The sequence below is a fragment of the Prevotella sp. AM42-24 genome, assembly GCF_003461825.1.
GTDB lineage: Bacteria > Bacteroidota > Bacteroidia > Bacteroidales > Bacteroidaceae > Prevotella > Prevotella hominis.
This window is the reverse complement of record NZ_QTXV01000010.1, coordinates 1-57,671: the sequence shown is the minus strand read 5'-3', so window position 1 is coordinate 57,671 and position 57,671 is coordinate 1. Positions and strand designations below refer to the sequence as shown.

39 protein-coding genes are annotated in these 57,671 nt (G+C 44.5%); 19 read left to right on the top strand and 20 right to left on the bottom strand.

Features of this window, described 5'->3' with window-relative positions; all coding sequences use genetic code 11:
• The first annotated feature begins 30 nt into the window (after positions 1-30).
• A complete protein-coding gene (locus DW917_RS05400; protein WP_118117029.1) occupies positions 31-1,095 on the top strand; it encodes a glycosyltransferase family 2 protein in 1,065 nt (354 codons plus the stop codon).
• Positions 1,096-1,147: 52 nt separating this feature from the next.
• Here DW917_RS05400 and DW917_RS05395 read toward each other — a convergent pair whose 3' ends face one another.
• Positions 1,148-2,596, bottom strand: coding sequence for a lipopolysaccharide biosynthesis protein (locus tag DW917_RS05395; RefSeq protein ID WP_118117028.1), 1,449 nt, complete (start codon positions 2,594-2,596; stop codon positions 1,148-1,150).
• 85 nt (positions 2,597-2,681) lie between these two features.
• Here DW917_RS05395 and DW917_RS05390 point away from each other — a divergent pair, with 85 nt between their 5' ends.
• Entirely contained in the window at positions 2,682-3,563 is an 882-nt protein-coding gene (locus DW917_RS05390) for a phosphorylcholine transferase LicD (RefSeq protein WP_118117027.1), read from the top strand.
• A gap of 26 nt (positions 3,564-3,589) precedes the next feature.
• Here DW917_RS05390 and DW917_RS05385 read toward each other — a convergent pair whose 3' ends face one another.
• From DW917_RS05385 to DW917_RS05375, 3 genes are all read right to left on the bottom strand, one after another.
• Positions 3,590-4,720 carry an NAD(P)-dependent oxidoreductase gene (locus tag DW917_RS05385; RefSeq protein WP_118117026.1) on the bottom strand — a complete coding sequence of 377 codons (1,131 nt, stop codon included), beginning with the start codon at positions 4,718-4,720 and terminating at the stop codon, positions 3,590-3,592.
• 87 nt (positions 4,721-4,807) lie between these two features.
• Positions 4,808-5,524 (bottom strand): 2-C-methyl-D-erythritol 4-phosphate cytidylyltransferase, encoded by a 717-nt coding sequence (locus DW917_RS05380; RefSeq protein ID WP_118117025.1) that lies wholly within the window; start codon positions 5,522-5,524, stop codon positions 4,808-4,810.
• Between the two features lie 18 nt (positions 5,525-5,542).
• Positions 5,543-6,091 (bottom strand): serine O-acetyltransferase, encoded by a 549-nt coding sequence (locus DW917_RS05375; protein ID WP_167639470.1) that lies wholly within the window; start codon positions 6,089-6,091, stop codon positions 5,543-5,545.
• 257 nt (positions 6,092-6,348) lie between these two features.
• Between DW917_RS05375 and DW917_RS05370 the strand changes: the two genes are divergently transcribed.
• Entirely contained in the window at positions 6,349-7,290 is a 942-nt protein-coding gene (locus tag DW917_RS05370; RefSeq protein WP_118117024.1) for an RsiV family protein, read from the top strand.
• Positions 7,291-7,380: 90 nt separating this feature from the next.
• On the opposite strand, the gene DW917_RS05365 is transcribed toward DW917_RS05370, so the two are convergent.
• Positions 7,381-8,097 carry a NigD-like protein gene (locus DW917_RS05365; RefSeq protein ID WP_118117023.1) on the bottom strand — a complete coding sequence of 239 codons (717 nt, stop codon included), beginning with the start codon at positions 8,095-8,097 and terminating at the stop codon, positions 7,381-7,383.
• Between the two features lie 213 nt (positions 8,098-8,310).
• Here DW917_RS05365 and DW917_RS05360 point away from each other — a divergent pair, with 213 nt between their 5' ends.
• The 3 genes from DW917_RS05360 to DW917_RS05345 all read left to right on the top strand — a co-directional run bounded on the left by DW917_RS05360 (position 8,311) and on the right by DW917_RS05345 (position 13,169).
• A complete protein-coding gene (locus tag DW917_RS05360) occupies positions 8,311-9,762 on the top strand; it encodes a sigma-54 dependent transcriptional regulator (protein WP_118117022.1) in 1,452 nt (483 codons plus the stop codon).
• A 521-nt stretch (positions 9,763-10,283) separates the two neighbouring features.
• Complete coding sequence (locus DW917_RS05350; RefSeq protein ID WP_118117020.1) at positions 10,284-10,520, top strand: hypothetical protein; 237 nt, start codon at positions 10,284-10,286, stop codon at positions 10,518-10,520.
• Positions 10,521-10,727: 207 nt separating this feature from the next.
• Positions 10,728-13,169, top strand: a complete 2,442-nt coding sequence (locus DW917_RS05345; RefSeq protein ID WP_118117019.1) for a hybrid sensor histidine kinase/response regulator — start codon at positions 10,728-10,730, stop codon at positions 13,167-13,169.
• Here the strand turns inward: DW917_RS05345 and DW917_RS05340 are convergent.
• The 13 genes from DW917_RS05340 to DW917_RS05275 form a co-directional block, all read right to left on the bottom strand.
• Entirely contained in the window at positions 13,159-13,935 is a 777-nt protein-coding gene (locus DW917_RS05340) for a glycosyltransferase family 2 protein (RefSeq protein ID WP_118117018.1), read from the bottom strand. The genes DW917_RS05345 and DW917_RS05340 overlap by 11 nt on opposite strands.
• Positions 13,936-13,965: 30 nt before the next feature.
• On the bottom strand, positions 13,966-15,240 hold the full coding sequence (locus DW917_RS05335; RefSeq protein ID WP_118117017.1) for a glycosyltransferase family 4 protein: 1,275 nt from the start codon (positions 15,238-15,240) through the stop codon (positions 13,966-13,968).
• Between the two features lie 643 nt (positions 15,241-15,883).
• Positions 15,884-16,363, bottom strand: a complete 480-nt coding sequence (gene ispF / locus DW917_RS05330) for a 2-C-methyl-D-erythritol 2,4-cyclodiphosphate synthase (protein ID WP_022109929.1) — start codon at positions 16,361-16,363, stop codon at positions 15,884-15,886.
• A gap of 20 nt (positions 16,364-16,383) precedes the next feature.
• Positions 16,384-17,565, bottom strand: coding sequence for a type IX secretion system outer membrane channel protein PorV (gene porV / locus DW917_RS05325; RefSeq protein ID WP_118117016.1), 1,182 nt, complete (start codon positions 17,563-17,565; stop codon positions 16,384-16,386).
• A gap of 40 nt (positions 17,566-17,605) precedes the next feature.
• A complete protein-coding gene (gene porU / locus DW917_RS05320; RefSeq protein WP_118117015.1) occupies positions 17,606-21,184 on the bottom strand; it encodes a type IX secretion system sortase PorU in 3,579 nt (1,192 codons plus the stop codon).
• A 25-nt stretch (positions 21,185-21,209) separates the two neighbouring features.
• A complete protein-coding gene (locus tag DW917_RS05315) occupies positions 21,210-21,827 on the bottom strand; it encodes a fumarylacetoacetate hydrolase family protein (RefSeq protein WP_118117014.1) in 618 nt (205 codons plus the stop codon).
• 276 nt (positions 21,828-22,103) lie between these two features.
• Positions 22,104-23,099, bottom strand: coding sequence for a translation elongation factor Ts (gene tsf / locus DW917_RS05310; RefSeq protein ID WP_118117013.1), 996 nt, complete (start codon positions 23,097-23,099; stop codon positions 22,104-22,106).
• Between the two features lie 107 nt (positions 23,100-23,206).
• Positions 23,207-23,983 carry a 30S ribosomal protein S2 gene (rpsB, locus tag DW917_RS05305; protein ID WP_118117012.1) on the bottom strand — a complete coding sequence of 259 codons (777 nt, stop codon included), beginning with the start codon at positions 23,981-23,983 and terminating at the stop codon, positions 23,207-23,209.
• Between the two features lie 155 nt (positions 23,984-24,138).
• Positions 24,139-24,525: a 30S ribosomal protein S9 gene (gene rpsI, locus DW917_RS05300; RefSeq protein WP_118117011.1), complete on the bottom strand. Its 387-nt coding sequence runs from the start codon at positions 24,523-24,525 to the stop codon at positions 24,139-24,141.
• Positions 24,526-24,535: 10 nt separating this feature from the next.
• The gene (rplM, locus tag DW917_RS05295) at positions 24,536-24,997 is read right to left on the bottom strand and encodes a 50S ribosomal protein L13 (protein ID WP_118117010.1); all 462 of its coding nucleotides are present in this window, start codon (positions 24,995-24,997) and stop codon (positions 24,536-24,538) included.
• Between the two features lie 372 nt (positions 24,998-25,369).
• Entirely contained in the window at positions 25,370-27,682 is a 2,313-nt protein-coding gene (locus DW917_RS05290; protein ID WP_118117009.1) for a leucine-rich repeat domain-containing protein, read from the bottom strand.
• 805 nt (positions 27,683-28,487) lie between these two features.
• Entirely contained in the window at positions 28,488-29,804 is a 1,317-nt protein-coding gene (locus DW917_RS05280) for an ATP-binding protein (RefSeq protein ID WP_118117007.1), read from the bottom strand.
• Between the two features lie 263 nt (positions 29,805-30,067).
• Positions 30,068-32,257, bottom strand: a complete 2,190-nt coding sequence (locus DW917_RS05275; RefSeq protein ID WP_118117006.1) for a glutamine synthetase III — start codon at positions 32,255-32,257, stop codon at positions 30,068-30,070.
• 391 nt (positions 32,258-32,648) lie between these two features.
• Between DW917_RS05275 and DW917_RS05270 the strand changes: the two genes are divergently transcribed.
• The 3 genes from DW917_RS05270 (at position 32,649) to DW917_RS05260 (ending at position 36,580) form a co-directional block, all read left to right on the top strand.
• Entirely contained in the window at positions 32,649-33,539 is an 891-nt protein-coding gene (locus DW917_RS05270; protein WP_118117005.1) for an AraC family transcriptional regulator, read from the top strand.
• A 171-nt stretch (positions 33,540-33,710) separates the two neighbouring features.
• A complete protein-coding gene (nagB, locus tag DW917_RS05265; protein WP_118117004.1) occupies positions 33,711-34,502 on the top strand; it encodes a glucosamine-6-phosphate deaminase in 792 nt (263 codons plus the stop codon).
• An 86-nt stretch (positions 34,503-34,588) separates the two neighbouring features.
• On the top strand, positions 34,589-36,580 hold the full coding sequence (locus tag DW917_RS05260) for a glucosamine-6-phosphate deaminase (protein ID WP_118117003.1): 1,992 nt from the start codon (positions 34,589-34,591) through the stop codon (positions 36,578-36,580).
• Positions 36,581-36,946: 366 nt separating this feature from the next.
• On the opposite strand, the gene DW917_RS05255 is transcribed toward DW917_RS05260, so the two are convergent.
• Both DW917_RS05255 and hepC read right to left on the bottom strand, forming a co-directional pair.
• The gene (locus DW917_RS05255) at positions 36,947-38,200 is read right to left on the bottom strand and encodes a DUF4995 domain-containing protein (RefSeq protein ID WP_118117042.1); all 1,254 of its coding nucleotides are present in this window, start codon (positions 38,198-38,200) and stop codon (positions 36,947-36,949) included.
• 50 nt (positions 38,201-38,250) lie between these two features.
• Positions 38,251-40,254, bottom strand: a complete 2,004-nt coding sequence (gene hepC, locus DW917_RS05250; RefSeq protein WP_118117002.1) for a heparin-sulfate lyase HepC — start codon at positions 40,252-40,254, stop codon at positions 38,251-38,253.
• A 235-nt stretch (positions 40,255-40,489) separates the two neighbouring features.
• Between hepC and DW917_RS05245 the strand changes: the two genes are divergently transcribed.
• The 10 genes from DW917_RS05245 to DW917_RS05200 all read left to right on the top strand — a co-directional run bounded on the left by DW917_RS05245 (position 40,490) and on the right by DW917_RS05200 (position 57,602).
• The gene (locus tag DW917_RS05245; protein ID WP_118117001.1) at positions 40,490-41,857 is read left to right on the top strand and encodes a sulfatase; all 1,368 of its coding nucleotides are present in this window, start codon (positions 40,490-40,492) and stop codon (positions 41,855-41,857) included.
• Between the two features lie 24 nt (positions 41,858-41,881).
• The gene (locus DW917_RS05240) at positions 41,882-44,497 is read left to right on the top strand and encodes a DUF4962 domain-containing protein (RefSeq protein WP_233524640.1); all 2,616 of its coding nucleotides are present in this window, start codon (positions 41,882-41,884) and stop codon (positions 44,495-44,497) included.
• A 29-nt stretch (positions 44,498-44,526) separates the two neighbouring features.
• The gene (locus DW917_RS05235; RefSeq protein WP_233524639.1) at positions 44,527-47,712 is read left to right on the top strand and encodes a TonB-dependent receptor; all 3,186 of its coding nucleotides are present in this window, start codon (positions 44,527-44,529) and stop codon (positions 47,710-47,712) included.
• A gap of 14 nt (positions 47,713-47,726) precedes the next feature.
• Positions 47,727-49,445 (top strand): RagB/SusD family nutrient uptake outer membrane protein, encoded by a 1,719-nt coding sequence (locus tag DW917_RS05230; RefSeq protein ID WP_118116999.1) that lies wholly within the window; start codon positions 47,727-47,729, stop codon positions 49,443-49,445.
• Positions 49,446-49,515: 70 nt separating this feature from the next.
• Positions 49,516-50,037, top strand: a complete 522-nt coding sequence (locus DW917_RS05225; RefSeq protein ID WP_118116998.1) for a hypothetical protein — start codon at positions 49,516-49,518, stop codon at positions 50,035-50,037.
• Positions 50,038-50,096: 59 nt separating this feature from the next.
• On the top strand, positions 50,097-50,759 hold the full coding sequence (locus tag DW917_RS05220; protein ID WP_118116997.1) for a hypothetical protein: 663 nt from the start codon (positions 50,097-50,099) through the stop codon (positions 50,757-50,759).
• A gap of 12 nt (positions 50,760-50,771) precedes the next feature.
• On the top strand, positions 50,772-53,363 hold the full coding sequence (locus DW917_RS05215; protein ID WP_118116996.1) for a DUF4962 domain-containing protein: 2,592 nt from the start codon (positions 50,772-50,774) through the stop codon (positions 53,361-53,363).
• A gap of 309 nt (positions 53,364-53,672) precedes the next feature.
• Positions 53,673-54,989: an ATP-binding protein gene (locus tag DW917_RS05210; protein ID WP_118116995.1), complete on the top strand. Its 1,317-nt coding sequence runs from the start codon at positions 53,673-53,675 to the stop codon at positions 54,987-54,989.
• A gap of 526 nt (positions 54,990-55,515) precedes the next feature.
• Positions 55,516-56,937, top strand: a complete 1,422-nt coding sequence (locus DW917_RS05205; RefSeq protein WP_118116994.1) for an ATP-binding protein — start codon at positions 55,516-55,518, stop codon at positions 56,935-56,937.
• Between the two features lie 209 nt (positions 56,938-57,146).
• Entirely contained in the window at positions 57,147-57,602 is a 456-nt protein-coding gene (locus DW917_RS05200; RefSeq protein ID WP_118116993.1) for a DUF6078 family protein, read from the top strand.
• Positions 57,603-57,671 lie beyond the last annotated feature (69 nt).

The following is a 57,671-nucleotide window of genomic DNA, read 5'->3' as shown; positions in this document are numbered from 1 at the left end:
AATATCAATATTCTAAAAGAAGAAAAGCGTATGCTAACGGTCAGTATCCTGACTCCTGTCTATGGAGTAGAAAAATATATCGAACAATGTGCCCGCTCATTGTTCGGGCAGTCGTATGCACAAATCGAATACATATTTGTGGACGACTGTACGCCCGACCGCAGTATCTCCATTCTGGAATCTCTCATCCAAGAATATCCAGAAAGGGCTTCGCAGATACGCATCATCCATCATGAGAAAAATAGGGGCGTGGGAGCGGCAAGACAAAACGCACTCATGGCTGCACACGGCGACTACATCATGTTTGTAGATAGTGACGACTTCCTGCCTGAAAATGCAGTGGAAAAACTGATAGAAAATACAAAGGGACAGACAGGTCTGACGGAAAATACGCAAGGACAGGCGGACCTGATAGACGGAAGCTACTGTGAATGGAACAGCGGAAAGGCCTCAGAACCTCAAAGACCCTTTACTGAAAATGGAGAGGTGTTCCTCAAAATGCTCATCTGCCAGAACATCATCACAAACCGGTTATGGGGAAGACTCTACAGACGACAGATGATCATGGAACATGAAATCTTCTTTGAAGAAGGAATCAACTATGCTGAAGATCTCTTCTGGAATGCCCAATTTCTCTATCATTCCATTCAGGACAAGAGGACTGCAAACAACGCAAGCCCACAGACAAGAGAAGTTGGAAATCATAAAGTTGGAAGCAAAAAAAATGGAAATCACAAGGTCTGCATCAATGATGTAGTCTATTATTATCGTACAGATAATATCAATTCCTACAATCACAACATATCCGAGAAGAATCTTCTTTCGTATTTCAAATCCACCAGACATCTGATAGATTTCTTTGAGAAATATGACACGGCAAACACTTACCGGAGAGCCATTGACATCGGTGTAGTAAATGCTTACCGGTGGGCAAGAAATGCCAAGATCAGTCTGGCTCAAGTAGATAAATCTCTGAACTATATCCCACACAGTCGCATTATCCGGCTCGTCATCCAACTCATCAAATGGGGTATTCCGGCAAACTGCGTCAATCTCCTCTATCTCTCATACAGAAGATTGTTGGGAACGAAATAGGATTTACAGAAATACCAGACAATCAGGAAATAGATTCCGCAGGAAATTCAAATTACGATTTCTTGCGGAATTTACTTTTCGCAAATGCCAGACATTCTTCTAAAATCTGCACTTTCAGCAACTTCATGATGCAGAAATAGATGGCAGCAGAAATTACCAGACGAACCAGAAGCAGGAGATAGATGTTCTCCAGCCAACGAGTAAGCAGGTAGGTTACTCCCATAGTGAATGCCGCACAAAGCATAAAAGGTAAAATATCCTTGGCAACATCCAGAAATCTCAAACCCGTAATGCGCTTAATCATTGCCTGCCACACTACCAGCCAGCCTATAATAAATAAGGTATAGGCAACAACCATCATCTGAATGCCATACTGATGGCAGAAAAGCACCAAAGCTAACAAACCGATGACCTGCCCCAGATTGCACCACATATAGACATCCGACCTGCCACGGCTGATGGCAAGATTCTGGTAAAGCGTATAAACTGGCATAAAAGCTCCGCTTATGCAGAGAATCTGCAGCAGAGGCACACTGGCTATCCATTTCTCATGAATCGTGATGAGGATGAATTCCCGAGAAACCAAAGTAAGACCAAACATCAACGGGAAAGAAAGGAATGCAGTAAAACGTAGCATCTTGCGAAACACCATCATTTCTCTGTTCTGATCATCACGAATAGAAGAAAGTACAGGTTGTGCAATCTGTCCCACCGTATTGGCCACAAACGAGTTGGCCTTCGTATCCCAATTGTAGGCCTGAGAATAGTTGCCTACATCATTGATAGGATAAAAACGGCCGAAGACAAAAGTAAGCACATTGGTACTCACCGTATTGATGATATTGGTAACCAGAAGTTTGACACTGAATCCGAACATCTTCCTGACAGGTCCGAAATCTATCTGGAAATTAGGTCGCCAGCCCGTATAATAATATCTTCCGATATTCAGCACAAGGATAAAAATTACCTGTTGCCAGGCAAGACTCCAATAAGCCATTTGATTGAAAGCCAGCACCAGACCTACAATATTAGAACAGATCAGTGCCATGAAATTCACAATGGTAATTTCCTTGTTCATCATGTTTTTCATCATATAGCCATTCTGGGCAATACCGAAGGAGGAGATGAAGAAACTTAAAAAGACAAAACGGGACAGGGAGGTAAGACAAGGCTGATGAAAGAAATCAGCAATCAATGGTGCACAGAAAAACAACACCACATACATGGTGAGACTTACGAGCACATTAAACCAGAATACAGAATTGTAGTCATTGTGGGTAGGTTGCTTGATATTGACAAGGGCTTGCGTAAAGCCACTGCTCTGCAAATTACCTGCAATGAGAGTAAAGATGGTAAGAATGCCGATGATTCCATAATCAGCAGGAGTGAGCAATCGGGCCAGGAATATTCCGAAAAGAATATTCAGTATCTGCGTGGAACCACTGTTCATAGCTCCCCAAAACAATCCCTTGGCTGTCTTTTCCTTCAATGTTTCTGTCATTTTTTCTTTTTTATTGCAAAAGTAGCACAAATAGTTTGAAGTTCAAAACTTTTTGCTTACTTTTGCAACCATAAATACAAAAAACATGGAGATAAAAAGCATCAAAAAGGAATGGAATGCCACGATTCTTGACATATTGAAGGCATTCATGGAAATCTGCAAGACTCACAACCTCAGATATTATTGCTGCGCTGGTACTGCCATCGGAGCTGCACGCCATCATGGAATGATTCCGTGGGACGATGACATTGATGTACTGATGCCGCGCCCGGATTACGACCGATTATTAGAGATTGCCAAGAAAGAAGATTTTGGCAAATATGAGGTTGTGACTCCTTATAATAATGAATCCTACCCGCTCTACTTCTCCAAACTTGTCAATCGGGAAACCACTCTCATCGAGGAGAAAGAACGTCCTTGCATCATCGGACTCTATGTGGATATTTTCCCATTGGATGCTACGGATGATGATCTGGAGACAGCAAAAGCCTTGTATCGCAAGTACTCCAAAACCATCAACCGCCTGAACGCAGTCACTACCCACAACACTTTCGGAGAATACCTTTCCCTGCTCCTTCACAAGGAAACCTGGGGACGTTTTGCCATCAAGACCTTAGCGTTTTTCTTCAGAAGCCGATTGCGCCACCGTCTGATCAGCCAAATGGACGAGATGAGTCATCGCTATGATTTCGAAACGGCAAAAAATGTACTGGTCAACACCGGTTCGTATCATTATAAGGAAATCTTCCCGAAAGCATGGCTTGGCAAGGGTAAGGAGTTTCCTTTCGAGGACACCACCGTACTGTTACCAGAGGAAGCCGATAGATACCTGCGCCATTTCTTTGGAGACTACATGCAGTTCCCTCCTGTAGAACAGCGGGTGGAAAAACACCTGCGCTATTATCTCAATATGGAAAAGAGAGAAAGCTGGGACGAAATCAAAAAGAAACTTTCCTCAAAAGAGTAAGGGGGGCTTGGACTTATGACACCATCTCACTGCTTAGAAGAAGAATGGCTGCCAGCAGAACACTCCGCCAAAGTATGCTCAAAACCCTGTTCTACATCAAACAAGGGTTTCCAGCCCAAAGCCTTCAGCTTATCAGTATTAAACGTAGCCTTGGTAATAGGAGTTGTATTGCCCTGCAAAGCATCCTCGGGAATATCAAATACGACCTTACGATGCGCCTTTCCAGCAATCAACTCTGCCAATTGACGAATGGAGATATTGGACTCCGAGTGTGCCACATTGTAGGCATTTCCTTTCTCTCCATCCATCAGAAGACGCAAAATAGCATGAGCAGCATCCACAACATAGAGCCAGGAGCGGAATGCCTCACCCTTACTTTTCAGAACAATATCCTCTCCTCTCAATACATTTCTGATGAATTGAGCAAATACACGGTTGTCACTTTCAGTAAATCCAGGACCATAGGTATGGCTCAAACGGGCTATAACCACATCTGCATGATATTCTTCGACATAAGACATGCACAGAGTTTCTGCCGCACGTTTGGATGAAGGGTAACAGGCACGAACAGAGGCGCAATCCACATATCCGCTGCTCATCTCTGTAAATTCAGAGCCATCACCCTCACCGTAAATTTCGCCAGAAGAAACATACACCATCCTACGCATACCATGTTCCAGTCCATATTCCATCAGATGAGAAACTCCATTGATATTGGCCTTCATGACCTCCACAGGTTTCAGTTTGAAGAAATTAGGGCTGGCATTACTGGCAGCATCAATGATATAATCCACCCTTTCCAATAAGTAACTGCAAGCTTTTTCATTGGTCTGTCCTTCCAGGTTTTCCTGCACCGTCTGCGTCACATCCATCTCAATGAAGGAGAAACAATCATCCTCCCAATAGGCAGCAAACTTCTGTTTTGCCCGATTGCGATTACGTCCTGAAGCAATAACCTGATAGCATTTATCCGGATTTTGCATCAGAACATCCACAATGCAACTTCCTATCAACCCAGTAGCTCCAACAACCAAAATACGGGAACCACGAAGGCGCTCCAGATTCAATCCGTCAGAAAAGAGTCTCCTTATATCATGATTATAAGGAGAATAATCTGAATTAGGAGAATGACCTGAAAAAGATGAATGTTCTACCATAAACTATTTGTTTACATTTTTTAATCTATTAAATCTACTGACATTAAATCCGTATCAACCCATTGAATCTACAACATCCCATAAAATCTACTTCAACCAAGATTCAGGCTGAACCTTCATCAAAGCCTTCAAGATTTCGAGGTCTTCTATGGTTGTAATCTTGATATTCTTCTCAGAACCAGGAACAACATGCATTTGTCTGCCACCAAGTTCTGCCATCAAGGTGCAGGAAGCCACAGAATTGGTAATGCCTTTCGCCATTGCCTCCTCATGTGCAGCAATCAGATTGCCCAAGCGGAAGGTTTGAGGAGTCTGAGTACGGATCAACTTGTCACGTGGAATACTTGTAGTCGATGTAAATCCATCCTCACTCTCCAAGATAGCCTCACGACACTTGATGCCGGTTATTGCATATCCATATTTCTGACAAATAGCGATATTGGAAGAGATAATATCCTGTGAAAGTAGCGGACGAACCGCATCATGTACCAATATCAGGTCATCATCACTGCATCCAGCCTCTTTCAGACCATAAATACCATTATGAATGGATTCCTGACCATTATTACCACCAGGGAAAATCCATTTCAGCTTGGTAATATTAAACTGGTTGGCATAAGACTGCAAAACCGTTTCCCAACCAGCCAGACATACCACGGCAATACCCTGAATATCAGGATGTTTTTGGAAAGCCATCAGCGTATGGATAATAATCGGACAATTATCCACATGCATAAACTGCTTAGGAATGTCCTGACCCATTCTGTTACCAGAACCTCCTGCTATGATAAGTGCATAATTCATAACTTCTATATTTTTATATTATTTTTCAACTATTCTTGCTGGATTTCCCACAACCGTACAGCCATCAGGCACATCCTGGAAAACTACGGCTCCAGCTCCAATAGTCACCTGATTACCAATACGAATGCCTCCAAAAACCGTTGCCCCCGTATAAATTTTCACATCATCTCCAATGGTAGGTCTTCCGCCTTTCCCATTGCCCAACGTCACCATCTGCAGACAATAGAAATTTTTGCCGATAGCCTCTGCATTGAGATACGTAGCATAAGCATGTTCCAGATGAGCACCCTCTCCGATGCGAGGACACCAGATATTCAAAGTTCGCTCTGGAGGCAAGAGCCAAGAGATAAATACCGAGCGGTATTCGCCCATGCGGTAATAAAAAAGATTGCGAAAAGAGCGTTCACGTGTACACGCCTTGATAAAATTCAAGACAGAAGGCTTCTTGTCCTGCACTTGGCACAAATCGGCATCTATCTCCTTCTTATGAAGCAGATACAAGGCAATGTGCGGAAGCATTCTCACCGCAGATGCCGACAGGATGATGGTTTGCGTTATTGGATTCATTTCTAATCTAAACTTAAGCGCAAAGGTAACATAATTCTTGTAAAATGCAAAATTATTAACTGCAAAATATGCATTTACAAGCACAAAATGGGGAGAGTTCTTGATAGAAGTGCACAAAATGGAGCAAGTTCTTGGTAGAAATACAAAAATATGGACAAGTTCAGACTTTATTTTCTAAAAAATGTGAACAGAAGATACAATTATCAAAGAAATAGCTTACCTTTACCCTCGATATTTCAACTAAAAACAGAATTCAGATGAAAAAGCAACATTTATCACTCATAACACTTGCCTTAGTAGCCAGCATCATGATGGGATGCAAAGCCAGTTCGACAAAGGCACAGGCTGCTAACGACATCAAGGAAGCGCAGGCTGCAGACACGCTCGTAGTCAACACAGACAGTTGCATCCTGCAAGAGGGCAAAATAGTACAATGCACCATCAGCGTGGATTACCCAACTGAACCCAATGAACTTTCAAAGAATATCAGAGCTATCCTCAATGAGGAATTAGCCAATCTGTATCTTGGAAACATAAATGGAGATGAGATAGAAAAGCAGGAAAGCTACAAGGGCGATCTTGCCAACGGGAATTTGGTGATTGAAAAATACTGCAAGGATAATTTTGCCTATCTGAAAAGTCAGATGAAAGACCTCAAGGAAGCCGACCCACGTGCCAATGCAAATATGAGCTACGACATCAGGCTGAATAAGGAAGCTGAAACGGACAGTTATGTTACTTATCATTGCCTTTCGTATGCCTATCTTGCCGGTGCTCATGGCTCTACCTTCGAACGCTCATTCAATATCGTAAAGGCTACGGGTAAGAAACTGAGTCAGGTGGTAGATACGGCCAGGGTAAAGGACTTACAGCCGATTTTGCGCAAGGGGGTATTAAGTTACTTGAACCAACAGAGTGGGAATGAAAGTCAAACAGCAAATGAAGAAAAGACAGGAAACGAAGGACAGAATGAAAATGAAGAACAAATAACAGATGCTCAGCTCAACGACTATCTGTTTATAGAAAACGGAATCATTCCTTTGCCTTCTTCCTCCCCATATCTGGCAAAAGACGGAGTACATTTTATCTATCAGCAATATGAAATAGGACCTTATGCTATGGGATTAGTCTCCTTTACAGTTCCTTTAGATAAAATCAAGCCGTATCTGACAGCAGAAGCCCTGAAATTACTCAAATAGAGTTAGATAAAGAAAAAATCGAGGGGCACAACCATCATCATGACGGTCGTGCCCCTCTTCCTTTCCTCATACACAATATATAAAATATCATCAGTTATTGTTTTCTGCCGTCATCGACTTGCGGGAACAATAATCAAAATCTACAGTCTTATCGCCCACAGTAGATTTCCACTTGACAGTAAGTTTCACCTTTTTACCTTGAGTGTCCGGCAAAACGTCATTCAAATCGAAAGCTACGAAAGCATCTCCCCAGCGCAACTGAGGGTCACCATTCGTATGATGACGAAGCTCTACCTCGTATGGATTCTGAGGATTTACATGAGCTATCAGATTGATAGAGTGCGGTTTTACATTCCCCCAAAGGGCGCGAAAACGCAGCGTCAGATAGCCATCCTCTACAATCGTCACCCAATCACGCACAATATCTACTGCATCATGCCCATACTTGGCATCATTCTCCTCTGGAGTAGCCAGACAAGGTACAGGTTTCTTCGTCAGAATACTGTCTATCCAGTTGACGTTGACCACTGCTCCATACTTATCATCTTTACGGTCGGTCATCGTATAGTTGACCAGTGCACGAACCTCTTTATCCCCAAAAGGTTTCTTACTGATATTGCCAGGAGCCAATGTTGTCTGATCATCCAATTGAAAATAACATCTATCTCCAGTCACCTTCACCGTAACAAGAGCATTCGGAACGGTTCTCAAATAGTAATCATTATCATCGTCCGAGCAGGAACCCAAAGAGACGGCAAGCGTCATCATTCCTATTGCTACAAGAGCCCATTTCTTAAACTTTTTCATATTACTTTTATTTCATTAATTTTTCTCGTATCTGTCTTATAAACCAAATGTTTGGTAAATCTTGCGTCATAATACGCAAAAGAAAGTTAAAAGGGTAGTCAGATACATTTTATTTCTGTATATTTGCAATTCAAAACAGTACCAATATAATAAGGAATAGCACTCCAACATCATAAGGAGCTGCCCTCCGGAAGAGAAAAAGATTGTAACAGCATGGCTAAAATATTGATAGTAGAAGACGATTTAGCTTTCGGAACCATGATACAGACGTGGCTCAGAAAAAAGGGATTCGAGGTTGAAAGAGCGACTTCGGTGAAATCGGCATTGCATTTTTTTGAAGACAACAGTCACTGGGACTTGGTCTTGTCCGACCTCAGGCTCCCGGATCATGATGGACTCACTCTCCTGCAATGGCTCAAAAAACACGATTACACCATTCCTTTCATCGTCATGACCAGTTATGCAGAAGTTCAGAATGCTGTTCTCGCCATGAAATCGGGCGCTACTGATTATGTTGCCAAACCTTTCCATCCAGACATCTTGTTAGAGAAGATTCAAGAGGCATTGAAAGCTGGAAAACAAGCACAAAATGATGGTAAGAGCGAAGAACGAGGAGTCAGACGCCAAGATTCTTCATCTGCTGAAGATGAAAGCGCCTCTTCTGTTTCACAAAGAACAAAGAGCCAGACTAACCGTGCTTCAGCTGGGATATCCTCAGAGAGCTCTAAGAATCAGGATGTTCCGAAATATCTGGAAGGAGAAAGCGAAGCCTCCAAGAAACTGTACGATTTTGTTTCGCTTGTTGCCCCTACTCCTATGTCTGTCCTCATCCTCGGAGCCAGCGGAACAGGAAAGGAATATGTGGCTCACCGCATCCACGATCTGAGCCAACGGGCAGGAAAACCATTCTTTGCGCTCGACTGTGGAGCCATTCCGAAAGACGTAGCTGCATCAGAATTTTTCGGATACACAAAGGGAGCCTTTACCGGTGCTGATCAAGACAAGAAGGGCGCTTTTGAAATGGCTAATGGCGGTACACTCTTCCTGGATGAAATGGGAAACCTGAACTACGAGGTGCAGGTACAGTTGCTCCGTGCTCTTCAGGAACGGAAGATCCGTCCTTTGGGAAGCACCAAGGAAATAGACATCGACATCCGACTCGTATGTGCAACCAATGAAAATCTTGCCCAACGAGTGGCTGAAGGCAATTTCCGAGAAGACCTGTATCATCGCGTCAATGAGTTTACAATCTATATGCCTGAGCTGAAAGACCGCGGAACAGACCTCTTCCTCTTTGCAGACCTCTTTATAAAAAAGGCCAACAAAGAGTTGGGACGCCAGATATTGGGACTGGATGGGAAAGCCAAGGAAAGAATTGCATCCTACAACTGGCCTGGTAACCTGCGAGAACTCAACAACGTGATGAAACGTGCCACCCTGCTTGCCAAGGGAGACTATATCAGCGTGAATGAACTTGAACAATGCATGAGCCAGATTCAGCCACAAGCCCCTATCACCTTGCATGATGAACAGACAGAACTGCAACGTATAGAAGCAGCCATCAAAGCAGCAGGCGGCAATAAGAGCAAAGCTGCGCAGCTGCTTGCTATAGACAGGAAAACTCTCTATAACAAACTCAAGAAATACGGGGCAAATTCTCAATAGCGTGAATAGTGGTTTCGGGAAATGATTTTGACCCAAAATGACCATGACCAAATGACCGCTTTTCATTTCCTCGAAAAAATTGTTTCCTCTAAAGAAAAATGTTGGTCTTAATAGACGACCCATCTTGGTCTTAATAGACGACCCAAATAAAGGTCCCCGGTCATTTGGTCATGGTCATTTTGGGTCAAAATCATTTCGGGTTTTAGCTATTCCTCACCTTCTTGGGGAAATATTCCACACTTTTTCCACACTTTCCCCACACTTCCACACATCTTATTTTTGGTGCAAGAACAGATAACACGCTATTTATCAATCACTTACAATTTTCTTCATATTTTTGGCACGGCTATTGTGATATATTTAAGCGAAGACGCAAACGAACTGAATGTTCCTCAAAAAGACAGGAAATTCCACAAAGAGAAAGGAAAATTCCACAAAAAAGGGGACGAAAAGTACATAAGGCGCTTCACAAAAGAGAAATAAATAAAATAATATATTCACAAATTAAAAACATAACAATTATGAAGAAATTAGTATTTGCAGCTATCGCAGCATTGGTAATGGTATCAGTTAGCAACGTGTTCGCCTCTAACAAGATGGCAAGTGTATCATGCGCAGCTCCAGTTGACACAGTCGCTCCAGCCGACACAACTGCAACTCCAGCTGAGAATGAAGTTACTCCAGCAGAGAATGCTGCTCAGGATTCTACAGCAGCTACACCAGTTGAATCTACAGACTCAGCAGCTACTGCAGAATAACATCACCTTCAAAAAACAGTAAATAATTACACGTCGCTTTCAATCGGGCAGGAGATAAAAGGCTATCATGGCTTTGTTCTCCTGTTTTTTTGTATTTGGGGGTATCGATGTGGCCTCTATTTCTCAATTTTCTTTTTTTTCCTTCACTTTTAGATGGTAAATCAGATTTTTTAAGCTAACTTTGCATCTAAGAAAAGATTTTTTATCATGCAAAAAAATAATGTCCCTTTAAAAGTTGCTATCGGCTATACAGCTACTGCCATTGTCCTCATCATGGCAATGGTGCTCGTATATAGCAATACCAAGTCTATCTACGACATCAACCAGGCTTCCCGCGAATATATTCAGAAGCAGGATGTGGCTGATAGTACGATGACTCGACTGCTCAAGGAAGAACAGAATAATCTCAAGCAACTCTCGGAGGCATTGGCAGGTAAGTCAAGCAAAGGCTATCTGCGCGCCAAGGTGGACAGTCTCAGCAAGGGCAAAGACTCCATTGTGGTAGAGAAGAAAGCCCCGCAGACTCACGAGGCTAAACACACTACGGTAGAAGTGCTGAAAACCCGAAGAGGATTCTTCCGACGCCTTGCCGACGCTTTCAAGAAAGAACATGCTGAAACCATCAGCGTAAAGAGAGATACGAATCTGGCGGTGGTGGATTCTGTAGCCACGCCTATCAATGTGGCAGAGAATGTGGCCAACATTCTGGAAGATATTGAGAAAAAAGAGAAGAAAGTCTCAACTCACCATAGTGAAGCCGTGAACAAGGAGATGGAGGATCTGCAGCTTGTCAATGCGCAACTTGCCCTGCGTTCTGCCAAGAAGTTGAATGAGGCACACCAGAAAGAGCGCACATCCATGCAACATGCCATCAACAAGGCGATGGAAGCACGCCAGCAGTTGATATGGCAGATTGCCTTCCTTGCCATCATCGCCATCATTGCTGCCATCATCCTGCTCTGGTACATCTACCAGGACACTAAGAAGGAGCGTGTCTATAGGGAAAACCTGGAGAATGCCAACAAGGAAATCCAGCGCATTATGCGACAGAGGGAAAGACTCCTCCTTACCATCACCCACGACATCAAGGCACCTGCTGCCTCCATCTCCGGATTTATCGATCTGATGAAAGAGTATGTGAGCGATCCTAAGGGAACTTCATGTCTTAGCAATATCAAAAACTCAGCCAGCCATCTTTCCCAACTGGTGGCTTCCCTTCTCGATTATCATCAGTTGGAAAACGGGCTCATGCAACTGAACCCTGTCAATTTCTCGCCAGAACAGTTGGTGAAACTAAGTGTGGAAGGGCTCAGACTACAGGCAGAAAAGAAGGGGTTAGCAATCTCCTGCGAGTTCCAAAATGCAGATAAGGACAATATCTGGGGAAAAATATTCAGAGGTGATGACTTCCGCATCCGACAGGTGCTGGACAACCTGGTGAGCAATGCCATCAAATATACAGACCAGGGAAGCGTACATATCATGGCTTCTATCCGACAGGCAAGAAATGAATACAACATCATCATCGACAAGCATACTTATGAACTCACTCTACAGGTGAAAGATACGGGAAAGGGAATGACCTCGGAGGAAAAACAGAAGGTTTTCCAGGCATTCACCAGACTCAAAGGCGCACAGGGCATTGAGGGCACAGGACTGGGCCTGTCTATCACCCGCGAACTGGTAGCCTTGCTCGGCGGAAAGATTCAGCTCGAATCTGCGGTGGGCAAAGGTTCTACCTTCACCGTTTCCTTCCCTATCCTATTGCAGCAACAGGCTGACGCAGAAGAAGGAACTGAAAGAGGAATAGAAGATGATGGAATAAGTGGAACAGAAAGAATAGGAGAAATTGAAGGAGAAACAAGATTATCTAAAGGAAAAGACAGGCTGAAAACGAAGCGGAATTTCACCAACCACAAGATTCTCATTCTGGACGACGATGCTCTGCAGCTGCAACTGCTGCAGGAGATGTTGCGCCGTCTAGTAGGTGATACGTGGAAGGTAATCACTTGCCATCATGTGACGGAAGCCCTTACGGCACTTCACAATGAGCAACCTGCGGTGATGATGATGGACATCGAAATGCCAGAAATGAATGGTATGGAGATGATTAAGCACATCAATCACAGTCAGATGCTGGTGATTGCCATGACGGCTCATGATACAAGTATCAAATCGAAATTGCATGAAGCAGGTTTTGACGATTGTCTCTTCAAGCCTTTCTCTATGGAGAAACTGGAAGAAATCTTGGGAGTAGAAAGAGTTGATTCTCAAAAGGAACAGATAGTAGAAAAAGGAAAAACTACGTTCCCTGTCCGTTTCAAGCCACTATTGGCTTTCGCTGAAGATGACGAAGACGCTGCTGCTGAAATCATCAGCACCGTAAAGCAGGAACTGGAAGGACATTTTAGAAAAATGCAGGATGCACTTTCTCAAGAAACTCTACCTTGCAAAGACATCGGAAAGGCGGCTCATAAGTTGCTGCCTATCGCTTCCATGATACAGATGGAGAACCTGGAACTGGTGCAGGCTTTGGCTCCTGAACATATCAACGAGGTAGAGACAGAAAAAATCCGAGAATATCTCGCAACCATTGTCGAAGAACTGCGAAATATCCTCGGAGAACTATCATCAGGGGCTATTTCTTGAATACGCCTCTGATGAGAAACCAGGCATGAGCCAACAAGGTGGGCAGCAGACCATAATGGTGTTTCATCACCTGAAAGCGTTCTTTCAGGGAATCCTTATGGTTCTGCACCGACATTCCACCATCCAGATAATTGGTGATGACTGCCCCTACATTGCGCAAAGGCAACTTATGGGCTTTGGATGCTTTCATCATGCGGATGCACCAATCAACATCGGCAGAAAAGCGGTAATCCAAATCATAGTGCTCACTCTTGGCAATATCCGTGCGGGCATAAAAAGACTGATGGCAGACTAACATTCCCCAAATGAAAGAACGCCAAGTCAACTTCTTGGGTGGAGAAAGACGGCGATGGCGCAGAAAGCGACCATCCATATTCACAATGTCCGTATCTCCATAAAGGACGCCCGGCAGTACTTCTCCCTCACCTACACAACCTTCCACGTATTCCAACGTATCGGCGGAAGGAAAAACATCTCCTGCATTCAGAAACACGAGATAGTCGCCAGTAGCACGGTCTATGCCCTTATTCATGGCATCGTAAAGTCCCTTGTCCGGTTCTGAGAAAACCCGGATTTCATGGGCACTTTCACCCACATCATTCTTATGTTTGTAAGCCTTGACCATTGCCAAGGTTTTATCCTTCGACTTACCATCTATGATCAGGTGTTCTACATTGCAGCAGGTCTGCTTCATCACCGAATCCAACGTGCGCTGCAAGACAGACTCTGCATTGTAAGTACAGGTAATTATCGAAAATTTGATCATAACGTTTCTACTTTTATCAACGGCCATTGCCTACAAACTGTAATTCTTGTAAGCCATTGCCTGATTATACACCTCAATATAATTCATTGCCACGGCATGCTGCGAATAGTTGTGGGCCACTTTCTGCAGACAGTTGCTCTTGAGCACCTCTGCATCAGCCTCCTCCAAAACCCAATACATGCCCTGTGCCAGATCGTCTGCATCCCGATAGTTGGCCACATAACCATTTTTCTGATGGTCAATCATCTCAGGAATGCCGCCCACCTTGAATCCAACACTTGGCACTCCACAAGCCATCGCCTCCATAATCGTATTCGGAAGATTATCCTCCAATGAAGGGAGCACAAATACATCAGCCGAACTGTAAATCTGAACGATGGTCTTCTCGTCACTCACATAGCCTAAAGGGAATGCTGGCAAGGACAGTTTCTCTGCTACATCTTCCGAATGACCGCCCAAGATAGCCACTACCGTATTTTCCTTCATTTCAGGATGCTGGGCTACCAACTTGTCTATGGCTTCTACGAAGAAACTCATGCCTTTACGCTCGTCAGTTACTTTCTGTGAAACGAAGAGGATGATCTTCTTATCATCCGGTAGTCCGGCACGCAGACGAGCCTCAGCCTTGTCATGAGGATAAAAGACCCGCGTATCTATCGGATTGGGAATATTGGTGAGATGAAGTCCTGTAAAGAGGGCACTCTTCTTAGCCTGCCGCTCCAGCCACTTGCTGCAAGTGACGAAGTAGATATTACTATGCTGATAAAGTTCCTTCTTGCGCCTGAACACCTTGTTGGAAATGTCATGCTTGCTGCCCTTATGAGGCAGGAGCGGACAGTTGCCACACGCAGAAGCATAGCGATTGCAGCCTCTTGCATAATGACAGATGCCCGTAGCAGGCCAGATATCGTGCATAGTCCAGACAATAGGTTTGCCGCTTTTAATAATTTTGCGAATACTTTTCAGTGAAAGCATTCCCTGATTGATCCAGGACAGATGAATGACGTCAGCCTCCTTAAACTCACGCAACTTGGTAATATCAGAGCCTGCACAAGCCAAATCTATTTCCCAAAGATGGACGGAAGAGAAGTGAAGATGCCAAAAAGCACGCCAGCGTTCCCACAGAAAATGCCATTGCAGCAAAGGAGAATGCGGCAAACTGGCTATCGTGATATTCTCTGTTGCCTTATCACGCACCAACATCTTAGCCTTAACACCATTATTGTTAAGGGCTTCCATCAAACGGTTGGCTGCAACTGCAGCACCTCCCGTTTTCTCGCTTGTATTTACTATGAGTACTCTCATGCCTATTATCTTTTATTATTACGCCTATTGCAAAGGGTTTTGCTGCAAATGCAGATTAAGATAATGCAAAGATAATGCAAATTACTTGAAGGACAAAAAGAAAAAGCTACTTTTTCAAAAATAAAAGAAAGATTGTCAGGAAAGAAAGAGATGAAAAGGGTGAGAGGGAAAGAATGAGAATGGGAAAAATAAAATATGCCGCAACTCACCTCGAGCTGCGGCATACAATATGTTTAACTTAAAAAAAATTCTTAACCAAAGGTAATCTCACGATCTCCTTAGCTATCTGTTAAACAATCTACCTTAAAACCTAATAACTAAAAACCTAAATCTATTACTACTAACCTAAACAATCTATTAACCTTTTGACGAGTGCAAAGGTACGACGATTTTCTGATTCCTCCAAATATTTTTGAAAGAAAATGCAGCACCTTTGCGTTTTTTTGATTTACATCAACCAAATGTGCCCGAACACAACAGATTTTAAGAAACCATTAACGCTCATTAAGCTTTCAACTTGTAAAGCCTAATGAGCGTTTTGTTTTCATTTTTCTATTTTGACTGTCTGATTTCAAGGAGAGAAAAACAGAGAGACTGCTTTCTATCAAGAGAAGAAACGGAATGTATCTATTAGAAGAAAGGACTAAACTTTCTCGATCAAAACCGTAGCATAGGCGGAAATACCTTCCATTCTTCCAGTAAAACCCAATTTCTCTGTGGTCGTTGCCTTGATGGAAATATTTTCCTCATCCGTATTCATCACCTGGGCAAGGCAGGCCTTCATCGCAGGCACATGCGGATTGAGCTTAGGACGCTCAGCACAGATGGTTGCATCGATATTGCCCAACACATACCCCTTGGTGGCTATCAGATCGATGGTCTTCTTCAACAGAATCTTGGAATCCACATTCAGCGTCTCTGCTGCCGTATCTGGGAAATGATAGCCGATGTCGCGCATATTGGCTGCTCCCAACAAGGCATCACAAATAGCATGAATCAACACATCTGCATCACTGTGGCCCAATAATCCGAGTTCGTAATCTATCTTAATGCCACCCAACCACAAGTCACGATTTTCTACCAACTTGTGCACATCATATCCGAATCCTACACGTATATTCATAGTCTATTTATATTGCTAATTTATCTTCTTCTGAACAAATCCTTGATTCCGTCCATATCAAATCCCAAGGTGAAACGCAAGGTCTGGTCAAGCGGATTGCTCTTTGCCGTTGCCACTACGTAGGCGGCATCCAGAGAGAAAACATTCATCTTGAAACCACCACCTACAGTGAAATACTTACGGTTACCCTTGCTGGCACTCTCGTGATGATAACCGGCACGGATAGAGAACTTGTCATTATATACGTATTCCGCACCTACACCATAGTTGATTTCCTTCAACTCCTCCTTGAATCCGCCTGGAGCGTCGCTGAAGCTCTTGAAAATACCGCTGATGGAAGATACGTCGCTGTACTCTCTATGTACGCGGTCCTCATAGTCGGCATTGTCCTCACCTTCCTCCTGCTGCGGAACGGTTGGCACAAGATATTTATTGGCATCTGCAGCAATCGTCAGTCGGTTGTACTCGTCAAGCGGAATCATCAGGGAAGCACCCAAACGCAGGTTGGCTGGCAAGAACTGACTATACTCCTCTCCGCTGAATGTGATTTTACTACCGATGTTGGAAATATTCAAACCAATACCCAACTGACATTCGCGCTGACCGATATTGACGTAATTCTGATAATAGGCAGCAATATCTGCGGCAAAAGCGGAAGCTGGGGAGTTATCCTCAGTCTCATTGAAGCGCATATCTGAATAAATCCATCTCACTGCCGCTGCCAGAGAGAACTTCTCACTGAGCATCAGGGAGTAAGCCACATCGAGCGACATTTCATAAGGGTTGATAGTAGTGGCATTTTCATCTGTACTCGTATAAACCTCACCCAAATTGAAATAACGCAGGGAACCTGAAACGGCACTGTAGTCACCTATACGGTAATAACCTGCCAGATAGGCTAAGTTCATATCGTTGACTAAGGAGCGCAACCATGGTGTGAAGTTGAGTGCCACGCCTGCTCTCGAAATATTGAAAGGATACTTGGCAGGGTTCCAGTACTGGGAATTGACATCTGGGTCTGTAGCTGCACCCACATCACCCAAACCGCCACCTCGTGCATCCGGAGCGATGGTCTGCGAGATCACAGCGAAGTTGACTGGATTGAAGAGATCTTTCTCGTTCTCCTGTGCATTCGCCTGCACGGAGAAGACTGCCAAGAGGCAAGTTGCCCATATCTTAACTGTTCTGTTCTTGATATTCATACCTTATTATATATATGTTAATATGTTATTTCTATTTTGATCAATGGTTGAGTACAATCAGTTTCTTGGTTTTTGACTCATACCCACTGCCATCCGAAGCCACTTTGATGCGATAGAGATAGATGCCCGTACGCAAGGTTCCACTACCTGTGGATAAATCCCACTTCACAGTATAAGAACCCGAATTGGAAACGCCCGTCTCTGTATGCTGCCAGAGTTTTCTTCCGGAGGTATCAAACACTTCGATGACGATATCCAGACTGCTCGCTATTCTATTATGCGTGATGATGAATGTGGTAGAATTCCGGGCTGGATTCTCGGTCACACCTGTATCAAACGATGGTTTCAGACTCCTCACCACATTGAAAGTCAACGTAGCGGTAGAACTGTTGTTCAGTATGTCCCAGGCACGGAATTGGAGTTTATGCGGACCGGCTGCCAACTCAGGAATACTGTAATAGGTAGAGCCGCTCGTATAAGTTCCGAAATCGTAGGTGAAATTGTTATTCAGATTATACGTCTTGTTCGCATCACCGTCGATGATGAGCTGCAAATCATGCCCGATACCACTTCCTGCAGCATTGATTCCGTCCTTATCTTTCACCTCAGCCACAAAGAAAGGCGTAGGGTTCACGTTTCCACCATCCACGAAGGAAGGCGAATTGAGATAACAGTAGATAGATGGACCGATAGAGTCATTCTTTGCCAACGCACTTCCACCCACATTGAATGCGTCGCTCGAACCATGAGCACGGATGGTCCTGTCATTGTTGATGGCATAGAGATTGACCAGTCCAGATTCATCCGTATAGTTGATGTCCTTAGGTACGGCAAACTGGAAAGAGAACTTGCCTCCCACCACGCTGTCAGAACCATTATAGAGGGTCTTGGTGCGGTCGTAGAAAGTGAAAGCATCACTTTTGCCATCGTTCTGTCGGCAGGTTATCAGTTCCTTGGAATCTCTTACCGTAGCCGTCACCACACCGTTGAAAGCTTCATTTCCCTCAATATGTCCGTCGATTCTTGCCACCATTCCTGCTTTCAGCATAGCCTTGGCAGAAGCATCCGAAGTAGAAATGCCATTCACAGAATCTACTACCACTTTTAGGGTTGGCACATTCAGCGGCATTGCCGGGTCGCCTAAGAGCGCATACTGCAAGCGGTTAGAAGTCAGGTCGCTCTCCGTGATAGGCTTACCTTCCTTATCATAACCGATTACATTTCCCTTTACCAGATCGTTCTGTGCCTGTCGATGTGCCTCACCGATAGTCAGCGGTTTTCCGTCCTTCGTACTCAGCACGCGGTAGAGAAAGGCACGGTTCATATATTTATTACGATTGGCATAAACCGTTCGGGTTGTTCCATAGAAAGCAACAGCTCCTCCATTCGGATTGAGCACAGCTGCTTCACCGATATTGTCTTCCACTCCATCATAAGGCATGACATCACAGGCAGCAGTCACCCAGAGAGGGAGGTTGGTATTCTTGAAATTGTTGAAATCCATCAGTTTCACCACCTGCTCGTGCGACAACTGACCTGCACTGGCGTGACCGGCATAGTCCATAATCAGGGCACCATTGGCCTGCTGCTCCTTGATGATACGTGTAACTTCAGGATAGGAATTGCCTACAGAAGAAGTGGTGCGCTGGTAAGCATCCCACATCACCTTCTTGATTTGAAAATCAGGATATTTGTCGGCAATGTAGTTGACCACTTCGTCGGCATCCTTCATGTGGAGGTTGTCATTACCATCATCAGCCATAAACACCAATGTGTTCTGCCATGATCCCGCATTGGCATTTTCCATATAGTTGATGGTTTTATCCACCATAATCTTGGCTTCTTCTGGTGTTGAAACCGGGAATCTTCCTACCGCTACGTCCTGCTGTTGAGTAGTCGGAGAACCGCCGGCACCTTCAGAGAGAATACCCATCCAACTGTCACTCACATAACAATAAATTTTGTTGAGGGAGTTCTCGCTCTCAAAACAGAGAAGATAATCATCCGGATTCAGTCGCTTGCAGTCGGCAGTCAGCATACGGTTGTCCCATACGCAATCTCCGAAAAGCAGGAGATATTTCGGCATATTTGCCTCATTTCCTTCGGCTCTGTCTTGGAGCATACGCAGATAACGTCGGTAAGCTCCTGCATCAGGTGTTCCGCTGGAAAATTCATTATACAGTTCGTCAGCAGGCACTAAGTTGACTCTCAGCCCGTTATGGGTTTCATGATAAGTCTTGAGCCTCTTTGCCTGCTTGAGCAGTTTCTGGGAAGTAGGGATGATGATCACCATGTCGGCCTGTGCATCGGCATGATGATCCTGATTGGTAATATTATAAACGAACTGCGCTGCAGGAATCTTTCCAGAGAATTCCGGCAATGCCTTCGGTGCATTCCACACCATGGCCACATAGTCGAGGCGCATGGTTCCGCCCGAAACGTTCGTAATCGTAATCGTATCATTGCCGCCGATAGTCAGGTTCTTGAGGGTGAAAATAGTCGAACCTTCCGCTCCAAAATCGTATTCCGAACCGGAAACTTGGGCATAAACCTTGCCTAAGATCCTGCCGTTCAAAGCCACATCAGCCGTAGCAGAAGTACCCGTAGAGATGTTGACGGCCAATTTTCCGCCTGCATTTCCAGTAGTATTGGTAAAGACAATCTGCTCGCTGGCTCCCTGATTGAGCGCTTTGGAATCATAGAGATTTCTTCCACCAGAAAACCAAGCATAACCATCTACCTCATAGAGAGAATGATAGAAATCGCTGGAAGGATAAAATGAGTTCACAAAAGTAGCTGAATCCACGGTCTGCGGAGCCTCGTCGCTCTGTGTGATAAAATAATATCCGTAGTCAGAATAAGGATTACGAGTACGACGGGTGGCAGTATTGCTACTCCAGCTCACCGGACCTTTGGCATAGAAGTAATGCTTGCCATCTCTCACATACTGTGGCACTTCCTTCAGATCGTCATTGGCTAAGATTTCTGACGCATAGAGTGCCTCGTTCTGAAGATTACCTCCATAACCATACACTTTCACCTTATCAATATTAGAAAAACCAGCCTGTCGGATAACTTGGTCAGTAAGCTGATAAACACCACTCTCGCCTACTCTGATTTTCGCCCATCTTCCCGTAGCCAAAAGAGAATGAGCCGCATAATCCTTTTCTGTTTCAGAAGCACGGGTCAAGGCTCTTGCCTTCGCCATTGAACGACTGATAGGCTTGGCCTTGATGTCGAGCATGAAACTAACCAATATCTGATATTTGTTGTTGCGGAATACCAACGGACAAAAATTGACGAGGAGCGTTGCCTCATTGCGACAAAGCGAAACCTGAGTCTCTACAGGAACCTGCGATGGAAGTGCCGCCCCCGAGAGACGATTGTAGTTGGCAATATCAGCAACGGTCATATCTACATACTCTGCATATTTGACCGTTGCTGTATAAATAGAATCCTGGTGATGATTGGATAAAGGTTTGGAATACACAAATCTCGGCAACACGGAATCTACCCTGACCTCATCTGCGGTCAGATTAAAGAACTGCTGCGCCTGCATAGGTAAGACAAGCATCAGCAATAGAGTTGCAATAAAATATCTCCAAACCTTTGTAACCATATTTTTCAAATCACTTCTTACACAATTACTTACACATAAAGTCGAGCACCTTCCTGTCCTCTAAATAACCTTCCAGATGGTCATCTATCTTAACAGGTCCGCAACCCGTAGGGCAACCCGTATAGAGCAAGTCACCCGTCTTCAGCGTGAAATACTGACTGATGTACGAGATAATTTCGTCCACCTTGTAGAGCATATCACTGGAACAACCTTCCTGCACATTTTTTCCGTTCAAGTCGAGATGGAAATGAATAGCCTGTATGTCTCTGAATTTCTGTACATCTACCCATTCACCGATAACGGCAGAACCGTCGAATCCTTTCGCTAACTCCCAAGGCTGTCCTGCCTCTCTTAGTTTCTTCTGCATTTCTCTGGCTGTGAAGTCAATACCCACAGTCACAGCATCATAATAGCGGTGGGCGAAACGCTGCGGAATCGTCTTTCCCAACTTGCAGATGCGCACCACCAATTCGGTTTCATACTCGATGCGTCCCAGATGGTCTGGGATGAAGAAAGGCTTGCCATTATTGAGTAAGGCAGAATCTGCCTTCGTGAAAATGACAGGACGCTCTGGTTTAGATAACGTACCATGGAGCGATTTATTGTGTTCGGCATAGTTCATGCCTATGGCAAATATCTTCATAATATCAATATTTTAAGAAAGAATAACCCAAAAAGTAAAATTTTGAGGAAATTCCGAGAAATTTCTTGAATGAAATTCTGAGAAAAACCTGCTGTGAGATTCTGAGAAATTCAGCTATGAGATTCCCTCAAAACTTCCGATAAAAAGAAAGGGAGTTAGAAGTAAAGCTGAGCTTTATCTCCATAACTCCCGGATATTCTAATTTAACTATAAGTCAAATTATAGTTGTTGTTGTTGAGTCATCTTGTGATGATCCCATCCAGCTAAAAGCGTGGATTACTCAGCAACGAGTGTGAAACGCTTGTAAGCAGTGATCTTGAGATCCTTGCTCTGAGAAGCGAGGTACTGAGCAACAGTCTGCTTGTCGCCATCACCGAACTGGAACTCCTGGTCAACGAGGCAGTTCTCCTTGAAGAACTTAGCCAAACGACCATTAGCGATGTTCTGGATCATAGTTGGGTTCAAAGAAGCAGCCTTCTCCTCACCTACAGTCTTCTTGATGTTGCGAGCCTCTTCAGCCTGCTCAGGTGTCAACCAGCCCTTCTTAGTGTTGCTCTCAATGTGATCCTCAGAGTCAACGTGAGCTGGGTTGATGCCAGCCTTCTTCAAAGCTGCGTTAACAGCCTTCTCTACGAGCTCTTCCTTAGTCTTAGCTACAGCTACCTCAAGCTCAGTCTTCTTAGTCTCCTCAGAAACAGAAGACTCGTCGAGAGCTACAGGGCGCATAGCAGCTACCTGCATAGCTACCTTGTGACCAGCCTCCTCGTTGTTCTCGTTGAGCTGAACCATAGTACACAAAGTGTGCTTGTTCATGTGGTCGTAAACCTCGATGTTCTCACCCTCGAGTACATTGTAGCCATCGAGCTCCATCTTCTCGCCAGTGATACCAGAGCGCTGAGTAACAGCAGCCTGAACATCAGACTCGCCGAGAGCCAAAGCCTTTACCTCATCGAGAGTGTGGCACTTAGCAGCGATAGCAGCGTCGAGGATATCAGATGTCAACTTGATGAAGTCAGCACCATTAGCAACGAAGTCAGTCTCACACTTGAGAGCGATGATAGCAGCGAAATCGTTAACCTTCTTAACGAGAACACAACCATTAGAAGTCTCACGGTCAGAACGCTTAGCAGCGATAGCGAGACCACGCTCACGGAGCAACTCCTTTGCCTTATCGAAATCACCTTCAGCCTCTGTAAGTGCCTTCTTAACGTCTGCAAGACCAGCACCAGTCATAGCGCGAAGTTTCTTGATATCTTCAATTGAAACAGCCATAATATTTTTTTATATTAAAAAGTTAATAAAAATCTTGCTTTAAAAGCTACTAAAGCCATCGAATCATTAACAGAATCAATGGCTCCAGTATATATTCTTCTACCTAATTACTCAGCAGCAGCCTCTTCCTTGCGTGCAGCCTTCTTCTTAGGCTGATCTTTCTGCTCTGCTGCAGCTTTCTCATCAGCCTTCTCAGCCTTACGTTCCTCAAGACCCTCAGCGATAGCACTGCAAACTGCAGAGAGGATTACCTCTACAGAATCCTTAGCATCGTCGTTAGCTGGGATGATGTAATCGATATTCTTAGGATCAGAGTTTGTATCTACGATACCGAATACAGGAATACCAAGACGGTTAGCCTCTTTCACTGCGATGTGCTCCTTCATTACGTCGATAACGAAGAGTGCGCTTGGAAGGCGAGTCAAGTCAGCGATAGAACCGAGGTTCTTCTCCAACTTAGCACGCTGGCGGCTTACCTGAAGCAACTCACGCTTTGAGAGGTTAGAGAATGTACCATCGTTCATCAACTTGTCGATGTTTGCCATTTTCTTCACAGCCTTACGAATTGTAGGGAAGTTAGTGAGCATACCACCTGGCCAACGCTCAATAACGTAAGGCATGTTAACTGAAGCAGCCTTCTCGGCTACTACATCCTTAGCTTGTTTTTTAGTAGCGACAAACAAAATCTTCTTGCCTGACTTGGCAATAGCCTTGAGAGCCTCTGCAGCATCGTCGATCTTAGCTACAGTCTTGTTGAGGTCGATAATATGAATACCGTTACGCTCCATGAAGATGTAAGGAGCCATTGCTGGATTCCACTTGCGACGGAGGTGTCCGAAGTGGCAACCTGCCTGAAGTAACTGGTCAAAATTTGTTCTTGACATTGTCTTTTCTTGTTTAATTGTTGTTTACTTTCTTTTTAAATTCTAATCTAGAATCAGTCGATGAGTAGTCCCCGATTAATGGAATCTCACCGATTTAGATACTAAACTTAGTTCAGCTATATATAACCAATATATATAATAATGTATAGTATTGATTAACGCTTGCTGAACTGGAAGCGACGACGAGCCTTTGGCTGACCTGGCTTCTTACGCTCTACAGCACGTGAGTCACGTGTCATGAAGCCTGCATCCTTCAAAGCCTTCTTATCCTCTGCGTCGATCTTAACGAGTGCGCGAGCGATAGCGAGGCGGAGTGCCTGGCTCTGACCGGTGAAACCACCACCGTCGAGGTTTGCCTTAATATCATACTTACCCTCAGCCTCGAGCAACTGCAATGGCTGCTTTACTACATAGCGAAGGATTGCTGATGGGAAATATGTCTCAATATCTTTCTTGTTGATTGTGATCTTACCGGTACCCTCTGTGAGGTAAACACGAGCTACAGCGCTCTTGCGGCGACCAATTGCATTAATTACTTCCATTCTACCTTAATTATTTATACTGGTTAATATCAATTGCCTTTGGCTGCTGAGCCTCATGCTTGTGCTCTGTGCCATCGTAAATGAAGAGGTTGTCCATCAAAGAACGGCCGAGAGGGCCCTTTGGCAACATACCCTTGATAGCGTGACGAAGGATCTTATCCATACCGTCTGGACGCTTGCGCAACTCAGCTGGAGTGTTGAAGCGCTGACCACCAGGATAACCAGTGTAACGTGTGTAAATCTTATCAGTCTCTTTCTTACCAGAGAATACAGCCTTTGCTGCATTGATAATGATTACGTTGTCACCACAATCTACGTGTGGAGTGAAAGTTGGCTTGTACTTACCGCGGAGCAACTTTGCTACCTTTGAGCAAAGACGACCAACTACCTGGTCTGTTGCGTCGATTACAACCCACTCTTTCTTAGCTGTCTCCTTGTTTACGGAGATAGTCTTGAAACTTAATGTGTCCATTTTAAAATTTAAATTACTACTAAAAAACGTTTTTAATCTTTTTACTCACTATTTCGGACAGGTGATTCTCTAACCGCAAATCCCGGCCACAGGACATTGCTATTAACACACCAATCCAGGGGACTCTAAGTGTATCCCCGAAATAATCGGACTGCAAAATTACACATTTTTATTTGATTATGTGTAGGTTACGATTCTATCTCCTTATCTTTTATAGTTATTTAACTTAATTTACACTTTCTCTTTGTATTGCACTCCCAAAACGTTCTTTATATCTCTTTTAACTAACGTTACCAGATTCGGATTTCAAAGGATACTGCTATTTTAGCCATTCCCTTGAATATCCGAACCATTTTTTAGAAGAATAGACACCTATCTTACCACAATTTTCTTACCACCTTGCACATATATGCCTTTAGGCAATGTCTGCATATCCGTGCCCACTTTCTTTCCATCCAAGGTATAGATAGTAGGAGATTTTTCATTATGCGCATCTATCACAATTTCCAGGATTGCTGTTGGAGTAAATTCCTTGATATTGGCAAATCGTCCCCATTCCTCTGAAGCCTTATACTTATCGACGCAACCGACAGGCACATAGAGGATACAAGTATCATACAGAGGCGATGCCTCACCATTTCCAAAATTGGGAAATATATCCTTTGCCTGTACGGGGTCTTGACTTTCGCAATAAATGCTCTTGATAGACGAACCCCAATCATTACCAAAGGCGGCCTTTCCTATTTCTTTTACACTTGCAGGAATTGTAATCGTTTCTAAGCCCTCAAATCTACACACAAAACAACCATCACCTATCTTTTCCAACGTTTGTGGCAGAGCTATTTTTTTCAAACTGACACAATCGCTAAAACAACTTGATTCCAAAATCTTCAGCTTTTCCGGCAACTGAACATTGCTCAGATTAGTACACATTTGGAAACAGCCAATTGGCAGTTTCTCAATAGTTGCAGGAAGAGATATGCTTGTTAAGTTGCTCGCTGAATAAAAACACTGCGTATCCATGTCCGTTATAGAATAAGTAATATCCCCTTCCGTGATTTGAGCAGGAACAACATATTTTTCACCAGAGACAAGATTTTCTTTATCATTTCTATCCAATGCCTTTAATGTTCCCGTTTGGGTTTTCGGATTCAAATCATAGTTAAAGCCATTATCTTGCGCGGTATAATAAACGTGATAGAATTTCTCCCATCCTTCGCTCTCCTTATAACTTTCCTCACTGCCTTCAGGAACCTGTAGTTTGCAATCCCTAAACAACTTCCAGTCTCCATCTAAGTAATCCCAGTAAGAAACAGGCGGAACTATCGCATTACAAACTATCTTTTTCAAAGAGGTACATCTCGAGAAAGATAAATCTATATAATTTACCTTACTTGGAATTGTAATTTCTTCCAGTTTCTCACAACCATTAAAGCACCAAAGCCCCAAACGTTCACAGTTCTCTGGCAAAACGACATTGACCAAGGATTTGCAAAAATTAAAGCATTGTGTCTCCAATTCTGAGAGATTCTTAGGCAACTTCACGCTCTGCAAAGAAATACAACCATAAAAGCAACATTCCCCAATTTTGGTTACACTTTGAGGGAAAATAACGCCATCCAAACTTATACATTCAGCAAAACAAGAGTCGGAAAGTTCCTCCAACTGCTCGGACAACTGAACATCCTTTAAATTGAAGCATCTGTTAAAACAAGCCCATCCTATTTTCTTGACAGTAGAAGGTAATACGATACTTTGCAAGGTCTCGTTGTGGAGTTCAGCTTCCCAATCATACATTTTATCATTGCCAACAAAACAATGATCACCCAATTCTGTCAATACATATTCTACACCATTGCCATCTTTTACGGTAGATGGAAGGACATAATTAGTTGCAGTGTAGAGGGACTTGCCATCAGCATCAGTATTACGAACCAAGGTAGCAGTCTTTGTTGTTGCATTCAGCTTGTACTTGAACCCTGTCGCTGTGTCTGTATAGTCGGTCATAAAGAACTTGCCCCATATAGGATGTTTCTTGTAAGCCGCTTCACATTCACTTGGCACAACCAATGTATGATGAGCGTAAAACTCAGAGTAAATGGACATATCGCCCTTTACTTCTGCAGGAGTAAAAGAAAGGCAAGTGATGGTCAGCTGCTGATTATTCTCCATTAAATCAAACAATAATTTTCCTATCTCTGTCACACTTGCTGGTATAGTAATCTGTTCCAAAGAATATGTATACTTAAAACATTGCTCACCAATCCTCTTCAGTCCCTCGTTCAGCTTCAATTTTTTAAGTTCGCGACATCTGATAAAGGCTCCATCCCCAATCTCCTCTATAGTCGCAGGCAAAACTACTTCCTTCAAATTTGTTGCATTAAAAAAACAATTAGCACCCAACTTTGTTACCTTATATTTTACCCCTTCATCCGCTACATAGCTCGGGACAACATACTTCTCTGCTGAATACAAAGACTCATAAAAAATATAACCCGAAGTACCTTGCTGCTGTATCAGTTCAGCCGTATGTTTTTCATCATCCAACTCATACTTCAGTCCATTACTTTCGTCCACATAATAATGGTGAGCTAAACCTGGCAAGGAGAATACCAAAAGCAACATGAATGTTAACACTTTTTGTAAAGGCTTGCAGCCTCCGTTTGCGTAAAGTTTCTTTTCCATAATAAAATCTCAAATAGTTAATATTCCGTTAATCTATTTTAAGGCAATAATAAATATGCCATGTCGCCTGCAAAGATACAATATATTTTTAAAAAGCACAAAATAAATTGCAGAAAATTCACTTTATCCAGATGTAAAAGGCCAAAGAAATCACTATAAAGACCGAGTGATTTGTGTAACCCATTACCCAAACCACTACCGACAAACATTTGTATATTTTTCGAAAAAGTCGAAAAGGAGGGTGTGTCATAAGCCATGATACACCCTTTTTCAATCTGTATTTTCCTACAATAAATGTTAAGACATGCCCTTCTCGATGACACTCCCATTTTCTACAAATACTCTTATAATTTCCCTTCTCTGCCTGGGTATTTTTTTCTCCCTGCCCACGCAAGATTTTTTCCGTGGGCAGGGAAAAATAAAAGTGGGTACAGGGGCGGAAATTATTCACTCAATCCATACGATTCTTTATGACATCCTACGGATTACTTCCTCTGGATGGCACAATACTGCCCACCAGATGGGCAATATAATGCCATCGCGAAACATAAAACACTACGTCGCGAAATAAAGTTCACGAAAATTTCATATAAGTCTCACACAAACTTCATATAAGCCTCATGCAAACTTTATCTAAGCCCCAAACCAATTTGAAATGAAGCTTACTTCATCGTCAAATGAAGCCTATTGCAATGGCAGATGAAGCCTATTGCAATGACCAATGAAGCCTGCTTCGATAGTAAACTAAGCATTTTTGCTATATACACGTTCTTTATATTACTTTTAACCTACTTTACCATATTCCCTACTGCACATATCCTATCAGCTGCTCAGTTCTATCCGCCAGGAAAAGAGGGATATTGACAAAAGTATCATCCTTTTTGAGATTAAGCATAGAATATCTGATGCGCAGATGGGGAGAATACTTCCTGTTATACTCTATCAAACTGCGCCCGGTAACACTTGTTCCCGATTTCACCTCCATAGGAATCACATCCAAACCACGCTGAACGATGAATTCTACTTCCGCCGTATTTCCTGACGCCCAATAATGAGAACATTTGATGCCATTAGCCACCAGACTCTGAAGAATATAGTTCTCAGCCAAAGCACCCTTGTATTCCTTAAAGATTGGATTATCACTCAAGTATGCCTCAGGACTCAACTCTGCAAGAACTCGCAACAAGCCCACATCAAGACTGTAAATCTTGAAGATGCTTAAATCTTCATAAGATTTCAATGGTACCTGCGGAGTAGAACACAAACTTACCTTGTATATCAATCCTGCATTCTGAAGCCAGGTAAGAGCATCCTCATATTCACGGGCTCTCGCACCAGGACGGACCAGCTGATAAACAAATTTTCTGTTCTCCTTAGCCAACTGTGACGGTAATGACCGCCAAACATGCGAAATTCTATTGGCAAGCAAAGGCGTGGCATGCTTCACAAAGTCCAAGGAGTAATCCTGCAGTATATTACGAAGCGTAGTTTCCACACCTTCCAAATCTTTCTCTATCATCTTCATAGCCACTGCCGGCATTCCACCAGAAATGCGATAGGCGGTAAAAGCTTGCGAGAGACGGTCGAAAAACACATCAGGAAGCGGTTCCAGACTATCTATCGACATATAATATTGATAGAGTCCGGCATCACGCTGTTCCAAAAATTCAGAAAAAGTAACGGGATACATGTTCATGTGATCCACCTTTCCCACTGGAAACGAAAATCCCTGATGCCCAAAAGCCAACCCCAGGAGCGAACCGGCACAAGCCACAGCATACTCGGGGGTCTTTTCGCAGAAATATTTCATGGCACTTATGGCTTCCGGACAATCCTGTATCTCATCAAGGACAAGCAAAGTCTTATGAGGTAAGATTGGCTCGGATGTAAGATACGACAGCTGCTCGATGATTTGCTGCGGGTTCTTGGTCTTGCGAAAGATGTCACAAACACCCTCTTCTTCATCAAGACTGAAATAAGCACAATGTTCAAAGCTGTCTTCTCCAAATTTCTTCAGCACCGATGTCTTGCCTACTTGGCGAGCTCCCAGCATCATCAATGGCTTGCGGTCTCTGCGCTCTTTCCATTGCTCCAATTCGTGAATAATCGTTCTGTTAAACATATCCCCTTATTTTTATTGAAGTGGGGAAAATGTGGAATTTTACACATTTTTGATACCTTTTTTGTGTAATTCTCCACATTTTCCACACTTGAATCCATAATTATGGGGCAAAAGTACTAAAAAACAAGTAACGAAACAAACTTCCTCACGTTCTTTATATTACTTTTAACCTACTTTACCATATTCACGGAACAAAAAAAAGAGTGCACTGTAACAAACAATGCACTCTTTTTTTATTATCCCAATTCCTTATCCAGGAAATATTATCTGATGAACAGCAGCTCACGATACTTTGGCAAAGTCCAAAGTTCATCGGCTACGAGGAGTTCAAGCTTGTCTATCTGATAACGGATTTCCTCCATCTTTGGAGCTACCGTGTCGTGATATGCTACAGCCTTCTCGCGCTCGCTCTCTATCTTGTTAGCTACCTTGCGGGCATCAACCAGCGCCTCTACACCACGCTCTATTGCCTCGGTGCGCTCAGCAATCTCACGGATAATCTTCACGTTGCGGGCTGTCAGTTTCTTACCTTCCTCGCCACCGAAGATGTGAATCATGCCCTCTACATTCTTTGCCAGACGGCTCTGATAGTGGGTAGCCACAGGAATGATGTGGTTCATGCTCAGGTCGCCCATCACACGAGCCTCTATCTGAATCTTCTTGGTATAAGTCTCCCACTTCACCTCGTTGCGCGCCTTCAACTCGCTCTCGCTCATCACGTTGGTCTTGGCAAACATCTCGATGCTTTCCTTATCCAGATAGCGGTCGAAGACTACCGGACAGGAAGCCTCGCAGTCGAGTCCACGCTTCTGGGCCTCTTCCTTCCACTCATCAGAATAGCCGTTGCCATCAAAGCGGATAGGCTTGCAAGTCTTGATATCCTCGCGTACAATATCTATAATAGCAGAAGTCTGATCCTCACCCTTGGCAATAAGTGCATCCACACGGGTCTTGAATTCTTCGAGAGCCTCAGCCACAGCTGCATTCAGCACGATAAGAGATGACGCACAGTTGGCCTCACTACCCACAGCACGGAACTCAAAGCGATTGCCGGTAAAAGCAAAAGGTGAAGTACGGTTGCGGTCGGTATTATCAATCATCAGCTCTGGAATCTCAGGAATATCCAGTTCCATTCCCTTCTTGCCTGCCAATGCAAAGAGTTCCTCCTTATCTGCCTTTTCTATATGGTCTAAGAGATCAGTGAGCTGCTTGCCCAAGAAAGAGGAGATGATGGCAGGTGGAGCTTCGTTGGCACCCAGTCGATGGGCATTGGTTGCGCTCATGATAGAAGCCTTCAGCAGACCGTTGTGCTTATACACACCCATCAGGGTTTCCACGATGAACACTACAAATCGGAGGTTATCCTCAGGAGTTTTGCCTGCCGCATGAAGCAGAACACCAGTATCAGTGCAGAGGCTCCAGTTGTTGTGCTTACCCGAACCATTGACGCCAGCGAATGGCTTCTCGTGCAAGAGAACACGGAAACTGTGCTTATGTGCCACACGCTTCATCAAACTCATCAGGAGCATGTTATGGTCAACGGCAAGATTGCACTCCTCGAAGATAGGCGCCAACTCAAACTGGTTAGGAGCCACCTCATTATGGCGGGTCTTACAAGGAATACCGAGTTCGAGAGCCTGTATTTCCAAATCTTTCATGAATGCCTGCACGCGCTCAGGAATAGTTCCGAAATAGTGGTCGTCCATCTGCTGATTCTTGGCCGAATCGTGCCCCATCAGCGTACGTCCGGTGAGCATCAGGTCAGGGCGTGCCGAATAGAGGCTTTCATCCACGAGGAAATATTCCTGTTCCCATCCCAAGTTGGTCTGCACCTTCTTCACCTGAGGATAGAAGTAATGGCACACTTCGGTAGCTGCTTCACTCAGTGTATGGAGCGAGCGGAGCAGTGGAGCCTTATAATCGAGGGCCTCACCTGTATAAGAAATAAAAATGGTAGGGATACAGAGCGTATCATCGATGATAAAGACTGGCGAAGTTGGGTCCCAGGCAGAATAACCTCTGGCCTCGAAAGTGTTGCGGATTCCGCCATTAGGGAACGAACTGGCATCAGGCTCCTGCTGAACAAGCAACTTGCCTGAAAATTCCTCTATCATACCACCCTTGCCGTCGTGCTCCACAAAAGCATCATGCTTCTCTGCAGTACCCTCGGTAAGAGGCTGAAACCAGTGCGTATAATGAGTTACCCCGTTTTCTTCTGCCCAAAGCTTCATGCCCGCAGCCACAGCATCAGCGATGGAACGATCCAGACGATTACCATTATCAATCACATCGATGAGTTTCTCGTAAACATCAGATGGGAGATACTTGTACATCTTCTGGCGGTTGAATACATACTTGGCGAAGTATTCCGAAGGGCGAACCTTGGGAGCTTCCACCTCTACAGGTCTTTTCTTAAAGGCCTCGGCTACAACCTCAAATCTCAAATTAGCCATTCTTTTATCGTATTTATAAGTTTGCGGGTGCAAAGTTAGTAATTTTTTGGCAAAACACTAACATTTTGCTCACATTTTATGCAAATTTCAAACTTATATCAAATAAAATCACATCTTTATATATATTAGACAACCTTATCTGAATAAAATGAGACGATGAAACTATATATAATAAGGTAATGATACACTATATATAATAAGGTGACAAATTTGAATAGGAAAATAAGCATTTTAGAGTTACATATTTTTCCCCATTTTCTTCTTTTTTTCTCCTAAAAAAGAATTAAAAAACGCCTTTTTACTCAATATTGCGGTATAAGGTAGAATAATGGGGAAAAATATGTAATGGAATTCCTTCTTTTTTTATTAACTTTGCACCGACAATAAAAGAATGATGAACAACAGACTAACAAGTTATCAGCTGCAAGACTTTGCAGAAGAAGACGGCAATTCGGTTTTTTCCGACCCGGATTATGTAGTAGCATCTCCCCTGCTGCTATTTCCCGACAAAGAAGAAAGCATCAAGGTCAATTTCCTGATGATGCTCTTCTGTCTGGACGGCAATCTGTGCCTGAATTTCGACGACCGCAAGATAGAACTCTTTGCCGGCGACCTGCTGCTTGTTCCTCCCAACGTCATCGTTCACAGCATCCGCAAGAGCGAGAGGTGCCTCATCACAATGGTAGGCTATTCCCTCTCGGCAGTACGCCGTCTGCTGACGAGCAACCGAGATGCATGGATTATGTTCAATGCTCTCAACCAGAAACCGTTGATATCTTACAACCAGAAGATCATCCACAATTTCATCAGCACGTTCGTCAACATTCTGCGTTTCCGCAGCAATCGGCACGACCACTACTGCAACGAGCTGAAGGAAAGTCTGATGGCGAGTATCTTCTTCTATGTAATCAACGACATTCATGTGCCTGCCTACGACAACGTGATTACCACGCAGCACAGGCACAGTGCCGACAGGATTTTTCTGGAGTTCTCCAATGCCCTGGCAGTTGACAACGGTTGCCATCGCACCGTGGCCTATTATGCAGACAAGCAATGCGTGAGTCCGAAATATCTCTCGAAGATTGTCAAGCAGTACACGGGAAAGCCTGCCATCGGCATCATCCTGGAACATGCAGTAGATAAGATCAGGGCTGAGTTGAAATACACCGATATTCCCATCAAGGAAGTAGCCGAAAGGTTCGGGTTCGACGACTATGCCTCGTTCTGCAAATTCGTGAAGACCCACATCGGATGCAGTCCGCAGAACTGCCGGAACAGTTGACAGAGTCTTACAGGAAAACTGAAAGGGAACTATCAGAAAGGCTGAAAAGGTCTGACAGAAAGACTATCGGTTTCATTGCTGCGACAAAATTAGAATTGATTCAACAAAAATAAATCAGTTAAATAAATACATTATTTATAGTTAAGAAACAAATCATTAATACTAACGACTATGCGCGTAATTATTGAAAAAAATTATGATGAGCTGTCACGTTGGGCAGCCAATCACGTAGTAGAGACAATCAACAAGTTCGCTCCAACAGCAGAGCGTCCATTCGTACTTGGTTTGCCAACTGGGTCATCCCCAATGGGTATGTATGCAGCGCTCGTAGAGGCTGTCAAGGAAGGCAAGGTATCATTCAAGCACGTCATTACTTTCAACATGGATGAATACGTAGGTTTACCAGAGTCTCATCCTGAGAGCTACCACTCATTCATGGCAAAGAATCTGTTCGATCACATTGATTGCCCTAAGGAGAACATCAACATTCTCAATGGTAATGCAGAAGACCTCGAAGCTGAGTGCGAGCGCTACGAGCAGAAGATCAAGGCTGCAGGCGGTATCGACCTCTTCATTGGCGGCATTGGTCCTGACGGCCACATCGCCTTCAATGAGCCTTACTCTGCCCTCACCTCACGCACCCGTGTGAAGACTCTCACCACCGACACCCGCATCGCCAACTCACGCTTCTTCGGCAATGATCCTGAGGCTGTTCCTGCTTTGGCTCTTACCGTAGGTGTAGGCACCGTGATGGACGCAAGAGAGGTGATGATTCTCTGCAATGGCCACAACAAGGCACAGGCTCTCCACGCTGCCATCGAAGGTCCTGTTACACAGGCTTGGACCATCAGCGCACTCCAGCTCCACAAGCACGGCATCATCATCTGTGATGAAATGGCTACAGACGAGTTGAAAGTGGGAACCTACCGCTACTTCAAGGATATCGAGAAGAACAATATCTAAAAGACCCCTCGACCGAGAAAATTCCAACAGACCGAGAGAAAATTCCAACATTATCAATATATTACATTACATAAATATATTACGTTATGAGATTAAATCTTAGTTCACAAATCGTACTCAACAAGGTACCTGTGGAATTCTACAAGCCTAAGACGACCGTGGAATACTCCGAAATCTCCCGCATGGAGAAAATTCATACCGACATCTTCGCATCTGTAAGCGAAGGCTGTAGTCATATTGCCGACTGCATAGAGAAGGGCATTAAGGCTGCCCAGCACGAAGGCAAGTATTATGTGATGGCATTGGGCACAGGCCTCTCTGTCAATCCTGTATATGATGAATTGGTAAGCCGCTACGAGAAGAAGAAACTGAGTTTCCGCAATGTAGTAGTATTCAATGCCTATGAGTATTACCCACTCCGCAAGGACAGTTCTATCCGCAGCATCAACCAGCTCAAGGAGCATTTCCTCGACCACGTGGATATTGCAGAACAGAATATCTTCACCCTCGATGGCAGCATCGCACAGGAGGCTGTACAAGACACCTGCCGCCTCTATGAGCAGCGCATCAAGACCTTCGGCGGTCTCGACGTTACTATCCTCGGCATCGGCCGCATGGGTAATATCGCAGCCAACGAACCGGGTTCAAGCATCCAGTCGCTCACCCGTATCATCCTCATCGGCAACATGTCACGCGAGGAGATGGAAAACAGCTTCAAGACCAAGGAGCAGGTTCCTCCATGTTCACTCACTATGGGTGTTGGTACTCTCCTGACAGCCAAAACCGTATTCCTGACAGCATGGGGCGACGAAAAGTCTGAGATTATGCAGAAGGTGATAGAGGGCAACATCACAGATACCCTGCCTGCTACTTTCCTGCAGACTCACCCAAACGCACAGGTGGTATTGGATTTGAGTGCAGCTGCCCATCTTACCCGCATTGAGCACCCTTGGTTGGTTTCATCATGCGAATGGACAGACAAGTTGGTACGTTCTGCACTGGTTTGGCTCTGCCAGAAGATTAACAAGCCAATCCTGAAGTTGACCAACAAGGACTACAATGAGAATGGTCTGAGCGAACTGTTGGCTCTCTATGGTTCTGCATACAATGCTAATATCAAGATTTTCAACGACTTGCAGCATACCATCACCGGTTGGCCTGGTGGCAAACCTGACGCTGACGATACCTATCGTCCAGAGCGTGCCAAACCATATCCAAAGCGTGTCGTAGTGTTCTCTCCACACCCAGACGATGACGTTATCTCTATGGGCGGAACCATCCGCCGTCTGGTTCAGCAGCACCACGACGTGCATCTGGCTTACGAGACATCCGGCAACATCGCAGTAGGTGATGAGGAAGTAACACGTTTCATGCACTTCATCAATGGTTTCAACCAGCTCTTTGCAGAATCCAAGGACAGCATCATCGCCAACAAGTACAAGGAGATCAAGAAATTCTTTGCCAACAAGAAGGAGGGCGACTTCGATACAAGAGACATTCTTACTATCAAGGGTCTTATCCGTCGTGGCGAGGCACGTATTGCTTGTACCTATAATGAGATCCCGCTGGATCATGTCCACTTCCTCGACCTTCCATTCTATGAAAGCGGTAAGATAGAAAAACTCCCTATGACCGAGAAGGACGTAGCAGTAGTAAGACAGTTGCTGCAGGAGGTGAAGCCTCATCAAATCTATGTAGCTGGCGACTTGGCAGACCCTCACGGCACACACCGCAAGTGTACTGACGCCGTATTGGCTGCCATCGACCTCGAGAAGGAGGCAGGCGCAGAGTGGCTGAAAGATTGCCGCATCTGGATGTATCGTGGAGCATGGGCAGAATGGGAGATTGAGAACATCGAGATGTGTGTTCCATTGAGTCCAGAGGAATTGCGCGCTAAGCGTAATTCTATCCTGAAGCACCAGTCTCAGATGGAAAGTGCTCCTTTCCTCGGCAATGACGACCGTCTCTTCTGGCAGCGTGCGGAAGACAGAAACCGTGCTACAGCCCAGTTGTATGATAACTTGGGTCTTGCTTGCTATGAGGCGATGGAAGCATTCGTAGAATATAAACCTTTATAATCTGATTCAGATTCCATAACTGAATATATCTTAAGAGCCCCCAGCTGAATTTCAGCTGGGGGCTCTATTTTTAGGCACTGATTACGCGGTTTTTGGGGATTGGCGAAGAGTATTTGGGAGACGAAAATTCATTTGGATAGGAGATTCTAAGACTCATCCGGTTATTTTGCCAAGGTCATCTCCGGTCATTTCTTCTCCTCTTTTCCTACGGCAGTTTTCAGAATTTCCCGTAGTTCTTTCGTTCTAACAGATAAAAAAATAGGTTCGCTGATTCTCTCTCAAGAAGGCGAACCTAAACTAATTAAATGAAACCTAAACTATTTTTTCTCTTACTAAACATTTTTTACCAATATATATATGCTTGATTTACTTATGCATGTTTTTGTACTTCAAGAGAGCCTCAAGGAAATAGTAATCAGCATAGTTGAGAGGAGTATCAATCTCTGAACCATGAGGTAAAGAACCTGTAGAATGTTTCAGGATGAAACCGCAATTCTCACCTGGCTTAGCTAAATACTCATCGCTTGCCAATGAGCGGAGAATTTTCTCTGCATAGTCGCTGTACTTCTTTCCGTCTGGCACAATCTCGCAAAGTTCGAAAAGACCGGCTGCTGTTACTGCTGCTGCAGACGCATCTCTTGGAGTTTCCTTGGCAACAGGAGCATCGTAATCCCAGTAAGGAATACAATCCTCTGTCTTCACTCTGCTCATGATCATGTCGGCTACGTGAACTGCTTGATCGAGGAAGCGCTTGTCCTTGGTCTCCTTGTAGCAACGGGTGTAACCATATACTGCCCAAGCCTGACCTCTTGCCCATCCAGACTCATCCGCCTTACCCTGGAAAGTGCACTGCTTCTCTACTGTACCATCGTTATTGTAGCTTACTACATGATAGCAGGTATAGTCTTTTCTGAAATGATGCTTCATGGTGGTCAATGCATGAGTTTCAGCAACATCATAATACTTCTTGTCGCCAGTAAGATGATAAGCATTGAACAGCAGATCGAGATTCATCATGTTGTCAATAATCACAGGGAAGTTCCAAGTACCGAAGTCCCATGAACGGATGCAGCCGATGCGCTTGTCGAAACGCTTGCAGAGCATATCCGCAGAACTTGTCAACACGGCAGGAATACTGTCGTTTGGAGAAAGGCGCAACGCATTACCATAGCTGCAGTTCATCATGAAACCGATATCGTGGGTTTTATCGTAAAGACGGATAGGATAAAGCAGGTTGGTGTATTGGATAGCCTGCTTCTTCATCTCCTCATTACCTGTCAGCTCGTAAGCATACCACAAAGAACCTGGGAAGAATCCGCTGGTCCAGTCATAGATGTCGCAGGTGCGCAATGAACCCATCAGCGAATCTACCGGTACACGGAGAGAATCCTGGAAAGTCTTGCGATCTCTACCCAACTGGCTCTCGAGGAACTCCAGCTTGTAAGGTACCCAGATGGAACGTGGGAACACGCCCTGACCATCCAACTTCTTAGCTGTGCTTTCCAACTGCTGGCAAGCTACTTCTTCAGAATAAGCGACCCAGTCTTCGTCCTGGGTTTTCGTGGTGCAACTCATGCAGGCTAAGCCCACGAGAGCTGAGAGGATTAATTTGTTTCTCATCATATAATATAATAAAGTATTTCGTAAACTGGATATAATAAAGTATTTCGTTATTGGATATTCCAAGAGAGCTGCTGCTTCTTGCCGTTCACCTTCACACTTACCTTCAGGCTCTTGTCGGTAGAACTGATCACCTTACCTGCTGCAGAAACTGACTTCACGTCCTTACCAGGATAGATGATGGTAACGAAGCGTACTGGCTTGGCATCTTTCTTATCTACATTGAATGAGAATGATGGGCGGGCTGTCTTCTTGCGATAAGCAGTAGAATACCAACCTTCTTCCTGCTTCAGTTCCATAGGAGAAGCACTATTGCAAGCTATCATCACATTGCTCTCACCCTTATAGTCTGTACGGATAGTGTTCTTCTCTGTAGAAGTCTTGCCGTCGGTCAAAAGGTAATGGAGATTGAGATTACCTGTAGCGCTGCCGAGAGCCTCATCCACAATAACATAGTAAGTCTGATCAACGAAGAATACAGTACGACGGTGGTCGAGATCCTTGTAGCTTGGGTTCTGAGTTACCAATACCTGCTGGTTGCCGTCTGGCAGCCAAAGGAGGGTCTTAGACTCTGTAGTCTCGAGATTCTTGTTGTCGAGCGTCAATGTATTGTGTACACAGGTTTGGCGGAACCAGTCGCGCATCTTCTGTACCTCACCTGGTCCGGCATAGATATAGGAACCACTGTCTGGGAAGAGGTTCTTGCCATTGAACCAGAGATCGAAAGTACCGTTGTCTGGCTGGCAATGCCATTCGCCCTTAGGTCCTGCCTTTACCACCATCACGGTAGAATTCATATCCCAACCGTTGCGGAAAGTGAAGAAACCTGATGTAAGGAAACCCTTGGAGAGGTTGGCTGGTGCCTTACCCTTCTTGCCCTGAGTAGCAAACCACTTGATGGCCTCATTGTTAGGGAAGAGTTTCATCCACTTCTTGTAGTTGCTCAGTTCTTCCTTCATATCGCCCTTCTTCGCATCGCTGAAACATGGATTACTGTAATCAGGGAAACAGATATTGAAATAGAAGGTAATCATATTCTCCACTGTATCTACATAAGACTGTGGAATGGTGCTGATGCAATTGTTTGCCTCTGCCACTACGAGAGCTCTGATAAAGATTCCGATACAAGCCAGGTGGTAGTGAGGGTCAAGCTCAAACTGACCGCCATCATCGAATACCTGCTTCTTGATTTCACGGTTCAGAATACCGATACCGCTCTGCTGCCAAGTCTTGGCATCCTTGAATTCTGGGAAGAAAGTACCAGCGAAGAACATACGCTGCGCCTCGAAGAGCAAGTGATTGCCCATCTTGGAATAGTGACCCAGGATGTACTCTGCATGACGGTTATAGTTGACCAGAAATTCGGTGAGGAACTCTGGAGTGAAGTTTGGAGAATTGACAAACAGGGTAAACTGGCTGATCTGGTCCTGCAAACGATGAGAGATTTCGAGAGGTCTCCATGCAAAACGTGCATTCTCTACGTCGTCAGAAAACTTCTTATTGTCTTTCATCTCATACTGATTGGAAGTAACCTCTACCAATGGATTCTTCTTAATCCAGTCGAGATATTCAGCCTTCCACTCGATGGCATATTTCTCGTCCTTGGTAATCTGGTAAACCTTGCCCATCGGAGTGAACCATTTATGACGGTGCAACTGCCAGCGCAACTCATTATCTTTTACTGGCCAGTACTTCCAGTTGATGTCCTTACCATAATTATAGGAAGGCTGGTAACCATCGTGAACATAGAAAGTATGCTCCAATGCATCGTCAGCCCATTTTCTCTGACGGGCAGAAACAGAGATTTTCTTCAGATCTACATCAGGATTATGGATACCCGTGCGTGTTCTATAATAATGAAGGAGCAGTTCAGCTGCCTTCTTTTCATTACCCTTCTGGTACTCAGCCTTGACAGACTCCAGACCAGGGTAGTCGAGATTGATGATAGAGAAAACGTCAGAGTTGACCTTTTCTCCTTCCTCTTTGGCTGCCATCACCTGTGTTGACATCAAAAAAAGGAAAATAAGATTGAATAAATTGATAACCTTTTTCATTTTGATCGGTTTAGTTTAACGATTGTTGTTCATAATTTGGTTGCAAAATTAGCACTTATTTTCATACCCACCTATCGAATTCGTAAAAATGACCTTTAAAAACGTACAACTATCGCATTTGTACAGAAAAGACATTCGAATGTACGCTTTTATCAGATACATATCGGACAAAAGACGTATCTTTGCAGCGGATTTAAAAACCAAACTAAACTTTAAACATATAACATTATTATATATGAAGAATCGTCTGACAGTGTTTCTGGGATGTTACTCCCTGATTCCAATGACAGCTTTTGCCCAGCAGCGGATGAACATCATCTACATCATGACTGACCAACAAGCTGCTACGGCCATGAGTTGTGCTGGCAACAATGACCTGAAAACTCCAGCAATGGACGCCCTCGCTAAAAGAGGAGTGAGATTCACCAATGCCTATTGTGCACTTCCTCTGAGCGGTCCGTCACGTTCTGCCATGTTTACAGGCTATATGCCTTCAGACATAGGAATGCAGGAAAACGAAACGCCTCTGCCTGACTCTGTAAGAGCCCGCACATTAGGCAACATGATGGAAGAAGCCGGTTATGAGTGCGCTTACGCCGGAAAATGGCACGTAAATACCAATTCCCTGCCAGGCGAACATGCTTTCGGATTCAAAAACCTGCATGGACATAATGATAAAGGACTTGCTGAGGATGCAGTCAACTTTCTGCGCCAGCGCGATAAGAAAAAGCCTTTCTTTCTGGTAGCTTCCTTCAATATGCCACACGGCATCTGCGAGGCTGCACGCCATCAGAACCTTCCATTCGGAGAAATCGAGGAGCCTGATCTGAAAGACTGTCCTCAGTTACCTGCGAACTATGCCGTAAACCCTTATGACGCTACGGCATTAGCATTCGAAAAGACAAGGAATCACCGTCTCTACCCATCGCTCGACTATACAGCTGATGACTGGCGCAAATATCTGTATTCCTATTATCGACAAACCGAGTTGGGCGACCATGAAATCGGAAAGATTCTGGACGAAATCGACAAGGAGAATCTATGGAAGAATACTATAGTCATCTTTACCAGCGATCATGGCGACGGAGCTGCACAGCACCAGTGGAATCAGAAGACCGTGCTCTACGAGAGCGTAGCCAACATTCCGTTCATCGTCTGTCTGCCGAAAGGCAAGAATGCAGGCAAGGTGCTCCCACAGTTAGTGAACAACGGCATAGACCTGATGCCTACCATCTGCGACTTTGCGGGAATACCGGTACCAGCCCACTGCCAGGGAAAAAGCCTCAGAAATGTGGTGGAAGCAGGCGACCCGGACATGAAACATCAGGAATACGTAGTGACGGAAACCGTTTTCGCACAGACTGCCGGAACCATCGGATGGATGGTGCGTACGAAAGATTACAAATACGTACTCTACGACACCGGACGATATCGTGAGCAACTCTACGACATGAACACCGACAGAGGTGAAATGAGAAATCTTGCCATGGAGCGCAAATACAGCGACATCGTAAAGCTGCATCGCCAACTGTTGGGTGAATGGATGGACAAGCACCCGTCTAAACTGACAAGATTTAAAAATAAATATATACCAAAAGACTAACCATCAACTAACATCGATTCAAAAATGATGATGAACAGAAAACTTAACAATCTTCTCTCTCGTACGGCATTCGCGGTATTTTTCATCACCGCTTTGGGCACTCAAGCAAGTGCCCAAAGCCGTATTTTTCTCAAGGAAACGACCTTGATGCACGAGATGAGAGCCACTCCTTCACCACTCGATGGTGAAACCGTAGATGACCGGAAGGTCTCATTCCAATGGCCCCTTCCTGATGCATTCAACAATTCCATCGTTCCCTTCGACGGCTTTGAAGAAACATCCAAGCTCGACAAAGCCAGTTTATTATATAAGGTAAGATATTCGCAGGATCCAAACTTCCACAACGGAACTGTTACCAGGGAAACCCGATGGCCTATGTTCAATCCGGACAACGATCTGGCTGCAGGCAAATGGTACTGGCAATACGGATATGTTATAGGTGGACAGGTAAAATGGTCGGAAAGACTGCAGTTTACCGTAGGCGACAATGGCAGCAAGTTCTGCCCTCCTTCCTTCGACAAGGTAGTAGCAGGATTACCAACTGACCATCCACGCATCTGGATGACCCAGAAAGACTGGGAACAGTTCATGCAGCGCAGCTCTACCAAGAAAGAATACAAATGGTATATTGACAAGGCTGAAAAGGTGTTGAAAACCAAGATGAAAGGACTTGACGATATCAACACCAGCAAACTGAGCGAACTGAAGAACGCCGTACAGCGCAAGGCTTACCTCACCCGTGAAAGCCGCCGCATCATCGATGTGGAAGAAGCTAACTGCTACGCATTGGTCTATGCCTATCTGCTGACCAAGGACGAGCGTTACGCCAAGGAAGCCTTGAAGCGAGTGCTCACCATGGTTGACTGGAACAAGAGCGAAAAAGTGAAGGGAGACTTCAATGATACAGCCCTGCTCTCCACCTGTACGATGGCTTACGACTCCTTCTTCAATATTCTCACTGCAGAAGAACGAGCTTCCCTATTGGGAGCTATCCGTGAAAAAGCAGGAAGTCTCTACAGACAGTACAACAACCATCTGGAGAACCACATCGCCGACAACCACGTATGGCAGATGACTCTCCGCATCCTCACCATGGCTTCCTTTGCCACCTACAATGAAATTCCTGAGGCTGCACTCTGGGCCAACTACTGCTACAATGTATGGGTTGCAAGAATGCCTGGACTCAACAAGGACGGTGCTTGGCACAACGGAGATTCTTACTTCACGGTAAATACCCGCACGCTGATAGAGGTGCCTTATTTCTACAGCCGCCTCTCAGGTTTCGATTTCTTCCAGGATCCATGGTACAAGAACAATATCCAGTATGCCATCTTCCAGCAGCCTCCATTCTCCAAATCGGGCGGCAACGGAAGTTCACACCAGAAGGTATTACAGCCTAACGCCATCCGCGTAGGTTATCTGGATGCACTGGCAAGAATCACTGGCGACACATACGCAGCCGATTTCGTAAGAAGAACCCTGGCAGAACAACCGGGCTATCTGAAGAAAGCATTCCTGGCTAAGCCGGGCGACCTCTCCTGGTTCCGCCTGCAATACGCCAAACCGCTGCCTAAGGGCAAAGGCCTCGCAGACCTACCATTGGGGCGTGTCTTCCCAGAAAGCGGGTTGGCTTCGTTCATGACCGACTGGAACGACTATCATGATAATGCGATGTGGAGTTTCCGCTCCAGTCCATACGGTTCCACCTCTCATGCCATCGCCAACCAGAATGCATTCAACACCTTCTACGGCGGCAAGTCACTCTTCTACAGCAGCGGTCACCATACCTCGTTCGTAGATCGCCACGCCATCTACTGCCATCGTGCAACACGTGCCCACAATACCATCTTGGTAAACGGCATGGGCCAGCGCATCGGAACAGAAGGCTATGGTTGGATTCCACGCTACTATGTGGGAAAGAACATCAGCTATGTACTGGGAGATGCTTCCAATGCATACGGCGAGATTATCTCTCCACTCTGGAAGAAGCGATTCGAACAGGCAGACATAGAAGGCTCGCCTAAGACCGGCTGGGATAAGAATCATCTCAAAACCTATCGCCGACACATGATTGACCTCGGCAATTCCGGTCTGATGTTCATCTACGATGAATTGGAAGCAGACGAACCAGTCACATGGAACTACCTGCTCCACACCGTCATCCAGCCGATGACCACTCGACAAGAAGGCAAAGCTGTACACGTAGAAGCGACCAACGGCGTAGGAATCTCGGATGCCTACATTTTCTCTTCATCCAAACTGAAGACAGAGATGACCGACCAGTTCTTCTATCCAGCTACCAACTGGCTGAAATCTGACGACAAGGGTAATTTCACTCCAAACCCTAACCACTGGCATTTCACTGCCACATCAGAAAAGAGCCAGAACTACCATTTTGCAACCATTATCGACACACATGCCAAGGACGCAGCAGTGCGCAAACCTGTGATGAAGAATGGCAAGATTAAAGTGGGAGACTGGACCATAGAAGTAGAACTGAAGGCAAACGGCAAGGGATTCTTCCATGCTGTGAACGGCAAAACAAAGGCTGAAATCATCTATAAGGGCGAGGGAACCATCATCAAGGATGGAGGTAAGGAACTCAACCTGACTGATAAGTTGCCAAAATTAGAAATTTAATCATTATAATAATTAAAAAACTAAACAATATGAACTACAGAAAAGTATTAACGTGTTTGGCGGTCTCGTTGGCAGCAATGGACATGTCTGCCCAAAGCACAACGATTCACGGAAAGGTAGTCGATAATGAAGGACTCGAAGTCATCGGTGCTACCATTTCCCTCAAAGGTGAAAAAGGTGTGGGTACTGTTACCGACCTCGATGGTAACTTTACCCTGAAGACGAAGGATGCTGCTAAGGACATCCTGGTAATATCATACATCGGCATGAAGACTCAGGAAGTACGCGTGAAGGGCAAGACCCAGATCGACGTGCGCATGGAAACTGATGCCATCAATATGGAAGACGTGGTTGTTATCGGTTATGCTACCGTACAGCGCAAGGATCTCACCGGTTCTGTTTCTTCTATCAAGAGTGATGAACTGCTCAAGGTGCCTGCTGGCGATATTTCACAGGCCTTGACCGGACGTATTGCCGGTTTGCAGGTAACATCTGCCGATGGTGCTCCTGGTGCAGGTATCAGCATCCGTGTACGTGGCGGAATTTCTATCTCTCAGAGCAATGAACCTCTCTACGTTATCGACGGATTCCCAACAGAAGACGGTCTTTCTAACCTCGACCCAGCCAGCATCGAGAGCATCGACGTGCTCAAGGATGCTTCTGCTACAGCTATCTATGGTGCCCGCGGTGCCAATGGTGTTGTGGTGGTCACTACCAAGCAAGGAACAACTAACAGCAAGGCTACCATCAACTTCGATACCTATATCGGATGGCGCAAGATGATGAACAAGCTCGACGTGATGAGCGTGAAGGAGTTCGTACTCGCTGACTATGAACGCACACTCGGTACGCTGACAGCAGACAAGACCATGGACCAGTGGAACAGCCGATATGGTACATTCGAGGACATCGATGCCAACTATGCTAACCGTGCAGGTATCGACTGGCAGAAAGAGACTTTGGGACGTACAACTTTCGTTCAGAACTATCGCGTAAGCGTACAGGGTGGCAACAAGGATAATCAGTATTCTGCTGCCTACAACTTCTTCCGTGATGAGGGGGCTATGGTTTTCAGTGGCGACAAGAAGCACAACATCACGCTCAACTTCAAGAGCAAGATCAACAAGCGCCTTACCTTCTCTGCACGCGCCAACATCGACATACGCAAGATCTGGGGTTTAGGAACAGCTCAGAATGGTGACGCAAGATTCGGTAAGATGAGTGCCATCCTGCAGTATCGCCCTACAGCCGGTATCAAGGGAGAAGACTCTTCACTCCTCGAAGGCGAAGACCCAATCCTGGCTGACGATAGCGGTAACACCATGCAGAGTCCGCTGATTACAGCACGCGAGGAGACCAACGAACGCGAGTTCCGCACCTTCTCTACCAATGGCGACCTCACTTACAACATCATGAAGGGTCTTAACTGGCGTACCACTGTAGGCTATCGCTACCAGACACGCCGCAATGCCCTCTTCTACGGAGACGAGAGTGTACTCGCCAAGCGTACCAGCATCAACGGCTCTATCGATACATACGAATATGAGACATTCCAGATATCTAACACCTTATCATATAATAAGAAGTTCAAGAAGGCTCATAACTTTACAGCCCTGTTGGGTCAGGAGTATGTAAGCCGTGGAACCCGTAGCTTCGGTGCTGCTGCCGACCACTTTCCTAACGACCGCTTCGGACTGGCAGACATGGGCCTCGGTACTCCTACCGTGGTAAAATCCAGCCAGAATTATGACGACAAGCTCGTTTCATTCTTCGGCCGTCTGAACTACAACTACAAGGACCTCTACCTCTTCACAGCTTCTCTGCGTGCCGATGGTTCTTCTAAGTTCGGTAAAGACAACAAGTGGGGTTATTTCCCAGCATTCTCTGCTGCATGGCGTGCTGCTGAGGAGAAATTCATCAAGGACTTGGACATCTTCTCTGACTTGAAGGTTCGCATGGGTTATGGTCTCGCAGGTAACAACCGTATCGGCAGCTACAACAGTTTGGCTACCTTAGGTCCAGTATTCACTGCAGTAGGCAATGGTCTGGGTACAGGATATGCTACCAATAGAATTCCTAACGAGAAACTGAAATGGGAGGCTAACAAGACCTTCAACTTCGGTTTGGACTTCGGTTTCTTCAACCAGCGTCTGACCATCTCTCCAGAGTTCTACATCAACAAGAGTAGCAACCTTTTGCTCAATACAACCCTGCCTTACTCATCTGGTTACAGAACCATGATTATCAACGCAGGTAAGACCAAGAATCAGGGTATCGACCTGACCATCAACTCTGTGAACATCGACAAGCCATCGTTCACCTGGCGTTCTGCCATCACGCTCTCTCACAACAAGAACACCGTAGAGGCGCTGACTGGTGAAGAGGTTCAGTATTTCCAGGCAAACTTCGGTTTTGCACAGAATACACACCGCGTGGCAATAGGCGAGCCTTTAGGACAATTCTACGGATTCAAGACTATAGGTCTCTATACAGCTGACGATTTCGAGAGCTACGATGAGGCAACCGGCACTTACAAGTTGAAGGACGGAATTCCTTATCACGGCGACAAGAATAAGGTGAAGCCAGGAATGTGGAAGTTCGAGGACAAGGACAGAAACGGAACTATCGGCGAGGAGGACAAAATGATTATCGGTCATGCAACCCCTAAGGTTTATGGAGGTATCAACAACACCTTCAATGTAGGTAATTTCGATTTGAGTATTTACTTCACTTACAGCATCGGTGCAGACCTGCTGAACGCAACCAAGCTGACCAACAGTAAGGTGGGTACAACAAACCGCAACGCGCTCGACGTAATGAACAGTTCAAACCGCTGGATGACAATCGACAGCGAGGGTAAGGTCGTAACAGACCTGGCTAAGTTGGCAGAAATCAACCAGGGCAAAACAGTAGCAGCTTACTACGACTGCTTCGAGGGTAACAACTATGTTCACTCATGGGCAGTAGAGGACGCTTCTTACTTGAAACTGAGCAACATGACTATCGGTTACACCTTCCCATCCCGCACCTTGCGCAAGGTAGGTATCCGCAAGTTGAGATTCTACGCAACAGCCAACAATCTCTTCACCATCACAAGCTATTCAGGCTACGATCCTGAGGTCTCTAACTTCGGTCAGGCAACAATAGCAGGTGTTGACTACGGAGCTTATCCACGAAGCCGCTCATTTATCTTCGGTATGAACCTATCATTCTAATTAATTCGACAGTTATGAAAAAATATATATTCATTGCAGCAGCAATATTGGGTGCGTCGGGCATGATTTCCTGTACCGACACACTCACCGAGAAACCAGACTCATTCTATGAGAAGGATTCTTACTTTACAGATGCCCAGAATGCAGACATGGCAGTAATGGGAATCTACAGTTCCATCTCCGACCAGAACCACTATGGTTCTGCAGAAATGGCAACTCCTTCTTCCGACGACATGTACATGATCAATGGAACTAACAAGGACAATACCCGCCGCGATATCAGTCATTATAATGTAGATGCAAGCAACCAATGGTTGCAGAACATCTGGATTCTGAACTATCAGGGTATCGACCGTGCCAACATGTGCATCGACGGCATCAGGGGCATGGCAGGCTACGAAGGTAGCGAAAAATTACAGAAGTTGGATGCAGAGGCACACTTCCTCCGTGCTTTCCAGGCTTTCGACCTGGTGAAATACTGGGGTGACGTACCTTTCAAGACCACCTATTCAAAGGATTACAGTTCTGCATACACTGCACGTGTAGATCGTGATCAGATTTTCGACCAGATGGTAGAGGACCTCAACTTCGCGAAAGAACACTTGCCATGGGCTACCGCAACTTCCAGCCCAGAGCGTGCTACCCAAGGAGCAGCCCGCGCCATGCTGATGCGCGTATTACTGCAGCGTGCAGGCCATACCTGGGGTATGGATGGCGACAGAATTCCAAGTGCAGAGAAACGCAAGGAATATTTTGAGCAGGTAGTCAAGGAATGGGAAGCTTTCACAGGCAGCAACCACGACTTCTTCACAGGAGGTTACGAGGAGCTGTTCAAGAGTTTCAACCAATCGATACTCAACAGTCAGGAAAGCCTCTTCGAAATTGCCTTCACACACGAGCAAGGCAAAAGAAATGGTGGCTGGTGGGGTTCTTACAATGGTCCTGAAGTAGGAAATCCTAACGTGGCTCCAACAGAGACCGGAAAGGTTATGGGACGTGCCAATGCTTTCTTCCGTGTGATTCCTGAGTGGTTCGACTTCTATGATGAAAACGACCAGCGCCGCGATGTTACGATTTGCCGCTATGGTTTCAAGTGGGACAATGCGAAGAAGCAGCATGTAAAGAACAACTACGCTACCGAAAAGGGTAAGAATAAATGGTTCCCTGGCAAGTGGCGCAGAGAATGGATGCCTATCGGATTCAAGGATCCTAACTGTACGGACGTTAACTACTGCGTGCTCCGCTATGCTGACGTAGTGCTCATGGCAGCCGAGGCTTACAACGAGTTGGGTAATACTGAAATGGCTTGGACTCTGATTAATAAGGTACGTAACCGTGCCGGTGCTACAGAAGTCAACGCTGCCAACTACAATGCAATCTACCACAAGGCTGGCATGTATAATCTTGTGAAACTGGATGAAGCTGGTAATGAGACTGGTCAGGCTTTCATCGCCGATAACGACGAGCAGGGTAAGGTTCGCACCGCTCTCTACTGGGAACGTGGCTTTGAGTTGGCTTTCGAGGGTCAGCGTAAGTACGATCTCATCCGCTGGGGTGTATTGCAAGACGCACTCATCCGTTTCGGAACCAAGTGCTTCTTCAATAAGGGTGCAAAGGGTTATCCTGCTTACATCAACTTCGTTGAAGGCAAGCACCAGTTGTTCCCAATTCCATTAATTGAAATTCAGTCTAATGGGCTCTTGGAAGGCAAGAACAACCCTGGTTATAATTAATCAATACAAAGGAACCGGTTCGGAATAAAAGAACCGGTTTACAAAAACTAACCATCAAACAAAAGGAACGATGAACAAGATAAGAATGTTTCTCATTGCGCTCGTAGCAATGGTTTGCTGCTCTGTCAATGCACAGACAGCTACAGAGACTTTCAATTTTCCAAAGATGACCGACATTCCTACTGGTGCATGGACTATCAACCAGAAACTGGATGGCGTATCTATCGTAAGAAAGAAGTCAAACCTCACTATGACCTTTGCAACTGCAGACGGCAAGAAGGCTCCAGAGTATGCAATCGATGCCAACAACAAGGGTGTAGATGTTCAGGCTGCTTGTCTGTTGCCTGGCAATACGCTGACTATCTCTACAGAGAAGAAGAATATCGTGAGCGTACAGTTCTACTATCTTTCCAAGAGCAAGGCTGCCATCGGCAAGAATTACCAGATTACTCCAGAAGGAACTTATCCTGGCGAGAAGGCTTACACCTATATCTGGACTGGTAAAACCCAGAAATTCGAACTGAAGAACCTGACAAACAAGGCAGGTATCGAAATCCATAAAATCGTAGTAACTTACGAGGATGCCGAATAAGCATCCTCTCTCCTACGAGAAGCATAAACTAAACTATCAATTTTTAAAACAGAACGATTATGAAGAATTTTTTAAAGTTGGCTCTTATAGCCATTATCGCATTAGTAAATAACAATGTTTTCGCACAGGAAACTGCATCAACTGAAATGAACTTGTATGGTCTGAAAGACAAAGTTTGGCAAGTTGGTCAGAGTTTGGATGGTGTATCATATACAGACGAGGCTTCAGAAATCGAAATCAGCTTCAGCAAAGGTGATGGTAATGAAGACCCTACCTTTATCGAATATGACACCAAGAAAAACGGTGTAATATCATGGGCAACAAACTTGACAAAGGGCAATAGCCTCACTCTGAAGACGACCAAGCATACAATTACAGAAATTACATTTGACTTTACTTTTGGAAGCAACTCTGCACAAATCAAGAATGATAAGCCTAACTACGAATTTACAGCTACAGGTGATTTTACCTACGAAAAACCTACTTGGAAAGGTTATAGCGGCAGTGTAACCTTGAAGAATATCAAGAAGGGGGCAATTCAGGTAAGAAAGCTTACTATTACTTATCTTGATGGCGTTTCAGGCATTGAGAAAGTAACTACTATCAATGTAAAGAAAGACAATAAAGTATATGACCTTTCTGGCAACTACATCAGCAATGACATCAATACTGTAAAGGCTGGCATTTACGTAGTTAATGGCAAGAAGGTCGTTAAAAAGTAATCATCAACCCACATGAAAATATTAACACCCCGTAAACTTAACTCTATGTTGGCACTGCTTTCGGCAGTGCTGATGTTGAGTTGTTCCAGCTCAGAGGAGTACATAGAACCTCCTACAGAACCGGAACCTCCTACAGAGATTGAAGGGGAGGAGAAAACCTATCCTGAGGCCTGGCACGACAAGATGCGTACCCGTCCTTATCCACAAATCGACAATGAGCTGATCATCAATCCGTCACCGCTGATTGTTCCTATGAATATGAAGATTTCAGACAGTCTGCAATTCGAACTTTCGCAAGATCCTGACTTTGAAACATCGGTTACCCAGTCAGCCATGCAGGCATGGTGTATGTACAATCCTCATCGCACGTTGGAAAACGGAACATGGTACTGGCGCTACCGCCAGAAGTCGAAGGAAGGAAAGGTTTCAGACTGGAGCAGAAGCTACAAATTCCAGGTGGAAGGAAATGCAGACAACTTCGTAACACCGGCATTTGCTGCCATCGAGAAGAATATTCCTACCACACATCCGAGACTCTACTGTTTCCTCAATGAAGTATTGCCAGAAGCACAGGACAAAGTGAAATCATTAGTAGATTACAAGGCGATGATCAACCTGGCGAATACGGAAGTAGATAGAGATGTAGATGGAATGGCAAACCCTTGGGCCAATGCAGGAAAGACCTTGAAATACACAACTCTCTACCTGCACACGGCATACGTGATGACCAAGAGCGAACGCGTGGCAAGCAAGGACAAGACATTTGCCAAGCAGCACGCTAACTACAAGGAAAAGATGCTCAGCGTGTTCCGCAAACTTCTTTCTACTCCATTGCCAGACAGCAGACTCTTCGCATCCAACTTTGAAAGCACAGACATAGCCCTCTGCCTGATACCTATTTATGACGAATTCTATGAAGAGTTGACAACGACAGAGCGAGAGCAAGTAGAGAAGATTCTGATGCGCCTGTTGAGATATTACTATCCTCGCCAATGTACATACGAGGAAAACCATATCTTCGACAACCACTTCTGGCAACAGAACATGAGAGTGCTGATGCAATGCGCATTCCTGCTTTGCGACAAACCTGCCTACCGCGATGAGGTGCTCCCTATCATGGAATACTACTATGAACTCTGGACTGCTCGCGCACCATCAATGGGTTACAACCGTGATGGAGGATGGCAGAACGGAACCAAGTATTTTGCCAACAATGTAGAGACACTCTACTATGTTCCGAAACTGTTCAGCCACATCGCACAGAGCAACTTCCTCCTGCATCCATGGTTCAAGAAGGCTGGAGAAACCATCGTCTATACATGGCCTCCATCATCCAAGAGCCTCGGTTTCGGAGATGGATGGGAATGGTACGATACGCCACAGAGACAGCGAGTAGCCTATGCAGACTTCCTGGCAAGAGAACTGGGAGATGCTTACGCAGGATGGTACGCAGCCCAGCAGCCGAAGTCTTTAAGAAACGACCCGGAATTGCGCCTCTACCGCATGGCAAACTGCCAGAAGAATGACTATGTATCCGACTTCCCTGACAGTCATCCTAAGATGATGTGGCTGGAAGACTTGGGCGAGGTAATCGCTCACTCTGATGTGAAAAACGTCGATAACGATTTTGCCATGTCTTTCCGTTCAAGCACCTTCGGATCAGGAAGCCATACGTTGGCAGACCAGAATAGTTTCAATGTGCTCTATCGCGGTGACTACGTCTATAACAGTACTGGTTACTACCAGAACTTCAGCGACAAGCACAACATCCTGTCCTACCGTCACAGTCGTGCACACAACACGATCTTAGTAGATGGCATCGGCCAGCCATTCTCTACCACAGGTTATGGCGACATTACGAGAGCCATGGGCGGCGATCATATCGCCTACTGCCTGGGAGATGCTTCTCATGCCTACAGCGGAATATCCAACGACGACATGTGGATAGACGCTTTCAAGGCTGCAGGTATTTCACAAACTCCAGAGTTCGGCTTCGGCGCCACACCACTCAAGAAATACAGAAGACATATATTGATGCTCTATCCAGACAATATCATGCTGATGTACGATGAGTTGGAGGCAACAAGTCCTGTAAGATGGGATTGGCTCCTGCACAGTCAGGTGGCTTTTGACATCGACAACGACCTGAAGACACTCACTACGGAGAATGCAACCAAGGGATTCGTAACACAGACCCGTCTTTTCTGCAACGACGCTATGACGATGAGCCAGACAGATGAGTTCTTTGTCAATCCGAAATCGGGTATTACAGCGAAATACCCTAAACAATGGCATTTCACAGCCAATATCGCCAACCAAGCTGCAACAAGAGTGCTTGCCATCATGCAAGTGGCTGACTCCAAGACCGCTCTGAAACAGATTTCCAGCCATGGAGACACGTTCCGTATCGGCAACTGGATCATCGAAGCAAAAATGGCTGCCTCAGGTAAGGCTTATCTGAAAGTAACAAACACGACTTTAGAAAATGTAAGTTTTGAATATTCGGAATTGGGAAATTCCACATTAAATGATACCGTCAACGGGACGGTTCGTAAACAAACACAAACTGATCACGTCAATATAAAGACCAGGGCCATCAAATAAAGTTAGTGATAACTGAGGCCCGCCCAACCAAAACGGGATGGTTCGATTGGAACCATCCCGTTTTCATTGTCTATATGAATGCTTCAACTGCTTGGATTGTCATAGACTAAAATATCGCCTTTTGGTTGGAAACTTTTTATAGTATAAGTCAATATGCATATTTTTCGCGTTCTACTGCAAAAACAGTCGCAATTGCGACAAAAGTTGCAGTAAGATTTGGGAATTTCAATATAAATGTCTATCTTTGCAGTGCAAAAACAGTCGCAATTGCGACAAAAGTTGCAGTAAGAATCGTCTAAAGTTAAAAATATGGTAATAGAGCGAAAGGAATACATATCTCTGCTTATGCAGAAAAGATGGAATGGAAAGGTAAAGATTATCACCGGCATCAGACGCTGCGGAAAATCATACCTACTAAACACCCTTTTTAAGCAAAAGCTTATAGAGGGTGGCGTCAGTGCTGATAGCTTTATAGAACTTGCATTAGACAGAAAATCCAACATCCAGTTCAGAAATCCCAACAAACTGTATGACTATATAATAGAGCAAACAGGAGTTGAAGATAAGAAATATTACGTGATGATAGATGAAATTCAATTATCATATAAAGTAAAGAATACGGATATAGATGAATCTTTAGTACCAGAGGAAGACAAAGATATGCTATATGTTACTTTCTATGATGTACTGAATGACCTGATGTCTCGCCCAAATCTTGACATCTATGTTACAGGTTCTAATTCAAAAATGCTATCAAAAGACATAGTGACCAACTTTCGAGATCGTGGTACAGAGATTCGGATTTTTCCTTTAACCTTTAAAGAATTCTTTGAATATTCCAAATTAGAAAAAGCAGATGCTCTCGAACAATATATGATGTATGGCGGCATGCCTTTAGCTGTTTTAGAGCAAGATGAGAAAGAAAAAGCCAAGTATCTACAAGGACTTTTTACAAATGTATATATGAAGGATATTGTGGAAAGATACAAGCTAAAAGACGATGTTGTTCTAAGTGCTTTAGTAGATGCACTATCCTCATCTATAGGATCACTGACCAACCCTCATAAACTGGCATGTACAGCTGCTTCACTATTAGATAAGTCAACATCAGATCACACAATAAAAAACTATCTCGACTATCTGGAAGATGCCTTTCTTTTTAACAGTGCAAAAAGATATAACGTCAAAGGAAGGAAGTATTTCAATACCATCCAGAAGTACTATGCAGTTGATCTTGGATTAAGAAATGCCAAGCTAAACTTTAGGCAGCAAGAACGCTCACATTTAATGGAGAATATGTTGTATAACGAACTTTTGCATAGAGGGTACAATGTTGATGTTGGAGTTGTAGAGGTTGACCAAATGCTTGACGGCAAACGCAAACGATGTCAATATGAAATTGATTTTGTAGTCAACATTGGCAGCGAAAAGGTATATATTCAATCTGCCTTAAATGTCAACACTCCCGAAAAGAAAAAACAAGAAACATTCTCTCTGCATAACACAGACGACTTCTTCCGTAAAATTGTAGTACTCGATGGTAGCCAAAAGATGTGGGTAGATGATGATGGAGTAATATATGTCGGAGTCATCCCATTCTTACTTGAAGACTATTTGACTACTTAACTTAACGGCACAACTATAGATATGATAGGAAAATAGAAGAGGGTGTGTCATAAGTCTGTGACGCACCCCTTTTTATTTTTTGCCTTTTCACAGATACGAAATCTTTAAAAAACATTTTTATTTACAACAAAGCCCAAACTTTCACAAGCTCGGGCTTTGCCTTTCCGCAAAAGATTTGTATTTTTGCAGAAAACTTCTTTAAGTATGGCAAAGATACGAAAAACACTCCAGATAACGGCATAAATCAGAGATTATTTTCGTGAAATATAAACATTTTAAACAGCCTTACTTTTTAAAATGGGCTCAGTTTATTATCAGTTCTAAGGGATAGTTGAAAGGATGAAATAGAAAGGTAACTACAAGGCGTTCTATAGCCAAATCGAAGGAAAATTGCTCGATTTGGCTATAGTATAACCTATTCTTTAGCCAAATCGAGTTAAAATTCATCGATTTGGCTAAAGAATCCTTGCTTTTCTCGGATAATTATCTTATATTTGCACCATCATTAAAGTTAGATTAAAAAGATATGGAGCAAATTATCGGACGAAAGAAAGAAATCGAGCTGTTGACAGAATATTATCATTCTGGCAAAGCTGAGTTTGTGGCTGTATATGGCAGGCGTCGTATCGGCAAGACTTATCTTGTGAGAAATCTCTTCCGTGATAAGTTTGCCTTTGATATGTCTGGGTCTATAGAGGCACCAGCTGAGGCGCAACTCTCTAATTTCGGGTTTGCGCTGAGGGAATATGGAGATTCCAAACAGCCTATTCCTACGAATTGGACAGAGGCTTTTGAGGCATTAAAACAGTTGTTAAAGGCAAAAATGAAAGGAGAACGACTCGTTGTTTTTATCGATGAACTACCATGCTTGGATACGCCGAAATCTGGTTTCCAACAGGCTTTTGAGCACTTTTGGAACGGATGGGCAGCTTACCAAAGTGAAATCATGCTTATCGTTTGTGGCAGTGCCACGTCGTGGATGATAGCTAATCTGATAGATAGTCATGGTGGGCTTCATAATAGGATAACGCACGAGATGTATCTTGCTCCTTTTACTCTTCGTGAGACGGAACTGCTGCTGCAAGCTTATGGATTCTCATGGACTCGCATTTCTATCCTTCAGATATATAGCATCCTTGGTGGGGTACCTTATTATCTCAGTTTGTTGGATAAAAAGCAAGGTGTGGAAGGGAATGTCGACAGATTGTTTTTCTCATCCCACGCTGAACTGAAGCGAGAATATGGAAGACTATATTCGTCCTTGTTTAGAAATTCTGAGGCCTATATGCGTGTCATAGAGGTACTTGCCTCATGCAGACAAGGTATGACCCGAAAGGAAATCATGGAGAAATTGAAGCTGAAATCGGGTGGAACTTTGACAAAGGTTCTTAGTGAATTGATCAATTGCGATTTCGTAAGAGGGTATAATACCAGGGATAAGAAGATAAAGCAGAAAGATCAAATCTTTCAGCTCACCGACCTCTATACATTATTTTATATGACGTTTTGCCATCCTGGTACGACGGACACGGGATATTGGACTCACTTGATGGGAAAACCTCGTCAAAATACTTGGTATGGCTTGGCTTTTGAGCGAGTTTGTATGTTGCATATTCCTCAAATCAAGCATTTCTTGGGGATAGACCAAATCCATACCGAGTATTATTCTTGGCGAAGTAAGGTTTCAAAGCCAGCTGCGCAAATCGACTTACTGATAGAACGTGCCGATAATCTCGTGAATCTATGCGAAATCAAGTATTCGCAGATGCCTTACACGATCACTAAGGAGGAGGATATGCGCATTCGTAATCGTATGGCTGATTTCGTGGCAGAAACAGGGATAAAAAGTGGTATTATCACAACGATGATTACTACTTTTGGCGTGCGCCTTACACAGTATGCAGCCTTGGCTCAAGTACAAATTACAATGGACGACCTGTTCGGATAAAGTCGTATAAACAAATGAGGGTGCGTCACAGACTTATGACACACCCTCTCGATAGACAACCCTTGTATCTGCACAAGATACAAGAATAATACATGAAAAACATAAAAGATGTATTCAAGAACTGATAATAATCCCATCCCCAGGCAATAAATAGACTATCTTTGCGTTTAATAAAACAAAAAAGTTTTATTCTTAATACTTAAAGAAACATGGATGAAAAGGAACTGTTGAAACAAGCTTTTGAGTATGGAAACGTACCTAGTATCATCACCTATTGCTTCACCGAACCATGTCCGATGAAAGACAAATGCATACACTATCTATCTGCACTCTACGATAAAGACAAGAAGGATAGAGGAGAAGCCATTTTCCCAAATGCTCTGAAAGACGGAAAATGCAAGTACTTCGCACCGCTGCGTGTCGTGAAAATGGCATGGGGATTCGACAAACTCTTTGCCGAAATAAAAGTGAAAGACGCTCCTGCACTGCGAGCCAAAATGAGAGAATATCTCGGAAGCAAAGGACAATACTACCGATACAAATTGGGAAAACTCAAACTCCTGCCAGAACAACAGGAATACATCAAACAACTATTCGATAGTTACGGATATCATGATGCTGAATTCGAGCACTTCTCTGATGAAATTGACTTCACCAAAAGCTAATGTAGTCAACTAAATACAGGAAACTACAAATACATCAAATTACTAAGAGAATACGGTATCATACCTAGC

Coding starts and splice junctions, on each gene's coding strand:
- DW917_RS05200 (WP_118116993.1), top strand. CDS start 57,147: ATGGATGAAAAGGAACTGTTGAAACAAGCTTTTGAGTATGGAAACGTA.
- porU (WP_118117015.1), bottom strand. CDS start 21,184: ATGGTTACAAAGGTTTGGAGATATTTTATTGCAACTCTATTGCTGATG.
- DW917_RS05240 (WP_233524640.1), top strand. CDS start 41,882: ATGATGATGAACAGAAAACTTAACAATCTTCTCTCTCGTACGGCATTC.
- DW917_RS05225 (WP_118116998.1), top strand. CDS start 49,516: ATGAACAAGATAAGAATGTTTCTCATTGCGCTCGTAGCAATGGTTTGC.
- DW917_RS05360 (WP_118117022.1), top strand. CDS start 8,311: ATGGCTAAAATATTGATAGTAGAAGACGATTTAGCTTTCGGAACCATG.
- DW917_RS05260 (WP_118117003.1), top strand. CDS start 34,589: ATGAGATTAAATCTTAGTTCACAAATCGTACTCAACAAGGTACCTGTG.
- DW917_RS05335 (WP_118117017.1), bottom strand. CDS start 15,240: ATGAGAGTACTCATAGTAAATACAAGCGAGAAAACGGGAGGTGCTGCA.
- DW917_RS05275 (WP_118117006.1), bottom strand. CDS start 32,257: ATGGCTAATTTGAGATTTGAGGTTGTAGCCGAGGCCTTTAAGAAAAGA.
- DW917_RS05290 (WP_118117009.1), bottom strand. CDS start 27,682: ATGGAAAAGAAACTTTACGCAAACGGAGGCTGCAAGCCTTTACAAAAA.
- DW917_RS05235 (WP_233524639.1), top strand. CDS start 44,527: ATGAACTACAGAAAAGTATTAACGTGTTTGGCGGTCTCGTTGGCAGCA.
- DW917_RS05215 (WP_118116996.1), top strand. CDS start 50,772: ATGAAAATATTAACACCCCGTAAACTTAACTCTATGTTGGCACTGCTT.
- rpsB (WP_118117012.1), bottom strand. CDS start 23,983: ATGTCAAGAACAAATTTTGACCAGTTACTTCAGGCAGGTTGCCACTTC.
- tsf (WP_118117013.1), bottom strand. CDS start 23,099: ATGGCTGTTTCAATTGAAGATATCAAGAAACTTCGCGCTATGACTGGT.
- rpsI (WP_118117011.1), bottom strand. CDS start 24,525: ATGGAAGTAATTAATGCAATTGGTCGCCGCAAGAGCGCTGTAGCTCGT.
- DW917_RS05230 (WP_118116999.1), top strand. CDS start 47,727: ATGAAAAAATATATATTCATTGCAGCAGCAATATTGGGTGCGTCGGGC.
- porV (WP_118117016.1), bottom strand. CDS start 17,565: ATGAATATCAAGAACAGAACAGTTAAGATATGGGCAACTTGCCTCTTG.
- DW917_RS05220 (WP_118116997.1), top strand. CDS start 50,097: ATGAAGAATTTTTTAAAGTTGGCTCTTATAGCCATTATCGCATTAGTA.
- DW917_RS05245 (WP_118117001.1), top strand. CDS start 40,490: ATGAAGAATCGTCTGACAGTGTTTCTGGGATGTTACTCCCTGATTCCA.
- DW917_RS05345 (WP_118117019.1), top strand. CDS start 10,728: ATGCAAAAAAATAATGTCCCTTTAAAAGTTGCTATCGGCTATACAGCT.
- rplM (WP_118117010.1), bottom strand. CDS start 24,997: ATGGACACATTAAGTTTCAAGACTATCTCCGTAAACAAGGAGACAGCT.
- nagB (WP_118117004.1), top strand. CDS start 33,711: ATGCGCGTAATTATTGAAAAAAATTATGATGAGCTGTCACGTTGGGCA.
- DW917_RS05395 (WP_118117028.1), bottom strand. CDS start 2,596: ATGACAGAAACATTGAAGGAAAAGACAGCCAAGGGATTGTTTTGGGGA.
- DW917_RS05400 (WP_118117029.1), top strand. CDS start 31: ATGCTAACGGTCAGTATCCTGACTCCTGTCTATGGAGTAGAAAAATAT.
- DW917_RS05210 (WP_118116995.1), top strand. CDS start 53,673: ATGGTAATAGAGCGAAAGGAATACATATCTCTGCTTATGCAGAAAAGA.
- hepC (WP_118117002.1), bottom strand. CDS start 40,254: ATGAAAAAGGTTATCAATTTATTCAATCTTATTTTCCTTTTTTTGATG.
- DW917_RS05365 (WP_118117023.1), bottom strand. CDS start 8,097: ATGAAAAAGTTTAAGAAATGGGCTCTTGTAGCAATAGGAATGATGACG.
- DW917_RS05205 (WP_118116994.1), top strand. CDS start 55,516: ATGGAGCAAATTATCGGACGAAAGAAAGAAATCGAGCTGTTGACAGAA.
- DW917_RS05385 (WP_118117026.1), bottom strand. CDS start 4,720: ATGGTAGAACATTCATCTTTTTCAGGTCATTCTCCTAATTCAGATTAT.
- ispF (WP_022109929.1), bottom strand. CDS start 16,363: ATGAATATACGTGTAGGATTCGGATATGATGTGCACAAGTTGGTAGAA.
- DW917_RS05270 (WP_118117005.1), top strand. CDS start 32,649: ATGATGAACAACAGACTAACAAGTTATCAGCTGCAAGACTTTGCAGAA.
- DW917_RS05315 (WP_118117014.1), bottom strand. CDS start 21,827: ATGAAGATATTTGCCATAGGCATGAACTATGCCGAACACAATAAATCG.
- DW917_RS05370 (WP_118117024.1), top strand. CDS start 6,349: ATGAAAAAGCAACATTTATCACTCATAACACTTGCCTTAGTAGCCAGC.
- DW917_RS05280 (WP_118117007.1), bottom strand. CDS start 29,804: ATGTTTAACAGAACGATTATTCACGAATTGGAGCAATGGAAAGAGCGC.
- DW917_RS05350 (WP_118117020.1), top strand. CDS start 10,284: ATGAAGAAATTAGTATTTGCAGCTATCGCAGCATTGGTAATGGTATCA.
- DW917_RS05255 (WP_118117042.1), bottom strand. CDS start 38,200: ATGAGAAACAAATTAATCCTCTCAGCTCTCGTGGGCTTAGCCTGCATG.
- DW917_RS05375 (WP_167639470.1), bottom strand. CDS start 6,091: ATGAATCCAATAACGCAAACCATCATCCTGTCGGCATCTGCGGTGAGA.
- DW917_RS05340 (WP_118117018.1), bottom strand. CDS start 13,935: ATGATCAAATTTTCGATAATTACCTGTACTTACAATGCAGAGTCTGTC.
- DW917_RS05390 (WP_118117027.1), top strand. CDS start 2,682: ATGGAGATAAAAAGCATCAAAAAGGAATGGAATGCCACGATTCTTGAC.
- DW917_RS05380 (WP_118117025.1), bottom strand. CDS start 5,524: ATGAATTATGCACTTATCATAGCAGGAGGTTCTGGTAACAGAATGGGT.